This window comes from Actinophytocola xinjiangensis (assembly GCF_001921215.1).
Lineage (GTDB): Bacteria > Actinomycetota > Actinomycetes > Mycobacteriales > Pseudonocardiaceae > Actinophytocola > Actinophytocola xinjiangensis.
The window spans coordinates 1-56,269 of sequence record NZ_MSIF01000025.1 but is presented as its reverse complement, the minus strand read 5'-3'; the positions used below and the strand labels follow the sequence as shown (position 1 = coordinate 56,269).

Annotated in this window: 54 protein-coding genes (1 of these 54 cut by a window edge); 22 read left to right on the top strand and 32 right to left on the bottom strand. The window is 70.7% G+C overall.

What is annotated here, in order from left to right; all coding sequences use genetic code 11:
• Window positions 1-846, bottom strand: partial view of a crotonyl-CoA carboxylase/reductase gene (gene ccrA, locus BLA60_RS34280; protein ID WP_075137210.1) — the 5' portion only. The gene continues 495 nt to the left of window position 1, outside the view; only the first 846 of its 1,341 coding nucleotides appear in the window; it begins with the start codon at window positions 844-846; its stop codon lies off the left edge, out of view.
• 140 nt (window positions 847-986) lie between these two features.
• On the opposite strand from ccrA, the gene BLA60_RS34275 reads away from it, so the two are divergent.
• Window positions 987-1,541: a hypothetical protein gene (locus BLA60_RS34275; protein ID WP_084735691.1), complete on the top strand. Its 555-nt coding sequence runs from the start codon at window positions 987-989 to the stop codon at window positions 1,539-1,541.
• 12 nt (window positions 1,542-1,553) lie between these two features.
• Here the strand turns inward: BLA60_RS34275 and BLA60_RS34270 are convergent, their stop codons facing one another.
• From BLA60_RS34270 to BLA60_RS34255, 4 genes are all read right to left on the bottom strand, one after another.
• Window positions 1,554-2,537, bottom strand: a complete 984-nt coding sequence (locus BLA60_RS34270) for an NAD-dependent epimerase/dehydratase family protein (RefSeq protein WP_075137209.1) — start codon at window positions 2,535-2,537, stop codon at window positions 1,554-1,556.
• Window positions 2,534-3,880 carry a nucleotide sugar dehydrogenase gene (locus tag BLA60_RS34265; RefSeq protein ID WP_075137208.1) on the bottom strand — a complete coding sequence of 449 codons (1,347 nt, stop codon included), beginning with the start codon at window positions 3,878-3,880 and terminating at the stop codon, window positions 2,534-2,536. The genes BLA60_RS34270 and BLA60_RS34265 overlap by 4 nt, the downstream gene beginning before the upstream one ends.
• 189 nt (window positions 3,881-4,069) lie before the next feature.
• A complete protein-coding gene (locus BLA60_RS34260; protein ID WP_075137207.1) occupies window positions 4,070-5,185 on the bottom strand; it encodes a DegT/DnrJ/EryC1/StrS family aminotransferase in 1,116 nt (371 codons plus the stop codon).
• Window positions 5,182-5,649 carry a sugar 3,4-ketoisomerase gene (locus BLA60_RS34255; protein WP_245812346.1) on the bottom strand — a complete coding sequence of 156 codons (468 nt, stop codon included), beginning with the start codon at window positions 5,647-5,649 and terminating at the stop codon, window positions 5,182-5,184. The genes BLA60_RS34260 and BLA60_RS34255 overlap by 4 nt, the downstream gene beginning before the upstream one ends.
• Before the next feature lie 190 nt (window positions 5,650-5,839).
• On the opposite strand from BLA60_RS34255, the gene BLA60_RS34250 reads away from it, so the two are divergent.
• The 5 genes from BLA60_RS34250 to BLA60_RS34225 all read left to right on the top strand — a co-directional run bounded on the left by BLA60_RS34250 (window position 5,840) and on the right by BLA60_RS34225 (window position 11,613).
• Complete coding sequence (locus BLA60_RS34250; RefSeq protein ID WP_075137285.1) at window positions 5,840-7,012, top strand: glycosyltransferase; 1,173 nt, start codon at window positions 5,840-5,842, stop codon at window positions 7,010-7,012.
• Between the two features lie 44 nt (window positions 7,013-7,056).
• Window positions 7,057-7,959, top strand: coding sequence for a hypothetical protein (locus BLA60_RS44385; RefSeq protein ID WP_162293049.1), 903 nt, complete (start codon window positions 7,057-7,059; stop codon window positions 7,957-7,959).
• Window positions 7,956-8,561: an AAA family ATPase gene (locus BLA60_RS44380; protein WP_075137205.1), complete on the top strand. Its 606-nt coding sequence runs from the start codon at window positions 7,956-7,958 to the stop codon at window positions 8,559-8,561. Before BLA60_RS44385 ends, BLA60_RS44380 begins: the two co-directional genes overlap by 4 nt.
• Window positions 8,562-8,718: 157 nt before the next feature.
• Complete coding sequence (locus tag BLA60_RS45910) at window positions 8,719-9,678, top strand: ASCH domain-containing protein (RefSeq protein WP_245812343.1); 960 nt, start codon at window positions 8,719-8,721, stop codon at window positions 9,676-9,678.
• Between the two features lie 894 nt (window positions 9,679-10,572).
• The gene (locus tag BLA60_RS34225; protein ID WP_084735682.1) at window positions 10,573-11,613 is read left to right on the top strand and encodes a hypothetical protein; all 1,041 of its coding nucleotides are present in this window, start codon (window positions 10,573-10,575) and stop codon (window positions 11,611-11,613) included.
• Here the strand turns inward: BLA60_RS34225 and BLA60_RS34220 are convergent.
• On the bottom strand, window positions 11,595-11,984 hold the full coding sequence (locus BLA60_RS34220) for a MarR family winged helix-turn-helix transcriptional regulator (RefSeq protein ID WP_245812341.1): 390 nt from the start codon (window positions 11,982-11,984) through the stop codon (window positions 11,595-11,597). The genes BLA60_RS34225 and BLA60_RS34220 overlap by 19 nt on opposite strands.
• Here BLA60_RS34220 and BLA60_RS45905 point away from each other — a divergent pair.
• A complete protein-coding gene (locus BLA60_RS45905) occupies window positions 11,958-12,104 on the top strand; it encodes a hypothetical protein (RefSeq protein ID WP_245812339.1) in 147 nt (48 codons plus the stop codon). The two genes, BLA60_RS34220 and BLA60_RS45905, sit on opposite strands and share 27 nt — an antisense overlap.
• Before the next feature lie 72 nt (window positions 12,105-12,176).
• On the opposite strand, the gene BLA60_RS34215 is transcribed toward BLA60_RS45905, so the two are convergent.
• The 5 genes from BLA60_RS34215 to BLA60_RS34195 form a co-directional block, all read right to left on the bottom strand.
• A complete protein-coding gene (locus BLA60_RS34215; RefSeq protein WP_075137202.1) occupies window positions 12,177-12,575 on the bottom strand; it encodes a type II toxin-antitoxin system VapC family toxin in 399 nt (132 codons plus the stop codon).
• Entirely contained in the window at window positions 12,572-12,799 is a 228-nt protein-coding gene (locus tag BLA60_RS34210; RefSeq protein WP_075137201.1) for a type II toxin-antitoxin system Phd/YefM family antitoxin, read from the bottom strand. The genes BLA60_RS34215 and BLA60_RS34210 overlap by 4 nt, the downstream gene beginning before the upstream one ends.
• Before the next feature lie 61 nt (window positions 12,800-12,860).
• Window positions 12,861-13,421 carry an NUDIX hydrolase gene (locus BLA60_RS34205; RefSeq protein WP_075137200.1) on the bottom strand — a complete coding sequence of 187 codons (561 nt, stop codon included), beginning with the start codon at window positions 13,419-13,421 and terminating at the stop codon, window positions 12,861-12,863.
• Window positions 13,384-14,838 carry a DHA2 family efflux MFS transporter permease subunit gene (locus BLA60_RS34200; RefSeq protein ID WP_075137199.1) on the bottom strand — a complete coding sequence of 485 codons (1,455 nt, stop codon included), beginning with the start codon at window positions 14,836-14,838 and terminating at the stop codon, window positions 13,384-13,386. The genes BLA60_RS34205 and BLA60_RS34200 overlap by 38 nt, the downstream gene beginning before the upstream one ends.
• Window positions 14,835-16,397, bottom strand: a complete 1,563-nt coding sequence (locus tag BLA60_RS34195) for an MDR family MFS transporter (protein ID WP_075137198.1) — start codon at window positions 16,395-16,397, stop codon at window positions 14,835-14,837. Before BLA60_RS34195 ends, BLA60_RS34200 begins: the two co-directional genes overlap by 4 nt.
• 218 nt (window positions 16,398-16,615) lie before the next feature.
• Here BLA60_RS34195 and BLA60_RS34190 point away from each other — a divergent pair, with 218 nt between their 5' ends.
• The 6 genes from BLA60_RS34190 (at window position 16,616) to BLA60_RS34165 (ending at window position 21,527) form a co-directional block, all read left to right on the top strand.
• Complete coding sequence (locus BLA60_RS34190) at window positions 16,616-17,857, top strand: MFS transporter (protein ID WP_162293048.1); 1,242 nt, start codon at window positions 16,616-16,618, stop codon at window positions 17,855-17,857.
• 122 nt (window positions 17,858-17,979) lie between these two features.
• Window positions 17,980-18,465 (top strand): cupin domain-containing protein, encoded by a 486-nt coding sequence (locus BLA60_RS34185; RefSeq protein WP_075137196.1) that lies wholly within the window; start codon window positions 17,980-17,982, stop codon window positions 18,463-18,465.
• Window positions 18,466-18,591: 126 nt separating this feature from the next.
• The gene (locus BLA60_RS34180) at window positions 18,592-19,512 is read left to right on the top strand and encodes an amidohydrolase family protein (protein ID WP_075137195.1); all 921 of its coding nucleotides are present in this window, start codon (window positions 18,592-18,594) and stop codon (window positions 19,510-19,512) included.
• Window positions 19,509-20,261, top strand: coding sequence for an SDR family NAD(P)-dependent oxidoreductase (locus tag BLA60_RS34175; RefSeq protein WP_075137194.1), 753 nt, complete (start codon window positions 19,509-19,511; stop codon window positions 20,259-20,261). Before BLA60_RS34180 ends, BLA60_RS34175 begins: the two co-directional genes overlap by 4 nt.
• A 22-nt stretch (window positions 20,262-20,283) precedes the next feature.
• A complete protein-coding gene (locus BLA60_RS34170) occupies window positions 20,284-20,667 on the top strand; it encodes a SchA/CurD-like domain-containing protein (RefSeq protein ID WP_075137193.1) in 384 nt (127 codons plus the stop codon).
• On the top strand, window positions 20,667-21,527 hold the full coding sequence (locus tag BLA60_RS34165) for an LLM class flavin-dependent oxidoreductase (RefSeq protein ID WP_075137192.1): 861 nt from the start codon (window positions 20,667-20,669) through the stop codon (window positions 21,525-21,527). Before BLA60_RS34170 ends, BLA60_RS34165 begins: the two co-directional genes overlap by 1 nt.
• A 42-nt stretch (window positions 21,528-21,569) precedes the next feature.
• Here the strand turns inward: BLA60_RS34165 and cyaB are convergent, their stop codons facing one another.
• Window positions 21,570-22,139 (bottom strand): class IV adenylate cyclase, encoded by a 570-nt coding sequence (gene cyaB / locus BLA60_RS34160; RefSeq protein WP_075137191.1) that lies wholly within the window; start codon window positions 22,137-22,139, stop codon window positions 21,570-21,572.
• Window positions 22,136-23,575 (bottom strand): hypothetical protein, encoded by a 1,440-nt coding sequence (locus tag BLA60_RS34155; protein WP_075137282.1) that lies wholly within the window; start codon window positions 23,573-23,575, stop codon window positions 22,136-22,138. The genes cyaB and BLA60_RS34155 overlap by 4 nt, the downstream gene beginning before the upstream one ends.
• A gap of 136 nt (window positions 23,576-23,711) precedes the next feature.
• Here BLA60_RS34155 and BLA60_RS34150 point away from each other — a divergent pair, with 136 nt between their 5' ends.
• Complete coding sequence (locus BLA60_RS34150; protein WP_075137281.1) at window positions 23,712-25,187, top strand: peptide deformylase; 1,476 nt, start codon at window positions 23,712-23,714, stop codon at window positions 25,185-25,187.
• 3 nt (window positions 25,188-25,190) lie between these two features.
• On the opposite strand, the gene BLA60_RS34145 is transcribed toward BLA60_RS34150, so the two are convergent.
• The 4 genes from BLA60_RS34145 to BLA60_RS34130 form a co-directional block, all read right to left on the bottom strand.
• Window positions 25,191-25,847, bottom strand: coding sequence for an MOSC domain-containing protein (locus tag BLA60_RS34145; RefSeq protein WP_075137190.1), 657 nt, complete (start codon window positions 25,845-25,847; stop codon window positions 25,191-25,193).
• A gap of 68 nt (window positions 25,848-25,915) precedes the next feature.
• Window positions 25,916-27,571 (bottom strand): (2,3-dihydroxybenzoyl)adenylate synthase, encoded by a 1,656-nt coding sequence (locus BLA60_RS34140; protein WP_075137189.1) that lies wholly within the window; start codon window positions 27,569-27,571, stop codon window positions 25,916-25,918.
• Window positions 27,561-32,753, bottom strand: coding sequence for a type I polyketide synthase (locus tag BLA60_RS34135; protein WP_075137188.1), 5,193 nt, complete (start codon window positions 32,751-32,753; stop codon window positions 27,561-27,563). Before BLA60_RS34135 ends, BLA60_RS34140 begins: the two co-directional genes overlap by 11 nt.
• A gap of 64 nt (window positions 32,754-32,817) precedes the next feature.
• The gene (locus BLA60_RS34130) at window positions 32,818-33,483 is read right to left on the bottom strand and encodes a DUF4386 family protein (protein ID WP_075137187.1); all 666 of its coding nucleotides are present in this window, start codon (window positions 33,481-33,483) and stop codon (window positions 32,818-32,820) included.
• A 90-nt stretch (window positions 33,484-33,573) separates the two neighbouring features.
• Between BLA60_RS34130 and BLA60_RS34125 the strand changes: the two genes are divergently transcribed.
• A complete protein-coding gene (locus tag BLA60_RS34125; RefSeq protein ID WP_075137186.1) occupies window positions 33,574-33,963 on the top strand; it encodes a nuclear transport factor 2 family protein in 390 nt (129 codons plus the stop codon).
• Window positions 33,964-33,966: 3 nt separating this feature from the next.
• Here the strand turns inward: BLA60_RS34125 and BLA60_RS34120 are convergent, their stop codons facing one another.
• The 5 genes from BLA60_RS34120 to BLA60_RS34100 form a co-directional block, all read right to left on the bottom strand.
• On the bottom strand, window positions 33,967-34,602 hold the full coding sequence (locus BLA60_RS34120) for an NAD(P)-dependent oxidoreductase (RefSeq protein ID WP_075137185.1): 636 nt from the start codon (window positions 34,600-34,602) through the stop codon (window positions 33,967-33,969).
• Between the two features lie 69 nt (window positions 34,603-34,671).
• Complete coding sequence (locus BLA60_RS34115; RefSeq protein WP_075137184.1) at window positions 34,672-36,105, bottom strand: tryptophan 7-halogenase; 1,434 nt, start codon at window positions 36,103-36,105, stop codon at window positions 34,672-34,674.
• A 2-nt stretch (window positions 36,106-36,107) separates the two neighbouring features.
• Complete coding sequence (locus BLA60_RS34110; protein ID WP_075137183.1) at window positions 36,108-36,503, bottom strand: nuclear transport factor 2 family protein; 396 nt, start codon at window positions 36,501-36,503, stop codon at window positions 36,108-36,110.
• 9 nt (window positions 36,504-36,512) lie between these two features.
• Window positions 36,513-37,544: an alpha-ketoacid dehydrogenase subunit beta gene (locus BLA60_RS34105; protein WP_075137182.1), complete on the bottom strand. Its 1,032-nt coding sequence runs from the start codon at window positions 37,542-37,544 to the stop codon at window positions 36,513-36,515.
• A 20-nt stretch (window positions 37,545-37,564) separates the two neighbouring features.
• Window positions 37,565-38,542 (bottom strand): thiamine pyrophosphate-dependent dehydrogenase E1 component subunit alpha, encoded by a 978-nt coding sequence (locus BLA60_RS34100; protein ID WP_075137181.1) that lies wholly within the window; start codon window positions 38,540-38,542, stop codon window positions 37,565-37,567.
• Between the two features lie 121 nt (window positions 38,543-38,663).
• On the opposite strand from BLA60_RS34100, the gene BLA60_RS34095 reads away from it, so the two are divergent.
• Complete coding sequence (locus BLA60_RS34095) at window positions 38,664-39,848, top strand: trans-sulfuration enzyme family protein (protein ID WP_211288938.1); 1,185 nt, start codon at window positions 38,664-38,666, stop codon at window positions 39,846-39,848.
• 155 nt (window positions 39,849-40,003) lie between these two features.
• On the opposite strand, the gene BLA60_RS34090 is transcribed toward BLA60_RS34095, so the two are convergent.
• From BLA60_RS34090 to BLA60_RS34070, 5 genes are all read right to left on the bottom strand, one after another.
• Complete coding sequence (locus BLA60_RS34090; protein WP_075137180.1) at window positions 40,004-40,678, bottom strand: endonuclease V; 675 nt, start codon at window positions 40,676-40,678, stop codon at window positions 40,004-40,006.
• 84 nt (window positions 40,679-40,762) lie between these two features.
• Window positions 40,763-41,476 carry a glycosyltransferase family 2 protein gene (locus BLA60_RS34085; RefSeq protein ID WP_075137179.1) on the bottom strand — a complete coding sequence of 238 codons (714 nt, stop codon included), beginning with the start codon at window positions 41,474-41,476 and terminating at the stop codon, window positions 40,763-40,765.
• The gene (locus BLA60_RS34080) at window positions 41,473-42,684 is read right to left on the bottom strand and encodes a glycosyltransferase 87 family protein (RefSeq protein ID WP_084735678.1); all 1,212 of its coding nucleotides are present in this window, start codon (window positions 42,682-42,684) and stop codon (window positions 41,473-41,475) included. The genes BLA60_RS34085 and BLA60_RS34080 overlap by 4 nt, the downstream gene beginning before the upstream one ends.
• 231 nt (window positions 42,685-42,915) lie before the next feature.
• Window positions 42,916-43,074 (bottom strand): DUF397 domain-containing protein, encoded by a 159-nt coding sequence (locus BLA60_RS42570; protein ID WP_084735677.1) that lies wholly within the window; start codon window positions 43,072-43,074, stop codon window positions 42,916-42,918.
• Window positions 43,071-43,892, bottom strand: coding sequence for a helix-turn-helix domain-containing protein (locus BLA60_RS34070; RefSeq protein WP_084735676.1), 822 nt, complete (start codon window positions 43,890-43,892; stop codon window positions 43,071-43,073). Before BLA60_RS34070 ends, BLA60_RS42570 begins: the two co-directional genes overlap by 4 nt.
• Window positions 43,893-44,012: 120 nt before the next feature.
• Between BLA60_RS34070 and BLA60_RS34065 the strand changes: the two genes are divergently transcribed.
• From BLA60_RS34065 to BLA60_RS34050, 4 genes are read left to right on the top strand one after another with little or no spacing between them, the layout of a single operon-like run.
• Window positions 44,013-44,414, top strand: coding sequence for a hypothetical protein (locus BLA60_RS34065; protein ID WP_154814805.1), 402 nt, complete (start codon window positions 44,013-44,015; stop codon window positions 44,412-44,414).
• Window positions 44,415-44,456: 42 nt separating this feature from the next.
• The gene (locus BLA60_RS34060; protein ID WP_154814804.1) at window positions 44,457-44,645 is read left to right on the top strand and encodes a hypothetical protein; all 189 of its coding nucleotides are present in this window, start codon (window positions 44,457-44,459) and stop codon (window positions 44,643-44,645) included.
• Between the two features lie 36 nt (window positions 44,646-44,681).
• On the top strand, window positions 44,682-45,179 hold the full coding sequence (locus BLA60_RS34055) for a SigE family RNA polymerase sigma factor (protein ID WP_075137174.1): 498 nt from the start codon (window positions 44,682-44,684) through the stop codon (window positions 45,177-45,179).
• Complete coding sequence (locus BLA60_RS34050) at window positions 45,176-46,138, top strand: hypothetical protein (protein ID WP_075137173.1); 963 nt, start codon at window positions 45,176-45,178, stop codon at window positions 46,136-46,138. Before BLA60_RS34055 ends, BLA60_RS34050 begins: the two co-directional genes overlap by 4 nt.
• Here the strand turns inward: BLA60_RS34050 and BLA60_RS34045 are convergent.
• The gene (locus BLA60_RS34045; protein WP_075137172.1) at window positions 46,135-46,473 is read right to left on the bottom strand and encodes a winged helix-turn-helix transcriptional regulator; all 339 of its coding nucleotides are present in this window, start codon (window positions 46,471-46,473) and stop codon (window positions 46,135-46,137) included. The genes BLA60_RS34050 and BLA60_RS34045 overlap by 4 nt on opposite strands.
• Before the next feature lie 127 nt (window positions 46,474-46,600).
• On the opposite strand from BLA60_RS34045, the gene BLA60_RS34040 reads away from it, so the two are divergent.
• Window positions 46,601-47,365 carry an SDR family oxidoreductase gene (locus BLA60_RS34040; protein ID WP_154814803.1) on the top strand — a complete coding sequence of 255 codons (765 nt, stop codon included), beginning with the start codon at window positions 46,601-46,603 and terminating at the stop codon, window positions 47,363-47,365.
• 2 nt (window positions 47,366-47,367) lie between these two features.
• Here BLA60_RS34040 and BLA60_RS34035 read toward each other — a convergent pair whose 3' ends face one another.
• The 4 genes from BLA60_RS34035 to BLA60_RS34020 all read right to left on the bottom strand — a co-directional run bounded on the left by BLA60_RS34035 (window position 47,368) and on the right by BLA60_RS34020 (window position 55,482).
• Complete coding sequence (locus BLA60_RS34035) at window positions 47,368-52,266, bottom strand: DNA repair ATPase (RefSeq protein WP_075137170.1); 4,899 nt, start codon at window positions 52,264-52,266, stop codon at window positions 47,368-47,370.
• Window positions 52,263-54,218 (bottom strand): flotillin family protein, encoded by a 1,956-nt coding sequence (locus BLA60_RS34030; protein WP_075137169.1) that lies wholly within the window; start codon window positions 54,216-54,218, stop codon window positions 52,263-52,265. Before BLA60_RS34030 ends, BLA60_RS34035 begins: the two co-directional genes overlap by 4 nt.
• A 20-nt stretch (window positions 54,219-54,238) precedes the next feature.
• The gene (locus BLA60_RS34025) at window positions 54,239-54,799 is read right to left on the bottom strand and encodes a hypothetical protein (protein ID WP_075137168.1); all 561 of its coding nucleotides are present in this window, start codon (window positions 54,797-54,799) and stop codon (window positions 54,239-54,241) included.
• Between the two features lie 413 nt (window positions 54,800-55,212).
• The gene (locus BLA60_RS34020) at window positions 55,213-55,482 is read right to left on the bottom strand and encodes a GlsB/YeaQ/YmgE family stress response membrane protein (protein WP_075137167.1); all 270 of its coding nucleotides are present in this window, start codon (window positions 55,480-55,482) and stop codon (window positions 55,213-55,215) included.
• A gap of 112 nt (window positions 55,483-55,594) precedes the next feature.
• Between BLA60_RS34020 and BLA60_RS34015 the strand changes: the two genes are divergently transcribed.
• Window positions 55,595-55,996 carry a VOC family protein gene (locus BLA60_RS34015; protein WP_075137166.1) on the top strand — a complete coding sequence of 134 codons (402 nt, stop codon included), beginning with the start codon at window positions 55,595-55,597 and terminating at the stop codon, window positions 55,994-55,996.
• The last annotated feature ends 273 nt before the right edge of the window (window positions 55,997-56,269 follow it).

The window sequence follows — 56,269 nt, the reverse complement described above, 5'->3', positions numbered from 1 at the left end:
GCCGGCCATCCCCAGCTCCTCGCGGTTGATCACCACGTCGCAGCCGAGGTCGCGGGCCAGCTGCTCCTTGGCGGGCGAGCTGACCACGCCGACGGGGATCCCGCCGCCGTTCTTGACGAACTGCACGCCGTAGGCGCCCAGGCCGCCGGTCGCGCCCCACAGCAGCACCACGTCGCCCTGCTTCATCCGGGCGCCGTGGTCGCTGACCAGCATCCGGTAGGCGGTGCCAGCGCACAGCGGGTTGGCGGCCGCCTCCTCCCACGACAGGTGGGCCGGCTTGCGCATCAGCATGCTGGACCGCACGACGCAGTAGTGCCCGAACGAGCCGAAGTTGGTCTCGAAACCCCAGGCCAGCGTGCCGGCCTTGATCGAGTCGTCCTGGACCAGCGGGTCCTGGTCGTCGGCGTAGCTGGGGCTCACGACCACGTGGTCGCCCAGCTTCCACCCGCCGCGCACGCCGTCGCCCATCGCGACGACCACCCCGGCGGCGTCCGAGCCGACGACCTGGTGCGGCTGGTCGTGGCGCGACTCCCACTTGCCGCGCCGGGCCAGGTGCTTGAGGAACTGGAAGGTGGGCAGGGGCTCGAAGATCGCCGACCACACGGTGTTGAAGTTGACCGCGGCGGCCATCACCGCGACCAGCACCTCGTCCGGGGCCAGTTCCGGCATCGGCACCCTGCCCAGGCGTAAGGACTTGCGCACGTCCTTGTCCGCGACACCGCGGAACATGTCGACGTCGTCCTGGTGGATGTAGGAGGCGTAGTAGTCGGCCGGCACCTCGTGGCGCGCCAACTCCTCGGGCCCTGCCCCGTCCACGACCGCCTGGCCAAGCGCATCGACGTTCATCACGGACTCCTCGTTCGGTCGCGACGCGCTCGTGCCGACCTGCCGGGACGCGTGGTCACGACCGATCCGCTAGCGTCGGTGGGGTTGAATTGGTCTGACAGTGTTTTCCGTCGGTTTCCCGTCAGGGGGAGTTGTTCCCGGTGACTTCGGACAGCAAGGTGAACGACCCGACCGCCACCCGGGCCAGGCCCGCCCGCCGGATCGGGCTGATGCCCCAACCGGTGCGCAGAACCGTGCTCGTCCTGCACGTGATGACGGCCGTCGGCTGGCTGGGCGTCACCTTCGCCGACCTGGCGCTGGGTGCCACCGCGTTGACCACCGACAGCCCCGAGCTGCAACACTCGATGCTCAACGCGCTGGGCGTGATCGCCGACGTGGTCCTGATCCCGATCGCCTGGATCGCGTTCGCCACCGGGCTGCTGCTGGCGTTGGGCACCAAGTGGGGTCTGGTGCGGCACAAGTGGGTGCTCACGAAGTTCCTGCTGACCACCGTGGTCGTGCTGCTCACCACGTTCTCGCTGGTCCCCGAGCTCCAGTCGCGGCGCGACGCGGTGGAGACCACCGCCGCCGACCAGCTGGTCACGCTGGACGACATGGCACTGGTCTCCGCCGGCATCGTCTCGACCTCGGTGTACACCATCTGTGTGCTGCTCTCGGTGGTCAAGCCGTGGGGCCGTACCCGCTGGGGACGGTGACCACGCCCCGCCCTACTCGGCGCCGCTGTCGTCCAGGTCCAGCCACCACTGGCTGTTCCTGGCCCACTCGATGGTCCTGGCGAGGCCGTTCTCCAGCGAGGTCTCACACGTCCAGCCCAGGACCGTCCTGGCCTTGGTGTTGTCCGGCACCCGACGCGACAGGTCCTCATAGGACTGTCCCAGCCGGACTCCGGTGTCCACGTGGTGCAGCTCGGTCTCCGGCCCGGCGAGCTTGACGACCAGCTCGGCGGCGTCACCGATCGTGGTCTCGATCATGCTGCCGATGTTGAACGCCTGACCGACCGCCGCCGGACTGTCGGCCGCCAGCAGGGTGCCGGCGATCGCGTCGTCGATGAACGTGAAGCAGCGGGTCTGCAGACCGTCGTCGTAGACCACCACCGGTTTCCCGTTCAATGCCCGGTGCACCGACCGGCTCACCACGAAACCCGGCCGCTGGCGGGGCCCGTAGGCGTTGAAGTACCGCACGATCGTCGCGTCCAGACCGCGCTGGCGGACGAAGGCGAACGTGAGGTGCTCGGTGAGTGCCTTGCTGGAGCTGTAGGTCCAGCGGTCGGCGGAGGTCGCGCCCAGCACCCGGTCGTCGTCCTCGCGCCACGGCACGGCCGGGTTCTTGCCGAACACCTCGCTGGTGCTGGCCACCACGACCTTCGCGCCGGCGTCGGCGGCCAGGTCCAGCACGTTGCGGGTGCCGGTGAAGTTGACGTCGATGACGTCCAGCGGCCGGGCCAGGTAGTTGTCCACCCCGACCACCGCCGCCAGGTGGTACACGACGTCCGCCTCGGCGGTGATGGCCGTGGCGAGCGCCTCGCGGTCCAGCACGTCACCGGGCACGTAGCGGGCGTGCCGGCGCGCGGTCTGCTGCCAGTGCGGCGGCGGCGCCCCGTCGAAGATGGTGACCTCGTCGCCCCGCGCGACCAACGCCTCGACCAGGTGACTGCCGATGAACCCACAGCCCCCCGTAACCACGGCCTTCATCGGCCGACTCCGCGGTAGGCGTAGCCGAGGGAGTTGAGTTCGGCGATCTTGTCGCGGGAGTAGTAGGCGCGGCCGTCGAGCACGAGGCAGTCGGCGGCGACCGGCAGGGACGCGAAGTCCAGGTCGGCGAAGTCGCGGTGCAGGGCCAGGACGGCCACACAGTCCGCGTCGCGCACCGCGTCCTGGACCGAGCCGGCCAGCGGGCGGCCGAACAGTTTCTCCGCCTCGGCGGCGTCCACCAGCGGGTCGTACACGACCACCTCGCCGCAGGCGCGGTCCAGGGCCTCGACGGCGTCCCTGGTCGGGGTGGCGCGCAGGTCACCGGTGTTGTTCTTGAACGCCAGCCCCAGCACGGCGACCTTGGACGTGGCCGGGTCCTTGCCCAGCTTGGTCAGCCCGTCCACCGCCAGCTGCGCGGTGTACTCGGGCATCCCGGCGTTGACCTCGCGCCCGGCCGGCGCGGTGAGGATCTCCAGGCCGCGTTCGCGGGCGGAGTGCCACACCATCCACGGGTCCTTGGTCAGGCAGGAGCCGCCGACACCGACGCTGGGCAGCAGGATGTTGACCATCCCCTTGCCCTTGGGGATCGAGTTGGCCGCCGAGATGACGTCCAGCACGTCCACCCCGAACAGCGCGGAGAACTTCGCCAGTTCGTTGCCCAGCGCGATGTTCAGGTCGATCCACCAGTTGTCGGCGAGCTTGACGATCTCCGCGGCCTCCAGCGAGTCCAGGGCGATCACCTCGACGCCCAGCGCCTGGCGCCAGAACTCGGCGGCGTCGGCCGCGCTGTCGGCGTCCAGGCCACCGGCCACGATCGGGAACGTGTTCAGCTCGTGCAGCGCGGTGCCCTCGGCGAGACGCTCGGGGGTGAACGCGAGCCCGAAGTCCTCGCCGCCGGTCAGCCCGCTGCTCTGCAGCAGCGGCAGCACGAGGCTGCGGGTGGTGCCCGGCGGGACGGTGCTCTTGAGCACGATCAGCTGCCCGCGCCGCAGGTTGCCGGCCAGCTCGCGGATCGCGCTCTGCAACTGCTCGTCGGCCAGCGAGCCGTCCTCGCGGACGGGGGTGCCGACGGTCATCAGCACCACGTCGGCGCCGGCGGCCTCACCGGCGTCGGTGGACACCCGCAACTTCCCGGCCCTGATGCCGGCGAACAGCAGCTCGGGCAGACCCTGCTCCTCGAACCGGCAGAAGCCGTTGTCCAGTTCGTCGATGAGCCGGGAGTCGGTGTCGATACCCACGACGTCGAGGCCGCGATCCGCGAGCGTCGCCGCGATACACGAACCGACGTACCCGAGTCCGATAACCGCTACTTTCAGTTCATGTTGACCAGAGATGAATCGCATTGAACAGCTCCTCAAGCAGAGCGACGGCCGCCATCGATATCGCCTAAGGTTGGCTCCGCCGCTGTCCCCACGTAGTGGGCCGGCGGTCCCCAGAAAGCCGGGAATTCGTCACGTTCTCGATCCGTCCACGAGTCCGGAAAAGCCGAATGCCGCCCGGCGCGGGCGGCATTCGGAGGGTGGCCGGTGAGGTCAGGCGTGCGGAATCTCCCCGGCGGCGGCGCGCACGGCGTCGATCACCACACCGGTCTGCTCCTCGGTGACGTGCGGGCCCATCGGCAGGCTCAGCACCTCCCCGGCCAGCAGCTCGGCGATCGGCAGCGAGCCGGGCGGGATGGCGGCGTCGGCGTAGGCCGGGGACAGGTGCGGGGGCACCGGGTAGTGGATCAGCGTGCCGATCCCCGCCGAGGTCAGCCGCTCGGCCAGGTCGTCGCGCCGCTGGTGGCGCACCACGAACAGGTGCCACGCCGGCTCGTGGTCGGGCGCGACGTCGGGCAGCGCCAGCCCGTCGATCCCGGCGAGTTCGTCGAGGTAGCGGGCGGCGACCGTGCCCCGGCGGGCGTTCCAGTCGTCGAGGTGGGCGAGCTTGACCCGCAGCAGCGCGGCCTGCAACTCGTCGAGGCGGGAGTTCGTGCCCTTGACGTCGTTGTGGTACTTGACCTTCGAGCCGTAGTTGCGCAGCAACCGCACCTGCTCGGCGACCGCCGGGTCGTTGGTGACCACCGCGCCGCCGTCGCCGATGGCGCCGAGGTTCTTGCCGGGGTAGAAGGAGAACGCGGCCGCGTACCGGGCGCCGACCCGCTGCCCCCGGTAGCGGGCGCCGTGCGCCTGCGCGGCGTCCTCGATGACCGCCAGCCCGAAGTTCGCGGCGACCGCGTCGATGGCGTCCAGGTCGGCCGGCCGGCCGTAGAGGTGCACGGCCAGCACGGCCTTCGTCCGGTGGGTGATCGCCGCCTCGATCCGCGCCGGGTCCAGGTTGAACGAGGCGGGCTCCGGCTCCACCGGCACCGGCGTCGCCCCGGCGGCGGTCACCCCCAGCCAGGTCGCGATGTAGGTGTTGGACGGCACGATGACCTCGTCACCGGGCCCGATGCCCAACGCCCGCACGATCAGCTCGATGGCGTCCAGCCCGGAGGCGACCCCGACGCAGTGCCGGGCGCCGCAGTAGCCCGCGAACTCGGACTCGAACGCCTCGACCTCGGGGCCGAGCAGGTACCAGCCGGACTCGTAGACCCGCTGGGTGGCGGCGTCCAGGTCGGCGCGCAGTTCCTGGTAGGGCGAGCGAAGGTCGAGGAAGGGGACCTTCACGCCGCCAGCCTCCTCGCGTCGGCGCGGAACTCGTCGTAGTGCTGGTAGTACTCGTCCGGGTCGTAGGGCTCGTTGACCAGCCACAACCCGACGGTGCCTGGGGCGTAGCCGGTCATGTCCCCCCACACCATGGGCCCGACGTACAGGCCGCGACTGGGGTCGTCGAGCAGGTAGGCGCGCCGGTTGAACCCGTCGTCGACGGTGACCGTGAAGGCGCCGTGCACGGCGACGATCAGCTGGTGGATGCGTTTGTGGCCGTGCCCGCCCCGGTCGGTCCCGTCGGGGACGCCGTGGACGTAGAAGGCGCGTTTGATCTCGAAGTCGATCTCGGACTCCGGCTGGACGACGGTCAGCTTGCCGCGCGGGTCGCTGTGTTCGGTGAGCTGGACCATCCGGCAGGGGTTGATCCGACCGACCACCACGTTCTGGTCCTGGACACCGGGCCCTGGCAATACGTCGGTCACCCCGACACCACCTCACTGATTGGGCGTGCAGATGACATTGACGTTCCCATTCGAACGGTCCCGAACAGTAGGGCGGAATTCCCGGGCTCGTGGGACTGGTTCCCACCCGTTTTCCCGACCCCTTGGTCCCTGATCGAGCCTTCCTCGAACATTCCCGACCGGCCGGGTGGGCGTGCTTAGCATGGGGTTCATGCGCGTCGTCTTCTCGGGACTCCCGTCGTTCGGACACTTCCTCCAACTGCTGCCCCTCGCGGTCGCCGCCCGCGACGCCGGCCACGACGTCACCGTCGCCACCGGCGAGGTACGCCACGGCCTGCTGGCCGACCTGGGCCTGCGCCCGGTCCGCGCCGGCCGCTCGACCAACGACGTGGTCGCCCAGGCGTCGGAGCAGGTGCGGGCCGAAACCCCGAACTTCGAGGAGCTGGAGCAGCGCGAGGCCATCGGCCTGATCTCCACGAAGTTCAGCTGGCTCATGCCCCAGGCCTTCGTCGACGACCTGCTGCCCTTGTTCGACGAGGTGCGGCCCGACCTGGTGATCCACGGCGCGTACAGCCCCGGCCCCGGCCTCGCGGCCCGCCTGGCCGGCATTCCCGCGCTGTGCCACGGCACCGGCCGTCCCCGCTCGGACGAGGACCCCCTGATGGCGTCCTCCGGCCAGGTCCTGCGCGACTACGCCGAGACCCTGGGCATCTCCCTGCCGGCCGCGTACCCGATCTACCTGGGCAACAAGTTCCTCGACATCTGCCCGCCGTCGCTCAACGACCCCAAGTTCATGGAGATCGCCGACCGCACGCAGCTGCGCCTGATCCCGTTCAACGCCGCCCCCGGCGAGGTCCCGGCGTGGGTGCGCGACCGCACCCGCCCCCTGATCTTCCTGTCCCTGGGCACCGAGTCCGACTCGGTCGAGATGCTCCGCGCCGCCATCGACGGACTGTCCACCCTGGACGCCACCGTCCTGGTCGCCTCAGGGAAACTGGACCCCTCGACCCTCGGCGAGGTCCCCGACAACGTCGTCCTCCAGTCCTGGGTCCCCCAGGCCGACCTGCTGCCCCACGTGGACCTGTCGGTCCACCACGGCGGCAACGGCACCACGTTCGGCTCCATGCACGCGGCGCGGCCCCAACTGTTCCTCCAGAACAGCCCCGGCCCCGACCAACTCCTCAACGCCGAGATGGTCTGCGCGGCCGGAGCGGGCCAACGCCTCCTGTTCGCCGAGGTCACCGCCGAAGCCGTGGCCGTCAAGGCCAAGTCCCTGCTGTCCGACACCGCCAGCACCGACGCCGCCAACGCCATCGCCCAGGAAATGGCGTCCATGCCGTCCCCCGCCGAGGTCGCCGCCCAACTGCCGGACCTGATCAGCTAGCACCGCGACTGGGCTTTTTCTGGGCATTGTGCTTCACTACGGGCATGCCCACAAAAAGCCCAGTCGAGGACGAGGTGGTCTCGGCGGTGGCGCAGCTGCTGCGGCAGGGGCTACCGGTCACCTCGGCCACCGCGCCCCCCGTTCTGCTCGACCTGCGCGGCGTCGTGGCCAGGGCGGTCGATCCCGCCGACACGGCCAGTCGCACCGCGGCCCTGAACGGCACCCTGCGCGGGCTGTTGGCCCGGTTTCCCGACGCACGCCTCGCCCCGGCGGCGCGGGCACTGTTCGGTCTGCTGCCGGCCGGGCCGGGGCTGAACCTCACCGCCCGCCGGGATGTGGCGGCCGAGCAGGTGGGCCACGAGGTCCACCACTTCCGCAAGCGGGTCGAGCCCAGGCTGGTCGAGAAGATCGCCTGGGAGCTGCTGGCCGACGCCGACCGGTTCACCCGCACCCCCATGATCGCCCCGCGACTGGCCCCCGTCACCGTCCGCCAACCGGTGCCGGCCGACCCGTTCGCCTGGGAGGTCACCGAGCACGAGGAGCAGCTGACCCGGTTGTGGTCGGCCCTCTACGCCGCCCGCGCCGAACTGCTCGCCGTCGAACGGCTGGTCAGCCTGCGCGCGAACCGGATCGACCTGATCCACGCCGCGGTGACCGCGGCCTGGCGCTGGGCCCTGGCCCGCGCCGAGGCGATCGACTACACCACCGCCTACCGCGCGGAGGCCGGTACGTCGGTCGACGTCCTGATCGCCCTGACCGGCTGGACGCCACGGCTGGCCGAGGCGCAGGCGTCGCGACTGACCGAGGCCGCCGTCGGCGGCGCCAGCCGGGAACAGTTCGTCCACGCCCTGCACCACGAGACCGGGCTGGGCAACGCCTGGGTCGACGGACTACTCGACCAGGAGCCGCGTGCCACCGCCATCCACGAGAACGGACCAACGCAGTGACCACGACCAACCCGCTCGCGGCGGCGCTCGCGGCCGCCGAGGACGGCCCTCCACGCCGCTATGTCATCACCGGTGGTCCGTCCTCGGCCAAGGACGACCTGATCGAGCGGATCCACGCCGCCCACATCCCCTGCATGCGGGAGGAGCCCGGCCGGGAGATCTACCGCAAGCACCGCGAACACCTCGGCCGCCACCTACGCCGCGAGGACCGCCGCGATTACTCCCTGGAAGTGCTGGAGGCGTTCGTCGCCGAGTACACCGCGCACACGAGCGGAATCAGGTTCTACAACCGCGGCATCCCCGACGGGTACGGCTGGGAGGGCTTCTTCGGACTCAAACCGACCACCGAGCTGGAAACGGCGACCCGACGCCACCGCTACGACGCGATCTTCGTGCTCGACCCGCTGGACACCTTCGAGGACCCCGACGACATCGTCTGGGCGAAGGATCGCGAGATCCGCCGGGTCCACGAACTGATCGTGCAGGGCTACTACGACGCCGGCTACGAGCCGGTTTTCGTCGCTCCCGACGCCGCCGACGCCCGACTGGACTTCATCTGCGCCAACCTGCGTCTGCCCAAACCGAGCCGGGGAGCGCGATAGTGTTGTCCCGCAACGGGAAATCGACCACACTGATCTCACCCAACAGCGTCCTGGCCAACGCCCTGTCGCGCACCATCGACCTCATCCGGCCGCGCGTGCGGGCGGCCCGGCCGACACGGATCAAGTTCGTGGTCGGCACCCAGATCAACGGTGGTGGATGGCCCCCTCACACGGCACCGTCCACATCCGCATTCCGTGTCCCGACTGCGGTTGGGCGGAGAAACGCGCCGACCGGACGAGACTGGCCCGACTCGACGAGGACGGCGCGACGTTCACCGCGGTCTGCCTGGACCACGGGCACTACGAGAGCCACGTCGACCCCGAGGACGACCAGCCCTACCTCGACCTCGCCACCCTCTATCGCAACCTGGTCAAGGAACGCGCGCTCGGACGCGACCCCGACGTCCTGCACGTGATGATGAAGGGCGGCGACTGGGCCTTCGGGTGCCAACTCGTCGACGGCGCACTGGGCGCGTTGGGAACCCCCGCCGCACAGATGCCGATGCGGATCTTCACCCCGCAGGTCCTCGCACCGACCGGCGCGAAGCTGTCCAAGTCGCTGCTGCGCGAGCAGGGCACCGGCGCTCTGCCTGCCGACGTCGAGCCGTGGATGCTTGACACCACCACCTGGCCCGGCGAACTCGACAACTATGTCGACTCGCTCGTCTGGCTCGTCGGTGAGCTGCTCACCGACCCCAAACACTTCTTCCGCTCGTTCACCGTCAGGGAGCTCGGCCGTCTCATGTCCGCACGACCCACCGCCATGCCCGTCCGCGCCCACGAGATGGGCATCTACAAGCGCTACTTCGACCTGATCGCCACCGGCCGCAAGACGACCGAGATCCGGGTCAACGACGCCAGCCGCAAGAAGATCAAGGAAGGATCGCTGATCCGCTTCCGCTGCCAGGGCGACGAGGTGCTGACCCGTGTCACCCGGGTCGCCCGGTACGCGAACTTCGACGAGATGTTCGACCATGAGTCCGTCGCCTCGGTCAACCCGTTGGCGACCCGTGAGGAGCAGGTCAACAACATCCGCCAGATCTATCCACCCGAGCGCGAAGCTCTTGGTGTCGTCGCGATCGGCATCCAACTGGTCGACCCGCCGCGAACCATCTGACGAGCCGTGGCAACACGGGAGTGGAGCTCATCGCATCCCCCACACGAGGACCACCCCGAACGCCCACGTGAAGCCCAGCAAGCCATTTCTGGACGCGTTCGACGACCACCCGGTCGTTGGTGGGTTCGGTGCCTCGCACGGGAACGTCGTCGACTTCCTCCTCGACCTGGTCCGTAACCCCGACCTGCCCGTCACAGTGGACGACATCGTCATCGTCCGCCAAATGGCGGCCACATCGTCTACATAGGATCGGAACGCCTGTCGCGCGTCCCGCACGGGCGCCGTGGCGGGAACCCGGATCTCACCGGCTCGCACCATCACGTCGACCACAGCCGGTAGGTCCGCCGAACCAGAGGAATAGTCGGCATGCCGACCGTCGACGTACTCGAACCCGAGCACGTTCCACCCCCCGACATCCGGCAGGTGCCACAACACCGCCGGGGCCACCGAACGCACACACGGACCGATCCCCGCCTCCCGGTCCTGTGTGACCACCGTGCGATGGTCACCCCGAACTCCCTTGACGAACACCCGCCCACCATCCACCTCAACCACGACCGCCAACGGCGAGTTCCGGCCCCCCGCCACCCCCCGCACGGCCCGGATCGGCCCGGTTCGACCCTCGATCCCCACCCGGGTCTCCTCAGGCAACGCAGCCCACTCGATACGCGTCCGCATCCCACCCCACAACCCACGGCAGCCGGTCGCACGCAGGCTACCGACGCGACCGGGGGACCGGCCGTGGACACGCCCGGCATGGAGCTCCCCTCCGAACTAGTCGACCCCGCTCGGCTGGTCCCCCGCGCGAGGGAACTGGTTCCCTCGTTGGGGTTACGGCGAAGAGCGCTCCGTGGTGGGACGACCGTAGCCCGGACGGCTTCTAGCGTTCGGTGGATGAACAGACTGTGGGTCGTGCTCTGCGCCGTGGTGATGGTCGGTGGCTGTGTCGACGGGGCGGCCACGGAACCGAACGTGCGACCGCGTGATGCCCAGCGAGCCATCCTGGACGCGTTCGACGATCATCAGGTCGTCGGTGGGTTCAGTGCCTCGCACGGGAACAAGGACGTTGACGACTTCCTCCTCGACCTGGTCCGTAACCCCGATCTGCCCGCCGCGGTGGACGACATCGTCATCGAGTGCGGCAACGCGTTCCACCAGGACCTGCTCGACGACTACGTCAACGGCGCGGACGTGGACGTGCGCCCCGTCTGGCGTACGACCAGCCAGCCGGAGTGCGGGTTCTCCGTGTTCGTCGAGCAGCTGGTTCCGTTGGTGCGGCGGATCAACGAGGGGCTTCCCGACGACCGGAGGCTGCGGGTGTTGGCCGCCGACCCGCCGCTGGACTGGAGTCGGATCGACAGTGTCGAGGAACTCGAACGGTTGTCCGACCGCGACGGGTTCGCCGCGTCGCTGATGGCGGACGAGGTGTTGGCGCGCGGGCGCAAGGCGCTGATGTTCTTCGGTATCAATCACATGCGTCATCGGCCGGGGACGCTCGTCGGGCAGTACGAGGCGCGGGGGTACGACGGTCTCACCTTCGTCATCGACGACCACCAGGGGTTCGGCAACCAGGATCCGGGCCTGCGGCGGCGCAACGACGAACTGGAGGACCGGATGGCCGACTGGCCGGTGCCGTCGGTCATCGAGATCGAGAACACCTGGCTGGCGGACCTCGACGCGCCCTACTTCAACGATCCGCTCCCGGGGGACGACCAGGGAAAGGGCAATCCCGGTGTGGACGGCTACCTGTTCGTCGGCCGGCGGGACGGTCTGCTGCGGGAGGGCCGCTCGGCGCAGGCGATGACCGACGAGACCTACCTCGCCCAACTGGACGACATCGCCGACCGGCTGGGTGAGCCGGCGGACTCTCCGTGGCGCACGGTCCGCCGGCGGGAGGCGAGCGAGGGTGTCTTCCTCTACGAACCGGGCCGGTGACCCGGTCGTGCCGCCGCCACGGGGTGCACGTGGGCGGCCAGGTCGGCGAGCGTCTCGTCCTGGTGGGCGTCGCGTAACGCGGTGTCCAGGACCTGGTGGCAGGTTTCGCGGGCGCGTTCGAGCAGGCGCCGGCCGTGGTCGGTGATCTGGGTGTAGACGCCGCGGCGGTCGGCCTCGCACAGGTAGCGCTCGGTGAGGCCCGCGCGCTCCAGCCGGGCGACGAGCCTGCTCACCGAGCTGTGGTTGAGCGGGATCGCGTCGGCCAGTACCTGCTGGCGCAGGTGCCCGCCGTCGTCCGAGTAGCCCAGTGCCGCCAGCGCCTGGTACTCCGAGACGGACAGCGCGTGCTCACGCTGGAGGGCGCGTTCCACGGCGTCGTCGACGCGGGCCTGGAGCTGGCGCAGGGCCTGCCAGCGTCGCTCCAGGGGCGTGGGCAGGACGATCGCGGGGCGGCGGTCGACTGGATCCGCCAGGAGCTGCGCACCCCGTAGGCCGACGCCAGGCCCGTCATTCGTGGACGGCGATCGCCGACCCGGTGCTGACCCGACGACAGGGCTGGCCGGTCACCACAGCACCTGAACTCCGGTCAGGGTGCGGAACGCCTCGTCAGCTGTCGCCAGCGGCAGTGACTCGGACATGCACTGCGCGGCGATCATGCGATCGAACGGATCCCGATGCGCCCATTCCATGGATCCCGCGAGGAGGCCGTGTTCGTCGTCGACGGGGATGCTCTCCACCTGGAGCCGCCCAAGGTGCTGCTGATAGGCGCGCACCAGCACGTCGGCCTGCGGCAGCTTCCCCAGTCGTTGCTTCGTCGCGATCTCCCACGCCGAGGCCGCGGACACGAACAGTTCCGTGCGGCGATCAGCGACCAGGTCGCGGATCTGCTCAGAGAGTCGAGCCGGCTCGGTCAGGGCCCAGAGCAGCACATGCGTGTCGAGCATCAGCCGGCGCGGCGTCATGCCTCCCACGCCGCCAACTCCTCCTCGGGAAGCGGCTCGTCGAACTGTTCGGGAACGCGATAGGGCACGAAGCCCAACTCTCGCGCCGCCGGCTCCTGAAAGGGGATCAGCCGAGCCACGGGGACGTCCCCGCGCGCGATGACGATCTCCTCCCCTCGCTCGACGTCGGCCAGGATCGCGGACAACCGCGTCTTGGCTTCCTGCACCTTCACTACCCGTTCCACACGCTTCACGATACTTGGTCAACCAGGCCTGGTCAACGTTGGTCAACCATGCGGATCGCGGCTAGGCCGCCGAGCGGGGGGCGAGCCCGCGCGCCCCCCGCTCCAGGGACAGCTGCTGCAGCGCCACCATCGACGCGGCGCTGACGATCTCCCGCCGGCCGATCATCCCGGGGATCTCGGCCAGCGGCACCCAGTGGATCCCCTCCGCCTCGTACGGGTCGCTCGCGGGTCCCGTGTAGACGGACCGCTCCGCGAGGTAGATCCACTGCTCGGCGTTGGCGATCCCGGCGATCGGTTGCAGGTAGCACAGTTCGCGCAGCGACTCCGGGCGCCAACCCGTCTCCTCCTCGGCCTCCCTGATCGCCGCCTGTTCCGGGGTCTCGCCCGGATCCACCCAGCCGCCGGGGAGTTCCCAGTTCCAGGCGTCGGTGGTGATCCGGTGGCGCCACACCATCAGCACCCGGTCGCTGGGCGGGTCGTAGATCGCGATGCCGACCGACGGGCGGACCCTCAGCAGGTGGTGGTCGTAGCGGCCCCGCCCCGGCACCTCCACGTCGACCAGGTACAGGGCCAGCCACGGGCAGTCATAGATCCGCCGTTCCCCGTGCACGGTCCACTTCACGGCCGCTCCTCTCCGAACGACGGCTGGAACGACTCCGGGACTGCCACGCCAGCAGCACCGCGGGAACGGCACTGGCGACGGCCAGCACGAGCGGCAGCCAGAACACGTTGCCGAACGCGACGTGCGCCTCGCCCGGATGCCGGGCGATCTGCGCGTCGAGCACCACCACGAACAAGGCCACCGCGCTGGACGCGCCGAAGTCGCCGATGACGCTGAACGTCGCCGTGGCGTGCGGGATCCGTCTCGGGTCCAGCACGCGGTAGGTCGCGGTCATCGCCGGCATCATCGTGCAGCCGGTCCCCACGCCGATCACCCACAGCGACAGGCCGAGCCGCAGATAACTGCCGTCGTCACCGGCCTGGGTGAACGAGATGAAGCCGGCGATGATCAGCGGGATGCCGAACAGGACCACCGTCCCCGGCCTGCCCCGGTCGACCATCCGGCCGGCGATCGGCATCATCATCGCCACACCCAGGCCCTGCGGCACCAGCAACAGCCCGGCGTTGAGCGGCGTCTCGCCCCGCGCCAGCTGGTAGTACAGCGGCAGCACCATCATCGCGCCGGACAGGATCGCGTTGGCCAGGAACAGCACCCCGGACGCGGCGGCGAACGTGCGGTTGGCGAACAGCCGGATGTCCAGCAGCGGCTTGTCGATCCGCCGCGCGTGCCGCACGAACAACGTCAGCAGCACCACCCCGGCCACGGCCGGCAGCAGGAACTCCGGGCTGGTCAACGCCTCCAGCGAGGACACGTTCACCAACCCGTAGACCGACAGCGTCACGCCGGGGCACAGCAGGAAGAACCCGCGCGCGTCCACCCGGTCGCGGTCGCTGGGGCGGTCCCGGTCGAAGACCCGCGCGGACAGCGCGATGGCGATCAGCCCCACCGGCAGGTTGATCAGGAAGATCCACCGCCAGGACACCAGGTCCAGCACGATCCCGCCGATCACCGGGCCGAGCACCGGCCCCAGCACCAGCGGCACCCCGACCAGGCTCATCGCCCGGCCCATCCGTTTGGGCCCGGCGACCCGGGCGACCATCGCCGTCCCGACCGGGCCGAGCATCCCCGCGCCGATCCCCTGGATCACCCGGAACACGATCAGGCTGCCCGGCGACCACGCCAGCCCGCACAGCAGCGATCCCACCGTGAACAGGGCCAACGCGCCCAGCCACAGCCGCCGCGCGCCGAACCAGTCGGTGGCCCACCCGGTCAGCGGCACCACCATCGCCGAGGCCAGCAGGTACACGGTGGTGACCCACTGGATCGTGGACAGGCTGGAGCCGAACACGTCGGCCAGGGTGTGCAGCGCCACCGAGATGATCGTCATGTCGATGATCGGGGTGACCGCGCCGAGCGCCACGATCATCGCGACCGCCAGCACCTTGCGGTCGAGCCGCTCGACCTGGGTGTCGGTCATGCGCTGGCCATCTCGGGCTCACCCTGGTGACCGTGGCCGCCCTGGTGGCCGTGCTCGTTGCGCAGCTTGGTGTTGGGCAGGAAGAACGCCAGCACCAGCGCGGCCAGCATCAGGAACCCGGCGACGGTGAACACCCTGGCCAACCCGCCGGTGAAGGCGTCGATGACCTGCGGGTACACCTCCGGCTGGGTGGTCTGCAACTGCTTGATGGCCGCCGGGTCCTGGTAGACGGCGTTGGCCGTGAGGTCGGAGGTGGCCGCGCTGCCCAGCCGGGCGGCGAGCACCGCGCCGAACGCGGCGGCGCCGATGGCCGAGCCGATGACCCGGATGAAGTTGGCCTGGGCGGTGATCGTGCCCAGCTCCCGGCGGCTCACCAGGTTCTGCACGGCGATGATCAGCTTGGAGATCACCATGCCCATGCCCAGCCCCAGCACCACCTGGTAGAGCCACAGCTGCCAGGCCGGCGTCGAGGCGTCCAGCATCGACAGCAGGAACAGCCCGCCGCTCATCGTCGCCACACCGGCGACCACCACGACCTTCGTACGGCCAAGCAGCGCGGCGATCAGCCAGCCGGACAGGCCGGAGCCGATCATCACGGCGATCATCAGCGGCAGCAGGTTCAGCCCGGCGACCGTCGGGTCGTCACCCCGCACGACCTGCAGGTACAGCGGCAGGAAGAAGTAGGCGCCGATGGTCGCCACACCGATCACGAAGGTGATCACCATGGCCAGGCTGATCTCCGGGCTGCGGAACAGCGACAGCGGCACGATCGGTTCCTTCGCGCGCCCCTCCCACACCAGGAACACCGCGATCAGCACCACCGCGGCGGCGATCAGCCCGAGGACCTGCGGGGAGCCCCACGCGTACTCGGTGCCACCCCAGATGCTGATCAGCACCAGCACCGAGATCACCGCGACCAGCAGCGTCGCGCCGATGTAGTCCACCGACGCCGAGCGGCTGACCCTCGGCAGCTTCAGGTTGGTGGCCAGCACGAACAGGCCGATGATGCCGATCGGCACGTTGATCCAGAAGCACCAGCGCCACGACACGTACTCGGTGAACGCCCCGCCGACCAGCGGGCCGGCCAGCGACGCCAGCGCGTACATCGCGCCGACCATGCCCTGCACCCGGCCCAGCTGGCGGGGCGGCACGACGCTGGCGGAGATGGTGAACGCCAGCACGACCAGCCCGCCGGCGCCGATGCCCTGCACCGCGCGGAAGATCACCAGCTGGGTCATGTCCTGGCTGAAGCCGACCAGCAGCGACCCGACGGTGAAGATGCCGATGGAGAACATGTAGACGGGCTTGGGCCCGTACAGGTCACCGAGCTTGCCGTAGAGCGCCATCGCGGCCGTCGTCGTCAGCAGGTAGGAGGTGACGACCAGCGAGAACGCGTCGATGTGGCCGAACTGGCCGACCATCGTCGGCAGGGCGGTGCCGACGATGGTCTGGTCCAGCGCGGAGAGGAGCTGGCCGGTGAGCAGCACCATCAGCACCGTGCGCAACTGCCACGGGGCGAGGCCGACCTGCGGCGACCGTTGGTCCGGGGGGTTGCCCATCGGGGCCTCCTCATGCGCTGGGCGTAGGTGGGTCCAGCGTGGGCCGGGCGGTGTCCCACTCGCGTCCCCCGCACGTCCCACCCCGACTGGGAAACTGTCCACGCGGCCGGTGACCGGCTGAAAATCCTTCGAGTTGGCCTTGAACGAGGTTCGAGTACTCCGCTAGAACGTCCTCTGTGGCGGTTTTCGAGCTGGTCACGAGAATGCGTGGTGCGATGGTGAGTGACAAACGTGGGATCTGGGGGTTGTTCGTCCCCCTGTACATGAGTCAGTTCCTGGCGATCGGCTTCCTGTTCACCGCGCTGACGGCGATCTCCCGGGATCGCGGCAACGACCTCGAGGACGTCGGCGTCATCTACGTCCTGGGCATGGTGTGGGCGGTCAAGTTCCTGTGGGCGCCGCTGGTCGACAAATTCGGGTCCAGCAAGCGCGGGCACTACCGCTCGTGGCTGTTGTGGACCCAGCCGCTGTCGGTGGTGGCGATCCTGGCGATCATCCCGCTGGACGTGGTGAACGACCTGTGGGTCATCCTGGCCGCGCTCGCGGTGGTGGCGATCCTGTCGGCCACCCAGGACGTGGCGACCGACGCGCTGGCGGTGCGCACGATCAGCGGCGCCGGCCGGGGCGGCATCAACGGTCTCCAGGTCGGCGCGGGGTTCGTCGGCGACATCATCGGCGGCGGCCTGGTGCTGGTGGTCTACGACTGGTGGGGGTGGACGCCGGCGATCGTGACGCTGGCGGTGTGCACGGCGCTGCCGGTGATCGGCGTGCTGCGCTACCGCGAGCCGGGTCTGGTGCAGGTCGGCCCGAACGCGGTGGCGCGCCCGTCGATGCGTTCGCTGTTCCGCCAGCGCGGCGCGGCCCGCTGGGCGTTCGTGCTGACCCCGCTGATGGCGCTGGGCATGCCCGGCGCGTACGGCCTGATGATCCCGATCATGATGGACGCCGGGGTGTCGGTCGGCGCGGTCGGCATGCTCAGCAACGGTGTCGGCGGCGTGATCGGCTGTGTGGCGGCGATCGCGGCGGGCCTGGCGATCCCGAAGCTGGGCCGCAAACGCGCCCTGGTGCTCTACGGGCTCGGCCAGGTGGTGGCGATCGCGGCGATCCTGCCGGTGGTGTGGATCGGCGGGATGTTCTGGGTGCTGGTGGCGATCGTGCTGCTCAACATCTTCAACACCGCGTCCTACGCGGCGATGTACACGGTGAACATGGACTACGCCCGGCCGGGCAGCGCCGGCTCGGACTTCACCGTGCAGACCAGCATCTCCTACGCGCTGCGGTTCGGCAGCGCCGGCATCATCCTCGGCTTGGCCAGTTCCTTCGGCTACACCTGGGCGCTGGTGCTGTGCATGGTTCTGGCGGCGCTGGGCGTGATCGCCACGGCGGCGCTGTTCATCGAGAAGGACGACTCGGCCGCCGGCCAGGAGCCGGCCGCCGTCCCGGTACCTCAACCGGCCTAGTAGGACGGTGTCGCGGGGGCAGCGCCGGATCACCCGCTGATCCGGCGTTGCCCGTTCCTCGAGCCCCGCTGCGTAGAAACGAATCCGTTGGGTCACAACGCAGACGAGGTCAGGGAGTGAGCATGTCCGACACGAAGCCGTTCCTGTGCGGGCCGCAGGAAGGCCGGGCCATCTGGCACTTCGGCTCGCTGGTGGTGTTCCGGGCGACCGGTGAGGACACCGGCGGCCAGTACTGGCTGGCCGAGATGTCCTGCAACCGGGGCTACGGTTCGCCGGTGCACGTGCACAGCAGGGAGGACGAGCTCTTCCACATCCTTGAGGGTGAGATGAGCATCGAGGTGGGCGGGCAGCTGTTCAACGCCACGGCCGGCTCGTCGGTGTTCCTGCCGCGCGACGTCCCGCACTCGTACAAGGCGGAGTCGGACACGGTGCGCACGCTGGTGCTGGGCACCCCGGCCGGCTACGAGAACTGGTTCTTCGAGACCGGTTCGCCGGCCGAGTCGCTGGAGATCCCGGCCTTCGACCCCTCCACGTTCCCCGACTTCGGCGCGGTGATCGCCTCGACGCAGAAGTACGGCGGGCAGGTGCTCGGCCCGCCCCGGGACTGACGCCATGACCACCCGTGAGCGGAGCGGGGGCGCGTGCGCCGTCTGGACTGACGAGCAGCGCAGGCGCGCCAGCGCCGAGCAGCGCAGGAGGGAAGACGGCGTGTTAGCGACCTCGCGGAGCGAACCATGATCACAGATGTTCACGGTCATGTGACTCCGCCGGAACTGCTGAAGCGTTTCCCGATGCCGCCGAGTCTCGGGGACATCGACGGGATGGTGGAGCGCAAGGCGGCGTTGGGGATCACCACGACGGTGGTCGGCAGCCCGGTCGGCGCCGGCACCATGCTGCCGATCCCCGGCATCGACAACTACGCGCAGTCGGCGGATTCGCTGGCGAGTTTCCACGACTGGGTCGGCGAGACCGTGCGGGACAAGGCAGGCCGGCTCGCCGGCTACGTCTACCTCAACCCGCTCGACGGAACGGCGGCCGTCGACCGGGCGGCGAAACTGTTGGCGGAGCCGGAGTTCGTCGGCCTGATCGTGAACTCCAGCGTGCGCGGCGAGTTCCTCGACGACGCGCGCAGCGACGAGTTCTTCGCGATGGCCGCCGAGACCGGCGCCCCGGTGCTGCTGCACCCGCCGGCCGTCCCGGTCGGTGCCGGCGCGATGAAGGCCGTCGGGGCGATCGAGCACGTCGTGCGCCCGTGCGACATCACGATGGGCGTCGCGGCGATCCTGCTCGCCGGGCGGTTGCAGGCCTTCCCCGGGCTGAAGCTGATCGCCCCCAACGCCGGTGGCGCGCTGGCGCTGCTGGCCGAGAAGCTGGACATGGCCCAGCGTCGGGACAACGTGGACGGTCCGCCGATCTCCCAGCAGCTGCGCCAGATCTACGTCGACACCGGCACCCCGTCGGTCACCGCGCTGCGCGCGGCGCTGGCGGTGTTCGGGCCGGACCGGATGCTGTTCGGCACCGATTCGCCGCCGCTGGCGACCCCGCTGGACACCGCGCTGGACGCCATCGACCAGCTCGGTCTGTCCGAGGTGGACAAGGAGAAGGTGTTGGGCGGCAACGCGGCCGAGTTGTTCGGCCTGAGGAGGGTGGTATGACCGAAGGTCAGCGGGTGCTGGTCGTCGGCGGGTACGGCGGCCTCGGCGCGGTGATCAGCGAGCAGTTCGCCTCGGCGGGCGCGCGGGTGGCCATCGCCGGGCGGTCGCTGGAGAAGGCGACCGTCCTGGCCAAGAAGCTCGCCGACGACGGGCACACCACGTTGCCGGTCGCGCTCGACGTCGTCGACTCGGCCAGCATCGACGCCGCCGTGTCCGAGGTGGACACCGCGTTCGGCGGCATCGACGTGCTGGTCAACTCGGCCAGCAAGCTGATCACCGTGCCGGCCGAGCACTTCGACGAGGCCCAGTGGATCGAGGTCGTGCAGGCCAACCTGGTCGGCGCGTTCCTGCTGTCCCAACGGGTCGGCCGGCACATGCTGGCCAGGGGCGAGGGCCGGATCATCCACCTGTCGTCGGTGCGCGGCGACGCCGGCGGGCGGATGGGGTTCTCCGCGTACGGCGCGAGCAAGGCCGGGGTCAACCTGCTGGTCAAGCAGCTGGCCACGGAGTGGGGCGGGCGCGGGGTCACGGTCAACGCGGTGGCCCCCGGGTTCATGCGCACCGACTTCGTCGAGGCGGCGCAACAGAACGAGCAGTTCGTCGCCCGGCTGGCCCAGCGGATCCCGATCGGCCGCTTCGCCGAGCCGGACGAGGTGGCGAGCGCGGTGACCTACCTCGCCTCGCCGCTGGCCCGGTTCGTCAACGGCCAGGTCATCTACGTCGACGGCGGCGTGACCGCCAGCCATTGAGTCCCTTGTGATGGAGGTAAGGATGTCCACCTGGCACGCGCTCTACTACCCGATCAAGCGGGGTAGCGAGGATGCGGTCAAGAAGCTGTTCGCCACCAGCGGCCGGCCCCAGTTCGAGATCACCGCACCGGACGGCACGGTCGTCGGCCGGCTGCTGGCGACGATGGCCTTCGTCGGCGAGGGCGCGGCCATCCGGGTCATCGAGGTCGACGGCCCACTGCCGGTGGTGGCCGCGCACATGAGCCGCCAGCCCGAGGTCAAGGAGTTCGAGCGGCAACTGGAGGAGCACCTGACCGAGGAGCGGGACATGCTCTCCCCGGAGGGCGCGCGGGCGTTCTTCCAGAAGGCGGGCATGGAGAACGTGCTCAACCGCCGGGCACCGGCGGCGGGCGAGAAGGCCGCCTGATGGAGATCGGCGTCGGCCTGCCCAGCGTCATCCGCGACGTCGCGGGCGACACGGTGCTGGAGTGGGCCAGGGAGGCCGACCGGGCCGGGTTCTCCAGCCTGGCCACGCTCGACCGGCTGGTCTACGACAACTACGACTGCCTGACGACCCTGGCCGCCGCGGCGGCGGTCACCGAACGGGCCAGGCTGGCGACGACGATCATGATCTCGCCGTTGCAGGCCAACACCGCGCTGCTGGCCAAGCAGGCGGCCACCGTGGACAGGTTGTCCGGCGGCCGGCTGGTCCTCGGGGTCGCCGCCGGTGCCCGCCCGGACGACTTCCGCGCCAGCGGGGTGCCGATGGCCGGGCGCGGGCGGCGGGTCGAGGCGCAGGTCGCGGAGCTGCGGGAGATCTGGTCGGGAGCTCGCCGGGGCTTCGCCGGCGGCATCGGCCCGACCGTGGCCTCGCCGCCGCCGATCCTGATGGGCGGCCACTCACCGGCCGCCCTGGCCAGGACCGCGCGGGTGGCCGACGGCTGGATCTCCGGCGGCGGCGGCGTCGACATGTTCACCGGCGGCGTGCACGCGCTGCGGGCGGCGTGGCGGGAGGCCGGCCGCGAGGGGTCACCGAGGATCGTGTCGCTGACCTACTTCGCGCTCGGCTCGTCGGCGCGCGAACTGGCCGACGGCTACCTCAACGACTACTACGGTTTCGCCCCGCCCTACGCCCAACTGGTGGCCCGCAACGCCGCCGTCGGCGAGGCGAAACTGACCGAGACCCTGACGCGCCTGCGCGACATCGGCTGCGACGAGGTCGTGCTCGCACCGTGCGGGTCCTCGCTGGACCAACTCAAGGAACTGCGCGAGGTCGTCGGCAAGTAGTCCGCCCGGGGCGGTCATCCTCCGCGAGGAGGGTGGCCGCCCTTACGCCGTGGTCCGGTGCAGAATCAGGTCGCGGTAGGGCAGCCGGACCACCGGGCAAGCGGTCAGGCCGAGTTGCCGTTCCACCTCGTCCAACAACAGGGTCGCCACCGCCGGATCGTGTGCCATCACCTCGGTCTCCACGAACGGACCGACGCCGGTGACCAGGTCGATGGCCACGGTGACGTCGTCGTGGTCAGGGTGACGAAAGGAGGTGCGGGACTTCTCGACCGTGCACAGCGCCACCATGCCCAACACGTCCAACAGGGTGTCGGCGGCGGTGGCCTGGCTCGGCGAGGACAGGACCACGGTGGTCTCGGGTTTGGCGATGACGCCCGCCGCCGAGTGCGTGACGGCGTCGGAGGGCGGTTTGTAGGTGATCTCCGCGAACTCGTCACTCCGTCGAACACGCAAACACTCCACAGTGGCCAGGAAGTCGACATCCGGGCGGCTGTAGTAGGTGTCGACCTCGACGCTCGTACCCACCTCGCGGAAACCGGTGTCGGCCAGGCGTGTCCGCAGGGCCACGACGTCGCCCAGCTCCCGCTTGCGCTCCACCTCGATCACGCTCATGACGCCCCGTTGTCTCCCTTGTTGATTGCCGTGTACATCCGGGCCAGGCTCGACTTGCCACAGCAGCTGGCAACGGTGTCGAACGCCCGGCGCAGGGTGGTCTCGTCAGCGCACGGCACGTTCTGGAACAACACGAGCAGCTTCGCGTCGGGCAACGGGTTGGCCAGCCGTCTGGTCAGGAACCGGTTGTAGTAGCGCCGGTCGACACGGGTGATGTCCCCGGCCAGGACAGGCATCAGGACCGTACCGGTACCTGCTTGCGCCGAACACACCGCGAACGCGGTGATCAGTTGGTCGGCGGTCAGATAGGCGTAGGTTTCTCGACCTTCGCGCGCCAGCCAGCTGTCCCACACCTGTCGGCAGGTGGCGTCGCCGGACTCCGCGGCGTCCAGAAACGCCAGCAGGGCAACATCGGTCACCGCGTCGGCGATGTCACTGTCGATGGTCTGGTGGTCGGTGTAGGGCTCGCTCATCGCGGCCAGCATCCTCCGCTGGTGGGCGGTCAGCCAGCGCACCTCGCCGCCGAGCCGGTAGTGCACCCGTTTGTGGCCGGTGTGGAAGTCGATCCAGTCCGCAGCCAGCTCACCGTCCAGTACGGGAGTGAAACCCAGGATTCCGGAGCGCCACACGTGATCGCGGAAGGTGACATAGTGACGTTGGATCTCGCGGAACAGCCCGACCGGCGCCGTGATCACCGCACAGGCCTCTCGGTCCAGTTCCGCCACCGGCACGATCCGGGAGTGCTGGTGGGCCACCAGCTCGTCGTCCGCGCGGTGATAGGGGTGTGTACCCTCCGCGAGGTACAGCGGCGTGAACAGTCGAAGGAAGGTCAACCAGGCCCGCGAGTGGTACGACTGGACGACCCGGTCGTGCAGCGACGGTCCGTCCACCGCGAATACGTCCCGGTAGGCGAAGAACCCACCGGATTTCAGCACCGTGGGCAAGGTTCGCATCATGGCGTGCAACCCGGCGTATCCGCCGCCATAGGAGTACACCTCGTGCATCAGGGCGGACGCGCCGATCACGTCCACCGGCTCGGTGAGCAGCGTGCCGAGGTCCCGAGCCAGCCCATGGCGTAGCTCGCATTCACCAATCCTGTTGAACTCCTCGATGGCCCGAACCAGCGACTGTGAGGTCACCCCGGGTGCCTCTATCAGGGTCAGCTGAGGGCCAGGCGTCTGGGAAGGCCCTCTGTCTCCAGAGTTGGCGAACTGTGCGGCCAGGTGAGCGACCGCTGCCCCTCCACCTGGGCCGACCTCGACCATCCGTTGTCGGTCGCGCCCCACACGCCCCAGGGCACGCCACACCAGGGAGGCTTTCTCTGATCCGTGCGTGTTCGCGGCGTTGTCCAGGTAGCCGGGGTCGGATTTGTGCTCATGGACGAAGTTCCGTGATCCGGCTGGGCCGGAGTCGGTGGCGAGGGCCTGGACGCTCATCATTGCTCTCCTCGGCGCGGACTCGTTGGTGTCGGGAGAAGTCAAGGAGACGTCAACCGTGGGACGGTGGCTAGACTGAGCAGTGACTCACGGTGCGTTCACGCACACTCACAGTTTGAAGTGGTGGGGGTTGGCAATGGATCCGGCGGACGCAGAGGTCAACGGGTTCGCCATCGAGCTCAAACGATGGCGGGACGTACGGGGCCACTCCCGAACCACCCTTGCCAAGGCGATGGGTTATGACCGCTCGTACGTGTCCAAGGTCGAGTCCGGAACCGAACGGCCGTCAGAGGCCTTCGCGATGCAGGCCGAGAAGGCGTTGCGTACCGGCGGGGCCCTGCGTGCCGCGTTCCGCGACCACGCACGTCCCGTCCACAGCCGGTCACCTGTGCCGAATGACCTCGGGGAGAAGGGCGGGACCGGAAGTCTGGTCGTCAACCACGACGACGCGACATTGCACTACCAGGACGGGGTCTATCGGCTCACCCAGCGGCGCCATCTGGTCAACAACAGCGGCGAGCCGATCAGTCGTTATCTCGTCCGTATCTCCGTCGACCGTTTCCCGGGCGATCCGGAGCGCTCGAACCAGCTTTACAGCGAGACCCCACTCACCTGGGACGAGATCGGTCTGCGGGCCTGGCACGGACCCGATCGCACGAACCCGATGAGGTGGACCGTCCACCATGATCGCGACGCCTTCAAGGAGATCTGGCTGCTCTTCTCCGGCGAACACGGCCATTTTCCTCTGTATCCCGGGGAATCCTGCTGGATCGAGTACGAGTACACGGTGAGTGAGGTTCATTGGGGGAACTGGTTCCAGCGCGCGGTTCGACTGCCGACCCGGACGCTGTCGGTGGTTCTGAACTTCCCGGCGGAACTCACCACTTCCGTATGGGGCTTGTACACCTCGATGACCTCGCAGGCGGTCCCGTTCGCCACCGCCATCGCTCGCGACGTGAGCAGCGACCGACACATCTTCTCGTGGTCGTGTGAGGACCCTTCACTACACGCTCGTTACCGGCTCGAATGGGATTTCCGTGGCCGCGCTGCCCACGGACCCGCACCCACCCCGAGTGAGGTCATGGCTGGGCTCGGGATCGTCCAGGCAGATGATGATCGGTTGCGGCGGGTGGCCCGCCAGTTCGATCTTCCGGCTGAGGCCGATGAGGCCCGGCGGGTCGTGGCCGCGCTGGCCTCGGCGGCGCAACGGGTCGCGCGGGTCCACACCTTTGGCAAGGGTATGGGTGTGGCGGCCCCCCAGATCGGCATCGACCGGGCCGCCGCGATCGTACGGACTCCGGAGGGTGAGGTACTCACCCTGTTCAACCCGAGCGTTGTCGAACACGGCGGCGAGATCGACGAGCAGTACGAGGGCTGCCTGTCATTCTTCGACGTACGTGGTCAGGTGCCACGTTCGCACGTCATCCAGGTCGAGCACACCACCATCGATGGTGATCCGATGATCACCGTGTTCGAGCGCGGGACAGCTCGGCTGGTCGCGCACGAGGTCGATCACCTGCACGGCTGCCTCTACACCGATCGGATGCGCGAGGGGGTCGAGCCCATCCCGGTCGAACAGTATCGCGGCAGTGGAACAAGCTGGAAGTACTAGGCCTTACGCGTTGCCGAGGCGGCGGTGGATCTTGGCGAGGTCGTCGGCGGGGAGGGCGTCGGCGACGACGAGGCGGGGCAGCAGGTCGGGCTGGAGGGTCATGGCGCGGAAGGCCAGGGCGACGGTCACGTCGTGCGCGGGCCGGTGCGTGACCGTGACCGGGTCGCCCGCGCGGATCTCGCCGGGTTCGAGGACGCGCAGGTAGGCGCCCGGTTCGGCCGCCGCCATGAACGTCTTCGTCCAGTCAGGTTCGGCCATCCAGCTCTGGAAGGTGCTGCACGGGATGCGCGGGCAGGACACCTCCAGCAGCAGGTCCGGCCCGATCCGCCAGCGCTCGCCGATCAGTGCGCCGTCGACGTCGAGGCCGACGGTCGTGAGGTTCTCGCCGAAGACGCCGTCGGCCAGGGGGCGGCCGAGGCGGGTGGACCAGCCGTCGAGGGCCTCGCGGGCGTAGGCGTACACGGCCTGGTCGTCGCCGCCGTGGTCGGCGATGTCGTAGACCCGGTCGCCGGCCAGGCCGACCGCCCCCGTCCCTTTCGGACCGGGGGCGGTGACGGCGACCGGACCGGACACCGGGCGCTTGTCGATGCCGGTGGTGCCGGCGGGCTTCGCCGGGTTGGTCCGGGGGACACCGACGTTCACTGAGGCGAGGTAGGACACGGCCCGATGCTACTGACCTGCACCGACAGGCGCCGCCCCGTTTTCGTGCCGGTCCGGGCGGCGGGTCGCTAGGCCGCCCGGCTCTCGCCCCGGGCGAGGATGTCCTGGCGCAGGGCCTTCTTGTCGACCTTGCCGACGGCGGTGAGCGGGAAGTCGGTGACGATCTCCAGTTGCTGGGGGTGTTTGAACTTCGCCACACCCTGGGCGGCGAACAGTGCCCGGACCTCGTCCAGTGTCAGGGAGTAGTCCTCGTGGAGGACGACGCAGACGCAGACCAGTTCGCCGTACTCGGGGTCGGGCAGGGCGATGGCCGACACGCGGCGCACCGCCGGCAGCAGGTCGACGACCGCCTCGACCTCGGGCGCGGAGATCTTCTCGCCGCCCCGGTTGATCAGGTCCTTCACCCGGCCCTCGACGACGAAGTTGCCGTTGCGGTGCCATCGCACCAGGTCACCGGTGCGGTACCAGCCGTCGGGGGTGTAGGCGCGGGCGTTGTGGTCGGGCGCCCGGAAGTAGCCGCGCGGCGTGTACGGGCCCCGGGTGAGCAGCTCGCCGGTGCCGCCGAAGGGCACCGGGCGGCCGTCCTCGTCGACGATGAGGATCTCGTCGGCCTCGCTGATCGGGCGGCCCTGGGTGTGGTTGGTGACCGAGACCGGGTCGTGCGGGCGGGTGTAGTTCAGCAGGCCCTCGGCCATGCCGTACACCTGCTGGAGGGTGCAGCCCAGGGCGGGGCCGATGCGGGCGGCGAACGCCGGGTCGATGACCGAGCCGCCGACCTGCACCAGGTCCAGCGACGACAGGTCGTGGGTGGTCGTGGCGGCGGCCTCGACCCAGCGTTGGGCGATGGCCGGCACCAGCGACGTGACCGTGGCGCGTTCGCGTTCGATCGCCGGGAAGGCGACCTCGGGTTTGGGGGACCGGATCATCACGACCCGGCCGCCGTGGATGAGGGTGGCGAGGATCCCCGGCGAGCCGAGCGGGAAGTTGTGTCCCATGGGGAGGGTCACCAGGTACACGGTCGACTCGTCGAAGCCGCAGACCGCGCCGGACTGCCGCGCGTTGTACTCGTAGTCCTGGTGGGTGCGGCTGATGATCTTCGGGGTTCCGGTGGTGCCGCCGGAGAGCAGGAACAGGGCGATCTCGCCGGGGTCGGGGGCCTGGGCGTCGAGCCGGGCCCGCAGCCGGGTCGGTTCCTGGCCGCGTTCCAGCAGCGTCCGCAGGTCCACATGGGACTCGTCGACGTGCTCGCCGAGGACCAGGACCTCGCACGGGCGGCCGAGGGACTCGGCCAGGTCACCGGCCAGCCGCTGGTGGTCGAACCGCTGCCAGGTGTCCGGCACGACGATCGCCCGCACGTGCGCGAGGTCGGCCAGGTAGTTCAGTTCGTGCTCGCGGTGGGCCAGCAGTGCCAGCACCGGCGCGACGCCGATCCGTTGGCACGCCAGGAACAACGCCACGAACTCCCAGGTGTTGGGCAGCTGCACCAGGATGTTGTCGCCCTCGCGCAGGCCCAGGTCGAGCAGGTTGTCGGCCAGCGCGTCGGCGTGCTCGGCCAGGTCCTGGTAGGTGATCGCGTACTCGCCGTCGACGATGGCCACACGCTCGCCCCGCTCGTCGGCCCAGCTCCACAGCCAGTGGCCCAGTGGCTTGCCGCGCCAGTAGCCCGCCGAGGTGTACCGCTCGACGAACTCGGCCGGCCACGGGGTGAATCCGTCACGCTGCATTGGTCCTGTCCTCTCCCATCAGGCTCTCGCCGGCGAGCAGCTCGGCGAGGAAGTCGCTGATCGCCCGCACGGTCGGTGAGTTCCACAGCAGGGTCGCCGGCAGGCTGACCCGGAACTGGCGTTCCAGCCGCCCCCGGATGAGCTGGGTCATCACCGAGTCCAGTCCCATCTCGATCAGCGGGCGGCGCACGTCCAGCTCGTCGACGGCCAGTTTCAGCTCCGCCGCGACCTGGGCGGCGACCTCGCCGGCCAGGTACTCGCGCAGCTCGCCGTCGCGCAGCCCGGCCCACGGGGTGCCGGTGGTGGCCGGCGCGGGCGCCTGGTCGGCGGTCAGCTCGGCGAGCAGCGGCGGGCGGCGCATCCCGGGCAGCGTCGGCACGGTGCGCAGCACGGCGACGTGGTCGACCGGCTGCCGCTGCGCGTACTCCCACGCCCGGAACGCCTCCTCGGCGGTGATGTCGCCGGTGCCGCGCGCGGCCAGTTCGGCGTCGATCGCCGCCGACGAGGTCGACATGCCCAGGCCGCGCCAGGACGTCCAGGCCAGGCTCAGCGCGTCGCCCCGGTGCCTGGCCAGGCCGTCGAGCACGGCGTTCGCGGCGGCGTAGGAGGTCTGGCCGGGCAGCCCGAGCAGCTGGCCGGCGGAGGAGAACAGCACCAGGAACTCCAGGCTGCCGGGCGGGAACAGCTCGTGGAGCACCAGCGCGCCGCCGGCCTTGGGGGCCAGCACCCGCTCCAGCGACGCGTGGTCCACCTCGCCGGCCAGCCGGTTGTCCAGCACCCCGGCGGCGTGCACGACCCCCCGGATCCTCGGCAGGCCCAGGGTCGCGGCGGACAGTTCGCGGGCGGCTTGGGCCGGGTCGGCGACGTCCAGGGCGAGCGTGGCGACGGTGACCCCGGCGGCCTCCAACGCGCGCACACCCTCGATCCGCCGTACCAGGTCGGGGTCGGTGGCCCGGTCCCACTCGGTGCGCGGCGGCAGTGCCTGGCGCCCGGCGAGCACCAGCCGGCGCGCGCCGCGCCCGGCGAGCCAGCCGGCGACCTCCAGGCCCAGTACGCCCAGGCCGCCGGTGACCAGGTAGGTGCCGCCGGGGTGGCAGGTCAGCGGCGGGCGGGTGGGGGCGCCGTCGACGGGCGCGAGCCGGGCCACGGCCAGGTCGGCGTGCCGCAGGCTGAGCACGTCCTCGGCGGGGCGGGCGGTGAGCAGCAGCCGCAGCAGGCCGGCGGAGCCGACCGGGTCGGTGGCCGACAGGTCGACGATCCCGCCCCAGAACGCCGGGTACTCCCCGCCCAGCACGCGCCCCGCGCCCCACAGCGCCGACTCGGCGACCGCGTCCAGGCTCGCCGCCTCACGCACGCCCCGGGTCAGACACCACAGCGTGGGGGCCGTGTCCCAGCCGGCGAGGACCTGGGCGGTCCTGGTCAGCAGCCAGGTCGCGGCGGCGGCGTCGGTGCCGGCCGGCGCGGCGACCAGCACGGCGGTGCCCTGACCGGGACGTAACTCCTCCAGGGTGGACGGATCGGCGACCGACTCCCACGGCACACCGGCGTCGGCGAAGGAGTCGCCCAGGCGCGCGGCCAGGCCGGCGTCGCCGACGAACACCACGCCCTCCAGGGCTCCGCGCGGGCGGCTGGGCAGCTCGTAGGGCCGCCATTCGACGTGGTGCACGAGCCGGCGGGGGCTGGCCGGGGCGCCGATGTCGCCGTCGAGCACGCCGTAGCGCAGGCCGGTGAGGGTGGCCACGACGGTGCCGTCGGGGCTGGCGACGGTGACGTCGACGGTGTCGGCCGACCCGGGCCGCACCCGCACGCTGATCACCGCCTCGGCCGGCGGGTGGCCGCCGACGGTGACCCGCCGGATGGCCGCCGGCATCCGCAGCGTCGCCTGGCCGTCGAACACCACCGACGCCGCCGACAGTGCCGCGTCCAGAATGGACGCCCAGGTCGGCGGCAGGGTGTCGTCCGGGTCGGCGAGCACCCGCACGAACAGCTCCCCGGCGCCGCGCCGGATCCGTTCGACGCGCCACGGGAAGCCCATGGCGGCCACGCCGAGGGAGGCCAGCCGGTCGATCACGTAGTTGGGGTCCAGCCGTTCGGTGCAGCGGTCGCGCAGTCGCGCCAGCGGCAGGGTTTCGGCGCCCGGGGTCTCGGCGACCGGCGGCACGACGGCGGTGGTGTGGGTCAGCCAGCCGGCGTCCGGCTCGGAGTCCCGTTCGGCGCCCAGTCGCGAGCACAGCCGCAGCGTGCCGTCCATCTGCACGACCTGGAGTTCGCGGGCCAGGGCCGGGGACACCGGCACCCGCAGCGACACGTCGGCCAGCGCGTGCCCGCCGGCGGCGGCGAGGAACGTGGTGAGCAGCACCGCCGCCGGCACGATCTCGGTGCCCTGCACCGGGTGGTCGCCGGGGTAGGGCCGGCTGTCCAGGTCGAGCCAGGTCTGCCACAGCCGCACGGCCGAGGTGCCGTGCACGGTCAGCGGCGCGCCGAGCAGCGTGTGACCGTCCACGTCGTGCAGTCGGGAGTGGACTGTCGCACTGGCCCGCTGGTCGACCCGGTGGGCGCGGTGGCGCCAGGCGATCACCGGCAGCTCCACCAGCCCGCCGCCCTGGCCGGAGAAGTCGACCGGCACGCCGTGGCAGTGCAGCGCGGCCAGGTTGGTCAGCAGCGACGCCTGTTCTGGCCGGTTGCGGCGCAGCGTGTGCGCGACGACCGCGTCGGTGACGCCCTCGGCGGCGAGCACCTCGTTGATCGAGTACGACACCACCGGGTGCGGCGCGATCTCGACGAACGCGCGGTACCCGTCGGCCAGCGCCGCCGACACGGCGCCGGCGAAGCGCACCGGGTTGCGCAGGTTGCCGGCCCAGTAGGCGCCGTCGCGCACGTCGCGCCCGCGCGGGTCCTCCAGCGACGTCGAGTACACCGGCACCGCACCGGCGCGCGGTGCGAGGTCGGCGACGGCCTCGGCGAGGTCGCCGACCAGCGGGTCCATGTGGTGGCTGTGGAAGGCCACGTCGGAGTTGACCCGCTGCACGTGCAGCCCGGCGGCGGTCCACTCCTTGACCACCACCTCCAGCTCGGCGACGTCCCCGGCGACGACCGTCGACGACGGCGCCGCCGCGATCGCCGCCCCCACGCCGTCCACATCGGACAGTCGGGCGCGGACCTCGGCGAACGGCAGGTTCACCATGGCCATCGCGCCCTGCCCGGCGACCCGGCGCAGCAGCGCCGAACGCCGGCAGATCAGCCGGGCGCCGTCGGCCAGGTCCAGCACCCCGCCGACGACCGCCGCCGCGATCTCGCCGACCGAGTGGCCGAGCACCGCCGCCGGGGCCAGGCCGCGCGCGGTCAGCACCCTGGCCAGCCCCACCTGCATGGCGAAGATCAACAGCTGGATGCGGTCGGTGTGCAGCAGGTCGCCCTCCAGCAGCGCCCGGCGCGGCGAGACCCCCAGCTCGGCCAGGCAGATCGGCTCCAGCTCGTCGAGCACCGCACCGAACTCCGGCTCGGTGCCCAGCAGCTCACGGCCCATGCCGATCCACTGCGACCCGTGCCCGGAGAACACCCACACCGCGCCGCGCCGCGCCCCGTCCAGCACCTGCCCGGTGACCAGCCCGTCACGCGGCTCACCCAACGGGATCTGCCGCAGCCGCGCGACCAGTTCGTCGCGGCCGGCGGCCAGCACGGCGCCGCGGTGGGTCAGGTGCGCGCGCCGGTCGGCCAGGGTGTGCGCGACGTCGGCCAGTTCCAGCGCGGCGTCGGCGGTGAGCCGGTCGGCCAGCGTGGCCGCGTAGTCCCGCACGGCCTCGACCGTGTTGCCGGACAACGGGTACACCCGCAGCGCCGTCCCCCGGTCCGGCGCCGGCACGGCCCGCGCGCCGGGCGCCTGTTCGAGGACCAGGTGGGCGATCGTGCCGCCGTAGCCGTAGCCGGACACCCCGGCGCGGCGCGGCCCGCCGGTGCTGGGCCAGCGGGTCAGCTCGGTGACCACCCGCAGCCCGGAGTCCTGCCAGGGGATGTCCGGGTTGGGGGTGGTCAGGTTGAGGCTGGGCGGGATGGCGGCGTGCTCGATGGCCAACACGGCCTTGATCACGCCGGCGATGCCCGACGCCGCCTCCAGGTGCCCGATGTTGGACTTCACCGAGCCGATCAGACACGGCCGGTCGGCGGGCCGGCCAACGCCGTAGACCGAGGCGATGGCGCCGGCCTCGATCGGGTCACCGGCGCGGGTGCCGGTGCCGTGCGCCTCGACGTAGTCGACCGACTCTGGCGTGACACCCGCCTGGGTGCAGGCCTGGCGCAGCATGTGTTCCTGGGCCTCGCGGCTGGGGGCCATGATGCCGTTGGTGCGCCCGTCCTGGTTGACGGCGCTGCCCCGGACCACGGCCAGCACCCGGTCGCCGTCGCGCCGGGCGTCGGCCAGGCGTTTGAGCACGACCATGCCGCAGCCCTCGCCGCGCCCGTACCCGTCGGCCGACGCGTCGAAGGACTTGGAGCGCCCGTCGGGGGCCAGCGCGCCAGCGGCGTCCATGACCATGGTCAGGCCGGGGGCGAGCATCAGCATCACCCCGCCGGCGATGGCCACCGGCGTCTCGCCCAGCCGCAGGCTCTGGCACGCCAGGTGCAGCGCCACCAGCGACGACGAGCACGCCGTGTCCACGACGAGGCTGGGCCCGCGCAGGTCGAGGGTGTAGGAGACCCGGTTGGCGACCGCGCACATCGACGAGCCGATGCCCGTCCACGCCTCGATGCGCGGCAGGTCCTCCAGCAGCCGCCGCCCGTGGTCGTCGGTGTTGACCCCGACGAACACACCGGTGTCGGTGCCGGCCAGGGCGCCGGGAACGATGCCCGCGTGTTCCAGGGCCTCCCAGCTGACCTCCAGCGCCATCCGCTGCTGCGGGTCCATCAGCGCCGCCTCGCGCGGCGAGATCCCGAAGAAGGCCGCGTCGAACCCGTCCACCTCGGACACGAAGCCGCCGAGCCCGGTCGTGCGGCGCAGCGCGGCGGCGTTGTCCTGGCTGGCGTCGCGGTAGTGGGCCCAACGGTCGGCCGGCACCTCGCCGATCGCGTCCAGCCCGTCGACCAACGCGTTCCAGAACGCCTCCGGCGAGTTCACCCCACCGGGCAGCCGACACCCCATTCCGATGATGGCTATCGCGTCGCGCGGGTCTTCCCGAGAGTTCTCCACGCCTCGATCATCCGTTTGGGACGTCCCGCCCACATCGGTCGCCAGTCCCGACCGGCAAGGAACCTCAGGTTCGGCGCGGCACCAGGAACCCGACCGCTACCAGCCACAGCAACGCGGCGAACCGGCCGACCGGGATCAGCACGGTCACCGCCTCGGCCACGAACGTGAGACTGGAGGCGACCGACACCCCCGCGATCACCAGGCCGGTCGCCGACAGCCACCCCGGCAGCAGCCCGGTTCGCAACGCCACCAGGCTCACCGCCCCCACCAGCAACGCCGCCGCCGCGACGTGCGCGAACCCGCCGAGCGCGAAGTACAGGTGGTGCAGGGCGCGGCGCACCGCCGGCTCGGCGGTCACCCCCGGGTGGGCCATCACCCACTGCACGACCCCGTTGAGCGCCAGGAACACCGCCGCCACCAGCCCGCCGGCCGACGCGACCCCGATCGGCCCCGGCAGTCCCGGGGCGAGCCCGCGCAGCCGGGTGACCAGGGTGGCGGTGCACACGGCGAGCGCGAGCCCGGTGCCGAACTGGAGGAACCCGACCCAGGACACCAGCGTGGGATGCGCGGCGTAGAAGGCGGCGATGTCGGCGTCGTCGGTGAACGGCGAGGTGTAGACCGCCCCGGCGGCGAACAGCCCGGCGAGCAGACTCGCGACGAACAACCCGGCGGTCACCACGGCGGGAGCGGCGACCGAGGTGTCGGTCGGCCGGGAAACCGTTGTCGTCATTGGATGATGGTAGATCCGGCCGGGTTCGGGCAGTGATTTCCCGATCTGCCGTCGAGTGCCCCGCGAGAGAATCGACAGTATGGTTGGGTCATGAGTGTTTCCGAGACGATCGAACGGTTCGCGAGCGCCGAGGCGAAGGGGGACTCCGACTCACTCGAGGTTCTGCTGACCGACGACTTCCGGGGCGTCGGACCGCTGGGTTTCGTGCTCACCAAGGAACAGTGGATCGGCCGCTACCGCTCCGGCGCGTTGCGACCCACCGCGTTCGACCTCGGTGACGTGCTCGTCCGCGAGTACGGCGACACCGCCGTCGTGCTCGCGGCGTCCACACAGGAGGGTAGCTACAACGGCCACCCCGCCAACGGCGATTTCCGGCTGACGCTGGTACTCGCGAAGGCCGACACCAGCTGGCAGATCGCGCACTGCCACCTGTCCGGCCCGCTCGGCCCGCCGCCGGGCCGCCCCCCGACGGCGGACTGACCCTCAGTAGGCGATCTCCACGGTGGCGCGGGAGACCTCCGCGTCGGTGGCGTGCAGCAGCAGGTAGTGGGCGACGTCGGTGCGGGAGATCGACCAGCAGCCGCGGAGTTTCTCGTTGACGGCGGCGCGGTGGACGCCGGTCAGTGGGCCCTTCGTCAGCCGCGCCGCCCGCACCAGCGTCCAGTCCACATCGGACTCGCGGACGTGGCGTTCCATCAGGGCCATGTCCGCGTACGGCTTGGCGAGGATCCGGTGCAGCAGGAACTTCGACAGGAACCACTCGGCGAACTGTTTGGGCGAGGGCGGTTCCAGCGACGACGTCGACACCACCAGCAGCCGCTCGGCGCCCTCGGCGCGCATCGCGGCGATGATGTTCGCCGTCCCCTGGGAGTACACGGTGGTGGCGTGGCGGTGCATGCCGATGCCCAGCGCGGAGATCACCACCTGCGCGCCGGCCACCGCCTCGCCGACCGCCGCCGGGTCGAGGACGTCGCCGCCGACGACGGTGACGGCCTCGCCGAACTCCGCCAGGTCGGCGGGGTTGCGGGCCAGCGCCGTCACCTTGTCGCCGGCCTCCAGCGCCTGTGAGATCACCGCGCGCCCGGTTCCTCCGGTCGCGCCGAACACGGCCAGCCGCATACGTTCTCTCCTGTTCGCGCGGACGCCCGTGGCACCCCGGCTCCGGGGTGCCACGGGCGGATGAATGGATCAGGCGGCCTGCTGGCCGGCGGTGGCCCCGCGCACGGCGGCGACCAGGTCCGCGCGGCTGGCACCGGGCAGCTGCGGGGGCGGACCGCCCGCGAGCGCCCGGCCGACCCGCTCGGTGATCTCGTCGTTGGCGTACAGCTCGGCCGGCGACACCAGCGACATCATCACCTGCGCCACCCGCCGCCACACCTGGGCGTCCTTGGTGGACGCCGCGACGGCGGTGCCGAAGGTGACGATGCCCGGCGGCGGCATCTGCGGCCGCTCACCGGCCACGGTCGCCGCCCACAGGCCGGCCCGACCACGGTCGTTGGCGATCGACTCGCCCAGCCACGGCGCGAGCAGACCCTTGCTGGCCCCGGCGAACCGCGCGGCCTGCGCCCGGTCCACCGTCGGGTGCGCGGCCAGCAGGTCGACCAGCTCGAACACGTGCGCCAGCGCCAGCGACACGCCCCGACCGTAGGCCGGGTTGGTCGTGCACACCGCGTCACCCAGGCCGTAGAAGCCGACGGGCAGGTCGCCGGCCGGGTCGGCCAGGCGCGAGCTGTTGTCCAGCCCGCCCATCGCGTACACCGGCGAGATCGGCTCGGAGTTGCCCGGCGCGACCCAGCCCGCGAGCAGCGGGGTGGCCCGGATCGCGGCGGTGAACGCCTCCTCCTCGCGCAGCGACTTCATCTCCTTGTCGTCGGGCAGCACGCCCAGCGAGATGGAGAACGTGTCGCCGTCGCCCAGGAACAGGACCGCCGTGTAGCTGTCCCACAGCCCGCCCGCGCCGAAGCCGCGGTTGAGCGGCCCGGGCGGCGCCGGGGTCAACCGGCGGTAGTAGCGGGTGTAGTAGGTGATCCGGCAGCTCTCGCTGGTCTGCTCGGGCACCGGCAGCCCGGCCGTCGCCAGCCACTTCGGCGCGTCGGTCTTGCGCCCGCTGGTGTCCAGCACCAGGTCGGCGCTCAGCTCGGTGCCGTCGGCCAGCCGCACGCCGGTCACCCGGCCCTCACCGGTGACCAGGCCGCGCACGGTCGCACCGGTCCGCACCGACACGCCCGGCCGCGACAGCGCCCGCGCCCGCAGCACCCACTCGAACACCGAGCGCCGCACGGTCAGCATGTTGAGGTCGTCGTCGGCCGGCTCACGCGCGAAGTCGCCGAGCATCGGCGGCGGCGAGTCGGCCAGGTTGACCCTGCCGGTGCCCGCGCCGAGCAGGTCCTCGTAGACGTCGGGCAGCCGGTCGCGCAGCAGGTTCGTGCCCCGCGACCCGAAGGCGTGCGAGTGCGCGGCCTGCGGCACCGTCGGCCGCGCCCACCCATCCGCCGCCTCGTCCAATGTGGACGGCGGGGCGGCGGCTTCCCGTTCCAGCACCAGCACCTCGTGGCCGGCGTCGGCCAGGGCGGCCGCCGCGGCGAGCCCCGTGACGCTGCCACCAACAGCGATGACCTTCATGCTCACGCGTTCCAGAACTCGTCGACGGCGTACTGGTCGTTCGGGTAGGTCCAGAACTCCTTGATCTTCCCGTCGACGATGCGCGCCACGTTGATGAACGGCATCTCCAGCACGCGGCCCTTGCGCTCGTAGCGGGTGTGCAGGATGGCGAAGGCGTGGTTGTCGCTGCCGCCGATCTCGGCGACGTCCATCCGCATCTTGCCCTCGGTCAGCTCCCACATCTTGTTGGCGAAGGCCGTGGAGTCCTTGATGCCGACGTGCTCACCGGACAGCGGGTTGCGCCCGGGGTAGTGGTGCACCGAGTCCTCGTGCCAGTAGGTGGCCGCGGTCTCGACGTCGCCGACGCCGAACGAGGCGTACACCTTCTCCATCAGCTGAACGTTGGGGTGGTCGGACATGTCAACTCCTCAGGATGCCTTGCTGATGACGGAACTCGGGAGGGTGGAACGAACAGCGTCGACGATCTTGTCGGCGTTGGGCGCGAACGCGTCCTCCAGCACCGGGCTGAACGGCACCGGCGCGTGCGGGCCGGTGACGGTGCGCACCGCCGCCGACAGCGACGCGAACCGGTTCTCGGCGACCGTGCCGGCGATGTCGGTGGCGATCGAGCAGCGCGGGCTCGACTCGTCCACCACGACCAGCCGGCTGGTCTTCTCCACGCTGGCGTACACGGTGTCGAAGTCGAACGGCGAGAGCGTGCGCGGGTCGATGACCTCCGCCTGGATGCCTTCCGCCGCAAGCTTCTCGGCCGCGCCGAGAGCCTCGTTGACCATCCGGCCGACCGCCACGATCGTCACGTCACCGCCCTCGCGGACGACCTTGGCCTCGCCGATCGGGATGGTGTACCGCTCCTCGGGGACGACGCCCCGGCTGCCGAAGTACAGCAGCTTGTGCTCGAAGAAGATCACCGGGTCGTCGTCCTGGATGGCCGAGGCGAGCAGCCCCTTGGCGTCCACCGGGTTCGACGGCGCCACCACCTTCAGGCCGGGGATGTGGGTGAACAGCGAGTACAGCGCCTGGGAGTGCTGGGCGCCCCGGCGCATCCCGGTGCCCCACATGGCGCGCAGCACCATCGGCACCTTCGCCTTGCCGCCCACCATGTAACGCAACTTCGCCGCCTGGTTGAGGATCTGGTCGAAGCACACCCCGGCGAAGTCGACGAACAGCAGGTCGGCGACCGGCCGCAGACCGGTGGCCGCCGCGCCGACGGCGGCGCCGACGAACGCCGCCTCGGTGATCGGCGCGTCGAAGATCTGCTTGGGGAACTGGTTGTGCAGGCCACGGGTCGGGCCCCAGGCGTGGCCCATGGTGCCGTCGCAGCCGTGGCCGCCGACGTTGTCCTCGCCGAAGACCACGACCGACGGGTCGGCGGCCATCTCCAGCGCCAACGCCTCGTTCAGTGCGTCCAGGTAGGACAGCACTCGCGGTGACTGGGTCATCTCTGTTCGCTCCCGGGTCTTCAGTAGGACACGTAGACGTCGGTCAACAGCTCGGACAGCTCGGGCACCGGCGCGGCCTTGGCGTCGGCGACGGCGACCTCGACGGCCGCGTCGACCGTCACGTCGACCTCCGCCAACTGCTCGGTGCTCAGCGCGGACGCGGCGGCGAACCGGACGAGGCAGTCGGCGTCGGCGCGCAGCCGCTCGACCTCGCCCTCGCCCCGGTAGCCCTGCTGGTCGAAGCCCTCCATGTGGCCGAAGAACCGGCCGGCCTGGCACTCGATGAGCGAGGGCCCGCCCCCGTCGCGGGCCCGCTTGACGGCCTCGTCGGCGGCGGCCCGCACGGCGAAGTAGTCGGTGCCGTCGACCACCACCGCCGGCATCCCGTAGGCCTCCGCGCGCCGGGCGACGTCGAGGCCGCGCAGGTGGTAGCGGGTGCCGGTGGCCTGGGCGTAGCCGTTGTCCTCGACGACGAACACCACCGGCAGCTGCCAGACGGTGGCCAGGTTCAGCGACTCGGCGAACGACCCCTGGTTGGCGGCGCCGTCACCGACGAACGCGACCGACACGTGCGGGCGCTCCAGCACCTTGGCGGTCAGCGCCGACCCGCACGCCAGCGGCGCCCCGCCGGCCGCGACCCCGTTGGCGCCGAGCATGCCGCGCTCGAAGTCGGCGATGTGCATCGAGCCGCCCTTGCCGTTGCACGAGCCGCCGGCCTTGCCGTACAGCTCGCGCATCATGGCGTTGATGTCGCAGCCCTTGGCGATGGCGTGCCCGTGGCCGCGGTGGGTGCTGGCGATGTAGTCGCCCTCGGTCAGCGCGCCGCACACCCCGGCGGCGACGGCCTCCTGCCCGGCGTACAGGTGCACCGCGCCGGGCAGCTCCCCGGTCCCGAACTCGGTGTGCACCCGCTCCTCGAAGGCGCGGATGGTCCGCATGACCCGGTAGGCCTCGATCAGTTCCTCGCGCCCCAGTGGGCCGGCGGATTCTGTCGCCATGGGAGGTTCCTTTCCACCTGGATGTCTGCCGGCGACGCTAGGTCGATTTGCGCAATTCCCCCTCGAAGCCCGAGCAACGCGACCGGTCGGCACGGACCCGACCGCGACGTAGGCTGAGCCGGTGAGCAGCGGCGACGAGGAGGTTCGAGTGCAGGACGACGCGCGGATGGAGACCCTCGCGGTACACGCCGGCGAGCAGGTGTCCGATCCGGACGGCTCGGTCGTTTTCCCGATCTACCAGGGCACGGTCTACCGTTCGGCGCCCGGCGAGAGCTACCACGACATCCAGTACCTGCGGCTGAACTCGACCCCGTCGCAGCGCTACCTGCACGACAAGCTGGCGGCACTGGAGGGCGCCCAGGCGGCGGTGGCGACGGCCTCGGGCATGGCGGCGGTCACCACGATCCTGCACACCCTGCTGGCAGCCGGTGACCACCTGTTGGTCGGCGACGTGCTGTATGGCGGAACTCACGACTTCCTGGCCAAGCACGCGGACCGGCTGGGCTGGGAGTACACGGTCATCGACCCGCACGACCCGTCGTCGTGGGAGGCCGCGCGCCGCCCGAACACGAAGGCGGTGCTGGTCGAGACGATCACCAACCCGCTGATGCGGGTCGGCCGGCTGCCCGAGCTGGTGGCGTTCGCGAAGGCGTCCGGCCTGGTCAGCGTGGTCGACAACACGTTCGCGAGCCCCGTCAACTTCCGGCCGCTCGCCGCCGGCTTCGACCTGGTCTTCCACAGCGCGACGAAGTACCTCAACGGCCACTCCGACCTGGTCGCCGGCTCGGTCGCCGGCTCGACGGAGCTGGTCGACAGCGTGCGGCGGACACTGAACATCTACGGCGGCACGCTGGACCCGCACGCCGGGTTCCTGCTGGCCAGGGGGCTCAAGACGCTGGCGCTGCGGGTGCGTGAGCAGAACGCGACGGCGCTGGCGCTCGCGGAATTCCTGTCGGCCAACGACACGGTGTCGGCGGTGAACTACCCCGGGCTGGCCGACCACCCGGACCACGCGGTCGCCTCGGAGCTGTTGAGCGGTTTCGGCGGCATGCTCAGCTTCCGGCTGGCCGGCGGTGTCGCGGCGGCGGAGACGTTCCTGTCGTCGCTGACCCTGCCGGCGGTGGCGCCGTCACTGGGCGGGATCGAGTCGCTGGTGACGCTGCCGGCGCGGACCTCGCACGCCGGCATGACCCCCGAGGCGCGGGCCGCCGCCGGGGTGCACGACGACCTGGTCCGCTTCAGCTGCGGCATCGAACACGTCGACGACCTGGTGGCGGACCTGTCGGGGGCCCTGGCGAAGGTCTGACATCCACAGGCGCGAGCGGGGTGTCCACAGCGCCCGACGTGCGGTGCGGGCCTGGTTGTCCACAGGTCCGCACCCTCGTGACCACCACCTGTCCACACCCGAGGGCGGGTTGTCCACACGACCATCCACAGACCTGCGATCACCGGACGTGACGGTCAGCGATCCCGGGACGAGCGCAGCGCGCGGCGGGACAACTGGTCGGCGAGCCGGGTGGTCTCCGGCAGGCGGTAACGGCGGGCCAGCCGCAACACGTACCGGCAGGCGGTGGGCAGATCGATCCGGTGGCCGACCGACACGAAGACCGGCTTCACGCCGCGTTGGGTGCGCAGGGCCACCCCCACCTCGTCGTCACCGTCGATCAGGGGACTGGTGGCGCCACGGTCGTCGGCGGGCGGCTGGTAGCGGCCGAGCGGGGTCTTCGCGACACCGATACTCGGCAGCCCGGTCACCACGCCGAGGTGCGAGGCGAGCCCGAAACGTCGTGGGTGCGCGATCCCGTTCCCGTCCGCGACCAGTAGCTGCGGCGGATCGGCCAACCGGTCCAGCGCGGCGAGCAGGGTCGGCAGCTCCCGGAACGCGAACAGGCCCGGCACATAGGGAAAGTCGCTCACGCCGACCGCGGACGCGGACACCACCTCGGCGCCGCTGGCCAGGTCGACGGTCACCACGGCGGCGGCCACCGTCGTCGAGTCCTCGGCGTAGGCGACGTCCAGGCCAGTCGCCGTGGTGGGGGCGAACCCGGGCGGGGGCACCCGCTCGACCAGCGGCGCGAGCCGCATCTGGAGTCGAACCGCGTCCTCGGTACTCGCTGCGGAGAAGAGATCCACCATCGGTTCGGCCTGTTCTCGATCGTCCCGGTCTCCGGGTCGTACACCACGTCCGGCGCCCACTCCGCCGAGCAGGTCAGGCCCAGGCTAGGGCGTGTCGGGGGTACCGCTGTCGTCGCGGGTGAGGCGTAGCCAGATCGCGTTGCGCAGGACCTGCCAGCCGGCCAGGAGGACGTTGATCTTGGTGCGGCCCCGGGTTCTTCTGGCGAAGTCGATGTCGTGGCCGGTGATGGTGTGGCCGGCGGCTCGGGCGTCGAGCAGTAACTCCAGGTCGAAGGCCCACCCGTTCGGGCGTAACTCGATCTGGTCGAGGACGGTTCGGCGCAGGACCTTGAGGCCGGACTGGACGTCGACGTCGAGGCCGTGCAGGCGCTGCAGCAGCCACCGGGACAGGCGGCTGAGCAGCCGACGGCCCAGGCTCGTGTCGTGGACGACCCGGTTCGCCACGACGACCTCGGCGGCGCCGGACAGCACGATCGCCACCATGGCGGGAAGGGCTTCCGGCGGGTACTGGAGGTCGGCGTCGATCATGCACAGCACGTCGCCGGTGGCGTGGCCGAAACCTTCGGCGATGGCCAGACCCTTGCCGGGGCTGTGGGTGCGGTGGACGAGGGTCACGGGGTGGGTGGCGGCCAGCGCGGTGACGACGGCGGCCGTGCCGTCGACCGAACTGTCGTTGACAACAAGTAACTCGTACACCCAACGGGTGCCCACCGACCGGTGAATGCGGGTGATGAGGTCGGGCAGGTTGTCGGCCTCGTCGCGGGCCGGGACGACGATGGAGACGACCGGCCCGCTCACGCGGCGGGCACGGGATCCGGGCGCGGACGGACCACCGCGACGACGGCCGCCACGAGCAGCAGCAGGCCGGCGATCGTCAACGAGTTGGTCTCGAACTGTTGGGCCACGGTCGAGGGAGTCATTCCCTCGTCCAGGGGCATGAACGTGTACGGAGCGACGAACGCCGCCGCCGCCGTCAGCACCACCGCGCCACCCCACGTCCACGAACGGGTCCGCACGGCGTGCGCGCCGAGCACGATCAGTGCCGGCACCAGCCACACCCAGTGGTAGGCCCAGGACACCGGCGACACCAGCAGCGCGATCACCCCGACCAGCACCGCCGCCTCGGTCACCAGCCCCCGGCGGTGCAGCGCCACGCACACCGCCAGCCCGCCGACGGCCACGACCACGGCGGCCAGCAGCCAGGACACGCTGACGTCGGGGTCACCGGTCAGCCGGGCGAGCATCCCGCGCAGGTTCTGGTTCAACGGGATGTTGGGGAACGGGTAGATCCGGTCGGCGTCCCACGCGTGGCTGCGCCAGTAGTCCCACGCCGGCCCCGGCAGCACCGCGAACCCGGCGACGACGGTCACCGCGAACGTGCCCAGCGCCGTCCACGCCTCACGGAAACGCCGGGTGAGCAGGAAGTACAGGATGAACAGCCCCGGCGTGAGCTTGATCCCGGCGGCGACGCCGATCAGCACGCCGCGACCGCGCGCGCCGTCGCGGCGCACCAGGTCGGCGACGATCAGCAGGGCGAGGAACGTGTTGATGTTGCCCGACCACAGTTCCTGCCAGCCCGGGTTGAACAGGAGGAACAGCCCGGCGGCGGCGACCCCGGCACCCAGCCGCACCCACCGGCGGCGCACCCCGATCCAGCCGGTGGTCAGCCACACGATGCCCTGCACCGCCAGGAAGATCCCGGTGAACCAGACGATGCGCACGGCCTCCATGGACAGCAGGCCCAGCAACGCGAACAGCAGCCCGGCGAAGGGCGGGTAGACGAGGCTGAGCTGGTCCTGTTCCAGCCAGTACAGGTAGGGGTTGTCGCCGCGAAGCACGGCTTCGCCGCTGGCGTGGAAGACCTGGAGGTCGAAGGTGGTCCACGGTCCCTCGTCGACGAGGGCCCTGGCGAGAAAGGCCAGCGCGACGGACAGTGCCGCCGCGCCGAGCACCACCAACGAGATGCGTCCCGCTGATCGGGACCGAATGCTGTCGACGGCCGCCATGAGTTCCCCTCACCTACCGGAACGACAAACGCGCGTAGCGTAGTGATCACGCGGGTGATCCCAGTACGGCCAATGTCCAAACGTTAGGGACTCGCTACCGACCCGTGTCAGGCATTCACCTGACACGTTCGACAGTTTTGCGAAGGTGGATTTCTTTGTCGTGGGAATTCGACACGGGATCTCGTCGCGGCGTCGCGAAGGGAACGGTCGGGCCTGAGGGCCGGGTGAGCGTCAGCGCCCCCGCGCGAACAGCCGTAACTGGCTCAGGGCGGTCCGGCCCACGGGCAAGGTGAGGCCGGGGTTCTTGCTGTCCCGAACGGCAGCGAGGTCGTTGCGCACCTCGACACAGTCACCAGATCCGGACCTTGACGACTTGCGCCACATGATCATCCACCCTCCATCAGTCGCCTGATAAGGGTACGGCTTCCGTCCTTCGGAAGCGCAACCTGGTCGAGCCGGTCAAGGATCGCGGTGTAGTGATCGGCTTCGTGGATGTACGTGGCGCCGGTTGCCAACTCGACGTACACGACCGGTGGTGTGTGCCGGAAACGCATCCAGTGCCACGTGTGCAACAACAGTGCGCCGGTCTGCTGATGAGGAATCACACGTATGCCGGCAGTGCCGATCTCCATGCAGCGAAGGAGGTGAGCCAGCTGTGCGTGGTGGGCGTCCTTGCCTCCCCAGTGGGTCCTCAGCGCTGCCTCGGTGACGTACACCGAGAAATCGACCTTGCCGAGGATCTGTTGGCGGCGCAGGCGGGCGATCCAGCCGAGTTCGATGTCCCTGCGAGTGAGGCCGTTCGCGGCCATCGCGGCAACAGCGGTCTCGTAGGTGTGCAGCAGACCGGGGACCACGGCGACCGCGACAGCGACCAGTTCGACCGCTTCCGCCTCATAGCCAGCAAGTGTCCCCACGTCCTCGGGAACGCCAGGTATCGGACGATCCCACCATCCGGATGAGGCACCCGTTGCCAGCTCGGTCAGGATCGCGTCGCGTTCCTTGGCCGGCAGGCCCCAGGCGGTGACCAACGTCGCGAAGTCCTGTATGGACACCGGGCGTAGACCCCGTTCGGTCCGGCTCAACTTTGATCCGTGCCAACCGGCCAGCTTCGCCGCCCGTTCGAGCGGCAACTCGCAGCGCTCGTTGCGGATCACCCGCAGCCGACTTCCCCACATCCGGTCACGCGCGCCTGGATTCTGCTCCGACATTCATGTCCCCTTCCGTACCACGGAATTCGCAGCGCGGTTCCGCAACCAAAAGTACCTTGTCCCCAAGCAGAAGTAAGAGGAACGGGTATGAGCGGAAAGTCAGAACTTGACGCTTTGCTGGTGACCGCCAGCAAACGCGGCTACGTGTGGCACCGTTTCCGGGACGACCGTCACGGCCCGGAAGTACTGGCCGGTGTATTCGGGTGGGACAACTGCACCGATGTTCTGGTGCTCGCCGACGAGAAGGGTACACATGCCTACCGGGCACCGGTGGCCCCCACCTCGGACGTCTTCGCGCCGACGCAAGTTCACTGGTGGTACGGCAGAAGCGATGACGCCGCGCTCCCCGGAACGGACAAGGTGCTGCGGGGCGTCACGATGGTCTGGGTTCTGCGCGCACTGCTCACCCTTCCGGATCCCGGCGAGCCGGGCGGTCTGCCGTCGGTCATGCCGGCGCTGAAAGGAACCGGGGTGCCCGGCGATCGGGTACCCGTTCGTATACGTACGTGGCCCCGCCACTGAAATCTCTGGAGAAAGCCAGTGACAGCGATACCGTTCGCGCTCGTGAGCGCGGAGGACAGCAGCAAGATTTTCGCCTACGGGTTGGACATCAGTCTGGCGTCACGCCGGGACGTGATCACTTTCCGCCGCGATCGGGGTGGGCAGACCATGTTCGGGGTCCACAGTTCGGCTGAGTCGGCGCTCCAACGGTTCAGCCACATCACGCCGCTGGATCTCGTCTGGGAGACGTGACTCAACACTTCCGGGTGGTGGACGCGTTTGAGGGGTGTGGATTTCGACGAGTTCCTGCGTGAGCAGTTGGGGCCGCTGACCCGGTTCGCCGGTGTGCTGACGGCCGACGCCCATCTCGCCCAGGACCTGACCCAGGACGCCCTCGTGCGGGCCCACGCGCGGTGGGGGCGGATCGGGCGGATGGATCGGCCGGACCTCTACGTCCGCCGCATGATCACCAACGGGTTCCTGTCCTGGCGGCGGCTGCTGTCGGTGCGTTCGACCAGGACGGTTCCCGACATCGGCGAGTTCAGCCGTGCGACGACCCCTGATCCCGCGACGCGGCTCGCGGACCGGGATCAGGTGTCCGCGCTGCTGGCGACGTTGCCGCGTCGGCAACGCGCCGTGGTCGTGCTGCGGTTCTACGAGGGCCTGACCGACACCGAGATCGCCGCGATCCTCGGCTGCGCCGCCGGCACGGTGCGCAGCCACCTCTCCCGCGCGCTCGCCGAGCTGCGCACCCAGGTCCACCCCGTGGAGGTAACCGAACCATGATCGAGAACGAGTTGCGCCAGTCGCTGGACGCGCTGGAACGCCACGCCCCGGCCGAGACCGACGTGTTCACCGGCGTCCAGGCGGGCATCCGTCGGCGCCGCCGTCGCCGCCAGATCACCAATGTCGCCGGCGTGGCCGGTGTGGCGTCGGCCGTCGCGCTCGGCGTCGTGGTCGCCACCACGCCCGGCGACAACGGTTCCCCGACCGGCCTCGCCCCGGCGTCGTCGGCGACCGCGACCGTGCCGGCGGCCCCGTCCCTGCCGTTCACCGCCGGCTGGCTACCGTCGGGCTATCACCTGGACACCTGGCGGGTGTCCGAGACCCTCGGCTCGGCCCAGTACGTCGGCGGCGGCGACTTCCGGACCGTGGTCGTGTGGGTCAGCGACCAGGTCGACGACCCGCTCCCCGAGGCTGTCGACGAACCGACCACGGTCGCCGGCCGGCCCGGCACGCTGCGCCGCCTCGGCCCCGGCCAGACCCAGCTGATCTGGCAGTTGCCCGACAACCGCTGGGCCGTGGTCAGCGGCACCGAACCGGCCGTCCCCCTCGACGCCCTGCGCCGGGTGGCCGAGAACGTGACCGGCACCCCGACCGCACTGGACGTCGACCTGGCGCTGTCCGCGCTCCCCGCCGGCTACGACGAGATCTCCTGGGCCGACGGCTCCCCCACCGTGTGCCAGACGGCCGACACGTGCGTCACCCTGAGCCTGCACCAGGGCAAGGCCCCCGCCCGGGTCCAGGGCCCGCTGGTCGTCACCGCCGAGGAGAAGGCCGACCTCGACCCCACCTGGGTCCCGGTCGACCAGAAGCAGATCGTCGACGGCACCCCCGTACGCACCACCGCCGACGGCCGCCTCGCCGTCGTCCAGGTCGACGCCACCCACTGGGCCAAGGCCTTCTCCACCAACGCCGACCCCGCCACCATCCGCGAGGCGGTCACCCTCGTCGAGGTCGACTAACGCTCGTCGCCGGGCAGGATCTGGTCGGCGTTTGCTCGGATCCAGTCGAGCAGCGGTGCCAGGGCGGCGGCCGCGCCCCGGCCCAGCGGGGTCACCGAGTAGGTGACCGACGGTGGCAGTTCGGTGCCGACCGCGCGGTGGACCAGGCCGTGGCGGCACAGCGGGCGCAGGGTGGCCGTGAGGCTCTTGTCGCTGATTCCCTCGACGACCGTGCGTAGTTCGTGGAAGCGGTGGGGGCGGGTCAGCAGGGCGGTGAGGACCAGCACCGTCCACCGGCCCGCGAGGTGTCCCAGCAGCTCGCGGGCCGGGCAGTCCCGGTGAAACACGTCACTCATCTGGTCGGGCTCCGGCCTGTGGGCTGCGGGCTCACCCTCGGGTGAGCGGCACACCGCGCGGTAAGCGCCTTCCGCCCGAATGGGCACTTTCTCTAGGTTAGCGCGCAGCTCAGACCGAGGAGGAAGCGTGTCACCCACAACTATCGTCACCGGCGCCGGGCGGGGCGTCGGGGCGGCCGTCGCCCGGGCGCTCGGGGCGCGCGGACACCACGTGATCGTCAACTACCGCACCGGCGCGGCGGACGCGGACGCCGTGGTGCGCGAGGTCCGGGCCGCCGGCGGCAGCGCGACCGCGGCCGGCGCGGACGTCACCGATCCGGGTGAGGTGGACCGGCTGATCGCCGGCGTCCTCGCCGAGCGGGGGCGGCTCGACACGCTGGTCGTCAACGCCAACACGGTTCCGCCGCCGTTCGCGGCGTTGGCCGACCTGCCGTGGGAGACGTTCGCGGCCAAGGTCGACGGGGAGCTGGCCGGCGCCTTCCACGTCACCCGGCGCGCGCTCGAACCCATGCGGGAGCAACGCCGCGGGCGCATCGTCTACCTCGGCAGCACCGCCGCCGACTACGTGGGCGGCGGGCGGCTCGCGCACGGCACCGCGAAGTCCGCGCTGGCCACCTTCGCCCGCCACGTCGCCGCCGAGTCCGCCCGGGACGGGATCAGCGTGCTGACCGTCACCCCGGGCGCGGTCCGCTCGCCGGCCACCACCGCGCTGCTCACCGGCGAGCGGGCCGACGCGCTGGCCCGCGAGTCGGTCCTGCGCCGGATGGTCGAGCCCGACGACGTCGCGGCCGTGGTCGCGCTGGCCACCGACCCGGCGCTGGCCGCCGCCACCGGCAGCACGCTGCGCGTCGACGGCGGCTGGTCGGTCCTGGTCGGCGGCCCGACCAGCTGAGCTCAGCCCGACGCGGCCCGGATCGCCGTCTCCACCTGCGCCACCCGGTCGGCCAACAGCCCGACGGCGCCGATCGCCCTGGTCATCGGGTCGTCGGCCGCGCCGCCGAGCGCCTTGTCCCGCAGGTAGGCGGCCTTGACCTCGGCCCACCGCGCGGCCTGGGCCTCGGTGAGCGTCCCGCGCAGTTCGGCGAGCTTGAGCAGGTTCGCCTCGGCACCGGCGGTCAGCGTCTGCGCCTCACCGAGGTAGTGGTCGTCCACCAGGGACTCCAGCTCGGCGTCGTTCATCACCGGGACGATGCGTTCGGCCAGCTTGTTCATGTTGCGGTAGGAGCCCTGCAGCAGGAACGGCGGCTCGGTGCGCGACGAGTCGGCCTGCGCTGCGGAGGCGATGTAGGCCTTGTTGTTGGCCAGCACCACCCGCTGCACGCGCAACACCTTGCGCAGCACCGACAGGATCTGGTCCAGCTCGACCGCCGAGTACGGGTGCGCGAGCTGCTCGGTGCGCACCGAGTCGTCCCCGCCGGCCAGCCGCACCAGCAGCTGGATGTCCGCGCGCTCCCGGGTGGACAGTGGCGCCAGGACCGAGTTGGACGTCAGCGAGTTCTCGACGTAGCTCAGGGCGAACAGGTCGTCCTTCCCGGACAGCACATCACCGAGGTTCCACACGTCGGCGCGGTTGGCGAGCATGTCCGGGATCCGGAAACGCTTGCCCTGCTCGGTGTACGGGTTGCCGGCCATGCACACCGCGAACCGCTTGCCGCGCATGTCGTAGGTCCGCGTCCGGCCCTGCCACACGCCCTCCATCCGCCGCTGCGCGTCGCACAGCGAGATGAACTTCTGCAGCAGCTCCGGGTTGGTGTGCTGGATGTCGTCCAGGTACAGCAGCGCGTTGTTGCCCAGCTCCAGCGCGAAGGAGATCTTCTCGACCTCCTGGCGGGCGGTGGCGTTGGGCGCGTCGGCCGGGTCGAGCGAGGTCACGTCGTGGCCCAGCGCCGGGCCGTTGACCTTCACGAACACCAGGCCCAGGCGGTTGGCGACGTACTCCATCAACGTCGTCTTGCCGTAGCCGGGCGGGGAGATCAGCAGCAGCAGACCCATCTGGTCGGTGCGCTTGTCGTCGCCGGTGGCGCCCAGCTGCTTGGCCAGGTTGTCGCCGATCAGCGGCAGGTACACCTCGTCGAGCAGCCGGTTGCGGACGAACGCGCTCATCACCTTCGGCCGGAACTCCTCCAGCCGCAAACGATTGCGTTCGCGTTCGACCAGCGCGTTGCGGGTCTTCTGGTACGCCCGGAACCCCGGCACCCGCTCGGTGCGGAAGGTCCGCACCCGGGTCAGCAGCTCGTCCAGGCGCACCTCCAGCCGGCGGTCGACCACCCGGGGATGCGACCCGAGCAGACCCTCCACCGTGGCCGACAGCGCCGCCGACGAGTCCCTTCTGGACAGTCCGGGGCCGCACAGCTCGATCGCCACCGCCTCCGGCAGGTCCACCGGGGACAGCTCGTCGGTGGTGGTCAGGAACGCCGAGAGCCACGCGTCGACCAGCTGGTACCTGGCCTGGAGGTCATCGCCCAGTGCCTGCAGGTCGTTGTCGAACTCGCGGCGCCCGGCCAGCGACCGGCGGAACCGCGACACGATCGCCCGCGCCCCGGCGCCGGTCACGAACCCGTCGGGCGTCGCCAGCTCCTCGAACAGGTACTCGGCCGCGAGCGCTGGCGCCTCGGGCAGCCCGGCCGCCCGGCCGAACTCGGCCATGGCCGACGCCAGCTCGCCGCACAGGTCACCGATCGCCGGCACCGCACCGAACGCCGCCCGCGCCCTGGCCAGCGACCCCGCCCGGGTCGTCCACCGCTCGCGGGTCGCCTCGTCGGTGCCCGACGCCCAGAACACCTGGGCGGCCGCGCGCGCGTCCGGCGGGTAGCGCAACAGCCCGGCGCCGGCCGACAGCCGCGCCAGCACCGCCAGGATCGCGGCGGCGTCCTGGTCGTGCACGCCCCGCTCGTAGCCCTCGTCGTAGCGGGCCTCGGCGGCCCGGCGGACCGCGCCCAGCAGATCCTCCAGGTCGGGCGTCTCCTCCAGCACGCACGCCGCCAGGTACTCCGCCCGGTAGACCTCCGGCGACTCCGAGACCAGCAGCTGGTCCCAGTAGCCTCGGGTGGCCTCGAACTCGGTGTCGGTGACCGGCTCGCGGTAGTCGGTGCCGGTGACCGCCAGCGACATCCGCCCGTCCTTGGGCACCAGCGTCAGGTCGATGGCCTGGGTGTTGACCGCGAACCGGTGCCGGCCAAGCCGCACGGTCTCGCCGCCGTCGCCGTAGAGGTCGGCGCGGTCGCGCAGCGAGCGGCCGGCCTCCTGACGGGCGGCCTTGAGCCGGCCGGCCAGCTCCTCGGCGCGGACCGCGTCGTCGAGCTCGCGCAGCTCCTCGGCGACCGAACGGACCTTGGCGACCATCGGGTCGGAGGCGAAGTAGGTGTTGATCTCGTCCAGCGACGACAGCCCGGCCACCCGCCGGTTGACGCTGGTCAGGATGCGTTCGGCGGAGTCGACCAGCCGGTCGGCGCGCCGCGCCTGCTCGTCGACCAGCGCCTGCTTGCGCGAGGAGAACGCCTCGTACACGTCGGTGCGCTTGGCCGACAGCTCCCCAAGGAAGTCGTCGAACTCGGCGAACCGGGACTCCAGGTTCTCCAGGCGCAGCAACAGTTTCCCGAGCCCGTCGTCGCACCGGCGCGGGGTGTCGGCGACCGCCAGGGCGCCGGTGATCGCCTGCCCCAGCAGCGCGAACTCGGCGGCGAACGCCGCCCGGCCCTCGGTTGACAACAGCGCCTTGCGCCGCCCGTCCAGGGTCGCCCGCGCGCGGTTCACGCCGCCGAGGACCTCGCCGATCCGCTCCAGGATCTGGGTACGCACGGTCGCGTCGGCGATCTCCAGCCCGCCGACGACCTCGGTGACGATCTCCAGCCCGGCGGCCTGCTCGGCCAGCCGCTCGGCCACCGGCCCGGCCTCGGCGACCGTCGCGATCGCCTCCGCGTCGGCGACCAGCGCCGCGACCTGCTCGTGGTAGCCGGTGAACGCGTCCGGCCCGCTGAGGAACTCGACCGCGCGGGTCGCCGCCGCGGCCAGCTCGGACTCCAGGGTCGCCGCCAGCTCGTCGATCCGCGCCGTGTCGACGTAGCGGACCTCGCGCAACGTCACCAGGTGTCCCTGGGCGCGGCGCAGCTCCGCGAGCTGACCGACCCACTGGTCGGCCGACTTCGGTGCCTCGCCACGCACCCGGCGCACCAGCGACCGGCAGTGCTCGTCGGTCTCGGTCAGCTGGGCGGCGGCCGAGGCCGTCAGCGTCTGCACGGTCTCGAACTCGGCCAGCACCTGCTCGGCCGTCGCCCGCACATCCGCCACCGGCGTCCGCAGGTCACCCAGCTCGGTGTCACCCAGCCAGTGGTAGCTGTCGAACGCCCGCGTACAGGCGGCGATCAGACCCTCGAACATCGCCGTCGACGGGGCCATCTCGCCGATCATCCGGGTGACCGACAGGCAGTCGGACACCCCCCGCACCAGATCGGCGTTGCCGATCCGCTCCAGCGGCCCGGTGCCCACCGGCTGCGCGGCGGCGAAACTGTCCGACACGTACGGGGTCTGCCACACCTGCATCGGGTGCACCCGCGTCGGCTCCTCGGAGTCCGCGCGGAACGCCACCAGCGTGCCGTCCTCGAACAGCGAGAACCCGTGGCAGGGCAGCGGCGTCGCGACCTCCTTGCGGATCACGTTGTAGGGCAGCAGCAGCGAGCGGCCCTCCCGACGGGCGTGGAAGACGTACACCACGTCCTCGCCGTTGGGGGAGCGGATGACCCGTTCGAACTCCAGGCCGTCGGTGGCCGTGTCGAACGTGCGGGACACGCCGGTGGCCAGGTAGTAGCCGCCGGGGAAGATCAGGCCCTGGTCCTCGGGCAGCCGCTGACAGGCCTGACCGATGCCGTCCAGGCGCACCACCGACCGGGTGCGCGTGTTGTAGACCAGGTAACGCCAGGTCTTCTCGTTGTAGGGCAGGATCTTCAGCAGGATCAGCGGGCCGACCCGCGCGTAGCGGATGTCGGCGTCGGCCAGGCTCTGCAACGGCTCGTCGACCGACTCGCGGTAGATGCCCTCGCCGACCTCGGTGTTGTTCTCCACCTTGACCGTCAGGTCGCCGTTGACCGTCTCGATGAAGACCTCGTCCTCGATCGACACGTGCGGGTGGCGGCCAAGGACGTGCTGCTCGCGGGTGGTCTCGGTCCAGGTGAAGTCGTGCGCCGCCGGGAAGACGTGGTCCCGCTCGCCCGTGTTGTCCAGGTAGGACAGCGAGCCGTCGGCGCCGACCGACCAGCGCAGCACCTTGATGTCCTCGGTGCGCGGGCCGGTCTGGAACACCGCCAGCAGCTTGCCCTCGATCGGGCGCAGCTGCAGCAGCCGGGTCTCCCGGTAGTACCGGTACAGCTCGGTGAAGTCGCGCCGGAACCGCTCGTCGCCCAGCAGCTCCGGCCGCTCGTCACGCCCGGCGTCCTCGAACCGGAACGCCTCGCCGTCGCGGGTGAACCGGTGCAGCGAGAACACGTCGTCGACCGTGGTCTCCGGCTTGAGGCCGATGAACACGTTGTAGCCGAACAACATCAGCCCGCTCGCGACGTCCCCGTCACTGTCCGGGACGGACACCACGTCACGCGGCACACAGTTGTTGACCGTGCGGATCCGTTCGGCGCCGACCAGCCGCATGTCGGTACTGCCGAACACCTCCAGCCGCCGCGCGTTGAGCGCCTCGGCGCGGCGGGTCAGCTCGGCGGCCTGCTCGGCGAGCCGGGAGCGCAACACCTCGTAGGTGCGCGCGTCCAGGCCCGCCGCAGCCGGCGCCTGTTCGGTGGTGGCCGTCACGACTTCGGTGTGAGCGCGGCGGCCGCGTCATCGGGCACGCTGACCGGCAGCGCCCCGTCCCGCATCATCTTCATCAGCAACGCCGACATGGAGATGTTCTTGACGTCCTCGGTGCCCATCGAGCCGAGGATCTGCTTGATGTCCTCGGTGAAGTCGGCCGAACCGTTGAGCCACGGGCCGGCCAGCGTCTTCGCCACGTCGGAGTGCTCGACGAACCCGTCGACGCCCTTGCCGAGCGCGATCGACCCCATCAGCCGGTCGAAGAACACGGTGTCGCCGCCGACGATGTCGATGTCGGCCTTCTCCAGGCCCTTGGCCAGCACCAGCGCCTGCTGCTCGGCCACGTCACGCTGGGCCTCGATGCCGGCCATCCGGATGTCCTTCTCGGCCTCCAGCCGGATCCGGAACTCCTCGTGGGTGCGCGAGGCGGCGTCCATCGCGGCGAGCGCCGCGGCCTTCTCGGTGAGACCCTCTGCCTCGCCGCGCAGCTTCTCGCGCAGCGCGTCCGCGCCGGCCAGCGCCTTCTCCCGCACCACGATCGCCTCGGCGCGGCCCTCCTTCTCGATGACCTCGGCGCCGCGCTCACGCACCTGCACGTCGGCCAGGCCCTCGGCGGCGGCCTCGGCCTGGATGCCCTCGGCCAGCCGGATCTTCGCGGTGGCCTCCAGCTCGGCGGCCTGCTGGCGCGCCTCGGCGATCAGCAGCTCCTCGCGGGCCTTGAACTTGGCTGCGGCCTCCGCGGCCTCGGCGGCCTTGATGTCCTTGACCAGGTTCTCCTGGGCCTGCGCCTCGGCGCGGATCACGATGGCCTGCCGGTCACGCTCGGCCTCCTCGACCGCCCGCAGCCGCTTGATGTTCTCCTCCTGCTCGGCCACGGTCTTCTCCACCGCGATCCGCTCCCGCACGACCTCGGCCACGGTCCGCTTCTCGACCTCGACCTCCTTGTCCTTGGCGGCGGTGGCGACGGCGATCTCCCGCTCGCGGGACACCACCTCCAGCTGGCGGTCCTTCTCGATCCGCTCGGTCTCGATGGCGATGACCCGCTCGCGGTTCTTCTCCGCGACGGCGACCTCGCGGGCACGGTTCTGGTCCTGGATGCCGAGCTGCTCGTCGGTGCGCAGGTTCGCGGTCTGCGCCTTGAGGCGCTCCTCGGCCTGCACCTTGGCGGTCTCGGCCTCCTCGCGGGCCTTCATCGTCTCGATCTCGCGGCGCTGGCGGTTCTCCGCGTCGGCCTGCCGGCGCTCCAGTTCGAGGATGGCCTCGCGGGCGTCGACGTTCTGCTTGGTGATCTCCTTCTCCTCCGTGCGCTGGAACTCGTTGGTGCGCACGTGCTCGATGGCGGTCAGCTCGGTGATCTTGCGGATGCCCTGGGCGTCGAGGATGTTGTTGCTGTCCAACTGGGCCAGTGGCGTCTGCTCGAGGTAGTCGATGGCGGCGTCCTCAAGGCTGTAGCCGTTGAGGTCGGTGCCGATGACCGCGAGGATGCGGTCGCGGAACTCGTCGCGCTTGGTGTAGAGGTCGACGAAGTCGAGGTGCTTGCCGACGGTCTTGAGGGCCTCGGAGAACTTGGCGTTGAACAGCTCCTGGAGGGTGCCCTGGTCGGAGGCGCGCTCGGTGCCGATGGCCTGCGCGACCTTGATGACGTCCTCACTGGTCTTGTTGACCCGCACGAAGAAGGTGATCCGGATGTCGGCGCGGATGTTGTCCTGGCAGATCAGGCCTTCCTGACCCATCCGGCCGATCTCGATCGTCTTGACGGAGATGTCCATGTACTCCGCCTTGTGGAGCACGGGTAACACGACCGCGCCGGTGAACGTGACGTGAACGTTGCGCACCTTGGACACGATCAGCGCGCGCCCCTGCTCGACCTTGCGGAACAGTCGGCTGATCGCGAGCAGCAGGATGAGCAGTACGGCGAGCACCACGCCGACAGCGATGAAGATGACCTCCATTGTGGACCTCTCTGTGATACTCAGGCCGGCGCGACCCAGAAGAACTCGCCGTCGATGTCGTAGTCGAAGATCAACGCCCGGTGCCCCGAGGTGAGCTGGTGCTCACCGGTCTGCCGCACCTGGACGATCGCGGAGGACCCGTCCGCGGCGGTGACCTCGGCCTGGCCGAAGTCAGCGGAAACCCGGCCGGTGCGAATGACACACTCCCGACCGACGAAGTCGTTGCGGGACGGCTCGACCCCGGTCGCGTACAGCCGCCGCAACGGAGTGGCGACCGCCCGGGCCGCCAACAACCCCAGGAACAACCCGACGACGATCGCCCCGACACCGGCGACGACACCGTCGAAGATCAGCCCCCCGGCCAACGTGGCGAACCACCCCACCACGATCAGTACCGAGGCGGTGACCGTGACCGGAACACCCCCCAGTCCGAGCCCGTCCCCGAAGGACCCGTCCCCGGCGAACAGCTCGACGTCGAACGTGCCGAGCAACACCAGCAACCAGTAGAGGACGACGAACGCGAGCAGGAAAGTCAGTGGCAGAGCGGGAAAGGACAGCGCGGCGTCGAAGAAGTCGCCCATAACCGCCCTCCCCTGGCCCGTACGTGGGGGGACTATACCCAGCGATTTCCCACGTCCAGGGGCAAAACGAAGAAACTCCTCACCACAGCACGTCCGGTTACCGCACTGTTACACGGTTCCGGGGAGGGGTGGGGTCTCGCGCGGGTTCGCGAGTGGATCGCCGAGGATCGCCGCGTGGGTTCGTGCACGGTCCGGGTCGGCGCGCGAGCGGCGTGCGATGGAGTGCGCGGTTCGCGGCCGGGGTCCGCGCGCCGGCCCGGCGCGTAGCCGCTGGGGTCCGCGCGCCGGCCCGGCGCATAGCCGCGCGGCCCGGCGCGCAGCCGCGCGGCCCGGTGCGAAGCCGCGCGGCCCGGTGCGCGAGCACGGCCCCGCACCCGACTCCCCCTGGTGGGTCGTGTGCGGGCCGCGCGGGTTCAGTGGTTCTGTCGCGTGCGAGCCCGGGTCAACAGCGAGACCCCGCCGCCGGCGAACACGACCTGCATGGCGATCTCGGTCCAGTCGATCCCGTCGGTGTCGGCGACGCCCACCAGATCGGCGACCCCCGTCCCGATCACCGCCCCCACGATGCCGACGAGGAGAGTGGCGAGCAGCGAGAGCCGGTGCCGGCCCGGGACCACCGCGCGCCCCAACCCACCGATGATCGCCCCGAACACGATGGCGGTGATGATTCCGGTGATCTCCACGACGTCCTCCCTCGTTCTCCAAGCCGACTCCAGCATCACCCGGGCGGGGCGGCGAGGACCATCGGGCATCGCCCGGAGGCCGACCCTGAACTTCCCTGGCACCATCGGGGTCATGCTGAGTGACGCGCAGGTGGCGACCAGGCTGCCGTGCCAGGACCTGACCCGAGCCCGAGCGTTCTACGCCGACAAACTGGGCCTGGAACCCTCGGAGGAACGCCCGGGAGGCCTTCTCTACCGCCTGGGCCCGACCCGCTTCGCCCTGTTCGCCTCCACCGGAGCGTCATCGGGCGAACACACCCAGATGGCCTTCGAGGTGACCGACCTGGACGCCGTCGTCACCGAACTACGCCACCGCGGCGTCGTCTTCGAGGACGTCGACCTGCCCGGGCTCCGCACCGTCGACGGCATCGTCGAGGTGGCCGGCAACTACCCCTCGGTCGGCACCGGCGAACGAGGCGCCTGGTTCCGCGACAGCGAGGGCAACCTCCTTGGCCTGGGCCAACCCATCCCCTGAACACCCACAACGACCGATCCGGGTTCCGCAAGGCGGAGACGGTCCGTGCGGCGTTGGAGGCCGAACTGTCCTTCTACGGGCACGGGAACGCCACACGGCAGACGGACACGAACCCGCCCCATGACCACGGCCAGGTCCAACTCGCGGACAACCGGGGCAAGCCCCAGTACCCCTAGGTACGGCCCCCACCCTCACCGGCAGGGGGTCGGCAAAGTCGATCACCCAGTTGATGGGGCGGGCACGGTCTCGTTGATCATGTGATTGCTGATGTCC

What these genes read in the sequence shown, in the direction of transcription:
- BLA60_RS34270 (WP_075137209.1), bottom strand. Translation starts at nt 2,537, where the DNA reads ATGAAGGCCGTGGTTACGGGGGGCTGTGGGTTCATCGGCAGTCACCTG.
- BLA60_RS34265 (WP_075137208.1), bottom strand. Translation starts at nt 3,880, where the DNA reads ATGCGATTCATCTCTGGTCAACATGAACTGAAAGTAGCGGTTATCGGA.
- BLA60_RS34250 (WP_075137285.1), top strand. Translation starts at nt 5,840, where the DNA reads ATGCGCGTCGTCTTCTCGGGACTCCCGTCGTTCGGACACTTCCTCCAA.
- BLA60_RS44385 (WP_162293049.1), top strand. Translation starts at nt 7,057, where the DNA reads ATGCCCACAAAAAGCCCAGTCGAGGACGAGGTGGTCTCGGCGGTGGCG.
- BLA60_RS45910 (WP_245812343.1), top strand. Translation starts at nt 8,719, where the DNA reads ATGGCCCCCTCACACGGCACCGTCCACATCCGCATTCCGTGTCCCGAC.
- BLA60_RS34225 (WP_084735682.1), top strand. Translation starts at nt 10,573, where the DNA reads ATGAACAGACTGTGGGTCGTGCTCTGCGCCGTGGTGATGGTCGGTGGC.
- BLA60_RS34215 (WP_075137202.1), bottom strand. Translation starts at nt 12,575, where the DNA reads ATGACGCCGCGCCGGCTGATGCTCGACACGCATGTGCTGCTCTGGGCC.
- BLA60_RS34200 (WP_075137199.1), bottom strand. Translation starts at nt 14,838, where the DNA reads ATGACCGACACCCAGGTCGAGCGGCTCGACCGCAAGGTGCTGGCGGTC.
- BLA60_RS34195 (WP_075137198.1), bottom strand. Translation starts at nt 16,397, where the DNA reads ATGGGCAACCCCCCGGACCAACGGTCGCCGCAGGTCGGCCTCGCCCCG.
- BLA60_RS34185 (WP_075137196.1), top strand. Translation starts at nt 17,980, where the DNA reads ATGTCCGACACGAAGCCGTTCCTGTGCGGGCCGCAGGAAGGCCGGGCC.
- BLA60_RS34180 (WP_075137195.1), top strand. Translation starts at nt 18,592, where the DNA reads ATGATCACAGATGTTCACGGTCATGTGACTCCGCCGGAACTGCTGAAG.
- BLA60_RS34175 (WP_075137194.1), top strand. Translation starts at nt 19,509, where the DNA reads ATGACCGAAGGTCAGCGGGTGCTGGTCGTCGGCGGGTACGGCGGCCTC.
- BLA60_RS34170 (WP_075137193.1), top strand. Translation starts at nt 20,284, where the DNA reads ATGTCCACCTGGCACGCGCTCTACTACCCGATCAAGCGGGGTAGCGAG.
- BLA60_RS34165 (WP_075137192.1), top strand. Translation starts at nt 20,667, where the DNA reads ATGGAGATCGGCGTCGGCCTGCCCAGCGTCATCCGCGACGTCGCGGGC.
- cyaB (WP_075137191.1), bottom strand. Translation starts at nt 22,139, where the DNA reads ATGAGCGTGATCGAGGTGGAGCGCAAGCGGGAGCTGGGCGACGTCGTG.
- BLA60_RS34155 (WP_075137282.1), bottom strand. Translation starts at nt 23,575, where the DNA reads ATGAGCGTCCAGGCCCTCGCCACCGACTCCGGCCCAGCCGGATCACGG.
- BLA60_RS34150 (WP_075137281.1), top strand. Translation starts at nt 23,712, where the DNA reads ATGGATCCGGCGGACGCAGAGGTCAACGGGTTCGCCATCGAGCTCAAA.
- BLA60_RS34140 (WP_075137189.1), bottom strand. Translation starts at nt 27,571, where the DNA reads ATGCAGCGTGACGGATTCACCCCGTGGCCGGCCGAGTTCGTCGAGCGG.
- BLA60_RS34130 (WP_075137187.1), bottom strand. Translation starts at nt 33,483, where the DNA reads ATGACGACAACGGTTTCCCGGCCGACCGACACCTCGGTCGCCGCTCCC.
- BLA60_RS34125 (WP_075137186.1), top strand. Translation starts at nt 33,574, where the DNA reads ATGAGTGTTTCCGAGACGATCGAACGGTTCGCGAGCGCCGAGGCGAAG.
- BLA60_RS34120 (WP_075137185.1), bottom strand. Translation starts at nt 34,602, where the DNA reads ATGCGGCTGGCCGTGTTCGGCGCGACCGGAGGAACCGGGCGCGCGGTG.
- BLA60_RS34115 (WP_075137184.1), bottom strand. Translation starts at nt 36,105, where the DNA reads ATGAAGGTCATCGCTGTTGGTGGCAGCGTCACGGGGCTCGCCGCGGCG.
- BLA60_RS34110 (WP_075137183.1), bottom strand. Translation starts at nt 36,503, where the DNA reads ATGTCCGACCACCCCAACGTTCAGCTGATGGAGAAGGTGTACGCCTCG.
- BLA60_RS34105 (WP_075137182.1), bottom strand. Translation starts at nt 37,544, where the DNA reads ATGACCCAGTCACCGCGAGTGCTGTCCTACCTGGACGCACTGAACGAG.
- BLA60_RS34100 (WP_075137181.1), bottom strand. Translation starts at nt 38,542, where the DNA reads ATGGCGACAGAATCCGCCGGCCCACTGGGGCGCGAGGAACTGATCGAG.
- BLA60_RS34090 (WP_075137180.1), bottom strand. Translation starts at nt 40,678, where the DNA reads ATGGTGGATCTCTTCTCCGCAGCGAGTACCGAGGACGCGGTTCGACTC.
- BLA60_RS34080 (WP_084735678.1), bottom strand. Translation starts at nt 42,684, where the DNA reads ATGGCGGCCGTCGACAGCATTCGGTCCCGATCAGCGGGACGCATCTCG.
- BLA60_RS42570 (WP_084735677.1), bottom strand. Translation starts at nt 43,074, where the DNA reads ATGATCATGTGGCGCAAGTCGTCAAGGTCCGGATCTGGTGACTGTGTC.
- BLA60_RS34070 (WP_084735676.1), bottom strand. Translation starts at nt 43,892, where the DNA reads ATGTCGGAGCAGAATCCAGGCGCGCGTGACCGGATGTGGGGAAGTCGG.
- BLA60_RS34050 (WP_075137173.1), top strand. Translation starts at nt 45,176, where the DNA reads ATGATCGAGAACGAGTTGCGCCAGTCGCTGGACGCGCTGGAACGCCAC.
- BLA60_RS34045 (WP_075137172.1), bottom strand. Translation starts at nt 46,473, where the DNA reads ATGAGTGACGTGTTTCACCGGGACTGCCCGGCCCGCGAGCTGCTGGGA.
- BLA60_RS34030 (WP_075137169.1), bottom strand. Translation starts at nt 54,218, where the DNA reads ATGGAGGTCATCTTCATCGCTGTCGGCGTGGTGCTCGCCGTACTGCTC.
- BLA60_RS34025 (WP_075137168.1), bottom strand. Translation starts at nt 54,799, where the DNA reads ATGGGCGACTTCTTCGACGCCGCGCTGTCCTTTCCCGCTCTGCCACTG.
- BLA60_RS34015 (WP_075137166.1), top strand. Translation starts at nt 55,595, where the DNA reads ATGCTGAGTGACGCGCAGGTGGCGACCAGGCTGCCGTGCCAGGACCTG.